This is a genomic window from Sphingobium algorifonticola (genome assembly GCF_004005485.1).
Lineage (GTDB): Bacteria > Pseudomonadota > Alphaproteobacteria > Sphingomonadales > Sphingomonadaceae > Sphingobium > Sphingobium algorifonticola.
Window position 1 is genome coordinate 339,708 of the sequence record NZ_RZUL01000002.1, and the last position, 56,094, is coordinate 395,801.

General features: G+C 62.0%; 58 protein-coding genes and 1 tRNA gene (1 of these 59 cut by a window edge). 30 read left to right on the top strand and 29 right to left on the bottom strand.

Going from position 1 to position 56,094, the window contains the following annotated elements; translation table 11 throughout:
* On the bottom strand, positions 1-620 hold the 5' portion of the coding sequence (locus ENE74_RS06670) for an NAD-dependent deacylase (RefSeq protein ID WP_127690083.1). Its footprint begins 82 nt before the window's first position; the window shows 620 of its 702 coding nt (coding positions 1-620); it begins with the start codon at positions 618-620; the stop codon falls past the left edge of the window.
* Between the two features lie 40 nt (positions 621-660).
* On the opposite strand from ENE74_RS06670, the gene dapB reads away from it, so the two are divergent.
* The 3 genes from dapB (at position 661) to ENE74_RS06685 (ending at position 2,250) form a co-directional block, all read left to right on the top strand.
* On the top strand, positions 661-1,428 hold the full coding sequence (gene dapB, locus ENE74_RS06675) for a 4-hydroxy-tetrahydrodipicolinate reductase (RefSeq protein ID WP_127690581.1): 768 nt from the start codon (positions 661-663) through the stop codon (positions 1,426-1,428).
* A gap of 7 nt (positions 1,429-1,435) precedes the next feature.
* On the top strand, positions 1,436-2,101 hold the full coding sequence (nth, locus tag ENE74_RS06680; protein ID WP_127690085.1) for an endonuclease III: 666 nt from the start codon (positions 1,436-1,438) through the stop codon (positions 2,099-2,101).
* Positions 2,102-2,173: 72 nt separating this feature from the next.
* Positions 2,174-2,250, top strand: a tRNA-Arg gene (locus ENE74_RS06685).
* Between the two features lie 79 nt (positions 2,251-2,329).
* Here ENE74_RS06685 and ENE74_RS06690 read toward each other — a convergent pair.
* Positions 2,330-2,977, bottom strand: a complete 648-nt coding sequence (locus ENE74_RS06690; RefSeq protein ID WP_127690087.1) for a glutathione S-transferase family protein — start codon at positions 2,975-2,977, stop codon at positions 2,330-2,332.
* A 150-nt stretch (positions 2,978-3,127) separates the two neighbouring features.
* Positions 3,128-4,675, bottom strand: a complete 1,548-nt coding sequence (locus ENE74_RS06695; RefSeq protein WP_127690089.1) for a class I adenylate-forming enzyme family protein — start codon at positions 4,673-4,675, stop codon at positions 3,128-3,130.
* A 189-nt stretch (positions 4,676-4,864) separates the two neighbouring features.
* Between ENE74_RS06695 and ENE74_RS06700 the strand changes: the two genes are divergently transcribed.
* From ENE74_RS06700 to ENE74_RS06715, 4 genes are all read left to right on the top strand, one after another.
* Positions 4,865-5,470 (top strand): TetR/AcrR family transcriptional regulator, encoded by a 606-nt coding sequence (locus ENE74_RS06700; protein WP_127690091.1) that lies wholly within the window; start codon positions 4,865-4,867, stop codon positions 5,468-5,470.
* 534 nt (positions 5,471-6,004) lie between these two features.
* Positions 6,005-6,541 carry a RidA family protein gene (locus tag ENE74_RS06705; protein WP_206517659.1) on the top strand — a complete coding sequence of 179 codons (537 nt, stop codon included), beginning with the start codon at positions 6,005-6,007 and terminating at the stop codon, positions 6,539-6,541.
* A gap of 24 nt (positions 6,542-6,565) precedes the next feature.
* Positions 6,566-7,417, top strand: coding sequence for a fumarylacetoacetate hydrolase family protein (locus ENE74_RS06710; protein ID WP_127690093.1), 852 nt, complete (start codon positions 6,566-6,568; stop codon positions 7,415-7,417).
* 65 nt (positions 7,418-7,482) lie between these two features.
* Positions 7,483-8,913 carry an MFS transporter gene (locus tag ENE74_RS06715; protein WP_127690095.1) on the top strand — a complete coding sequence of 477 codons (1,431 nt, stop codon included), beginning with the start codon at positions 7,483-7,485 and terminating at the stop codon, positions 8,911-8,913.
* Positions 8,914-9,255: 342 nt separating this feature from the next.
* On the opposite strand, the gene ENE74_RS06720 is transcribed toward ENE74_RS06715, so the two are convergent.
* Both ENE74_RS06720 and ENE74_RS06725 read right to left on the bottom strand, forming a co-directional pair.
* Positions 9,256-11,586 carry a TonB-dependent receptor gene (locus tag ENE74_RS06720; RefSeq protein WP_164847392.1) on the bottom strand — a complete coding sequence of 777 codons (2,331 nt, stop codon included), beginning with the start codon at positions 11,584-11,586 and terminating at the stop codon, positions 9,256-9,258.
* A gap of 175 nt (positions 11,587-11,761) precedes the next feature.
* On the bottom strand, positions 11,762-12,418 hold the full coding sequence (locus tag ENE74_RS06725) for a glutathione S-transferase family protein (protein WP_127690099.1): 657 nt from the start codon (positions 12,416-12,418) through the stop codon (positions 11,762-11,764).
* Positions 12,419-13,023: 605 nt separating this feature from the next.
* On the opposite strand from ENE74_RS06725, the gene ENE74_RS06730 reads away from it, so the two are divergent.
* The gene (locus tag ENE74_RS06730; RefSeq protein WP_241241867.1) at positions 13,024-14,526 is read left to right on the top strand and encodes an MFS transporter; all 1,503 of its coding nucleotides are present in this window, start codon (positions 13,024-13,026) and stop codon (positions 14,524-14,526) included.
* Positions 14,527-14,532: 6 nt separating this feature from the next.
* On the opposite strand, the gene ENE74_RS06735 is transcribed toward ENE74_RS06730, so the two are convergent.
* The gene (locus ENE74_RS06735) at positions 14,533-15,180 is read right to left on the bottom strand and encodes a class I SAM-dependent methyltransferase (protein ID WP_127690103.1); all 648 of its coding nucleotides are present in this window, start codon (positions 15,178-15,180) and stop codon (positions 14,533-14,535) included.
* Positions 15,181-15,569: 389 nt separating this feature from the next.
* Between ENE74_RS06735 and ENE74_RS06740 the strand changes: the two genes are divergently transcribed.
* Positions 15,570-16,448, top strand: coding sequence for a LysR substrate-binding domain-containing protein (locus tag ENE74_RS06740; RefSeq protein ID WP_127690105.1), 879 nt, complete (start codon positions 15,570-15,572; stop codon positions 16,446-16,448).
* Positions 16,449-16,499: 51 nt separating this feature from the next.
* A complete protein-coding gene (locus ENE74_RS06745; RefSeq protein ID WP_127690107.1) occupies positions 16,500-17,666 on the top strand; it encodes a GGDEF domain-containing protein in 1,167 nt (388 codons plus the stop codon).
* Between the two features lie 59 nt (positions 17,667-17,725).
* Here the strand turns inward: ENE74_RS06745 and ENE74_RS06750 are convergent, their stop codons facing one another.
* The 8 genes from ENE74_RS06750 to ENE74_RS06785 form a co-directional block, all read right to left on the bottom strand.
* A complete protein-coding gene (locus tag ENE74_RS06750) occupies positions 17,726-18,400 on the bottom strand; it encodes a glutathione S-transferase family protein (protein WP_127690109.1) in 675 nt (224 codons plus the stop codon).
* A 132-nt stretch (positions 18,401-18,532) separates the two neighbouring features.
* Positions 18,533-19,195, bottom strand: coding sequence for a ribosome biogenesis GTP-binding protein YihA/YsxC (gene yihA, locus ENE74_RS06755; protein ID WP_127690114.1), 663 nt, complete (start codon positions 19,193-19,195; stop codon positions 18,533-18,535).
* Positions 19,196-19,316: 121 nt separating this feature from the next.
* Complete coding sequence (yidC, locus tag ENE74_RS06760; RefSeq protein WP_127690116.1) at positions 19,317-21,032, bottom strand: membrane protein insertase YidC; 1,716 nt, start codon at positions 21,030-21,032, stop codon at positions 19,317-19,319.
* A 42-nt stretch (positions 21,033-21,074) separates the two neighbouring features.
* The gene (gene yidD, locus ENE74_RS06765; RefSeq protein ID WP_127690118.1) at positions 21,075-21,287 is read right to left on the bottom strand and encodes a membrane protein insertion efficiency factor YidD; all 213 of its coding nucleotides are present in this window, start codon (positions 21,285-21,287) and stop codon (positions 21,075-21,077) included.
* Between the two features lie 142 nt (positions 21,288-21,429).
* The gene (gene rnpA / locus ENE74_RS06770; protein ID WP_127690583.1) at positions 21,430-21,762 is read right to left on the bottom strand and encodes a ribonuclease P protein component; all 333 of its coding nucleotides are present in this window, start codon (positions 21,760-21,762) and stop codon (positions 21,430-21,432) included.
* Positions 21,763-21,797: 35 nt separating this feature from the next.
* A complete protein-coding gene (gene rpmH / locus ENE74_RS06775; protein WP_104955291.1) occupies positions 21,798-21,932 on the bottom strand; it encodes a 50S ribosomal protein L34 in 135 nt (44 codons plus the stop codon).
* Between the two features lie 149 nt (positions 21,933-22,081).
* A complete protein-coding gene (locus ENE74_RS06780) occupies positions 22,082-22,549 on the bottom strand; it encodes an SRPBCC family protein (protein ID WP_127690120.1) in 468 nt (155 codons plus the stop codon).
* A complete protein-coding gene (locus tag ENE74_RS06785; protein ID WP_127690122.1) occupies positions 22,546-22,920 on the bottom strand; it encodes a DUF1428 domain-containing protein in 375 nt (124 codons plus the stop codon). Before ENE74_RS06785 ends, ENE74_RS06780 begins: the two co-directional genes overlap by 4 nt.
* A gap of 199 nt (positions 22,921-23,119) precedes the next feature.
* Here ENE74_RS06785 and ENE74_RS06790 point away from each other — a divergent pair, with 199 nt between their 5' ends.
* The 3 genes from ENE74_RS06790 (at position 23,120) to ENE74_RS18175 (ending at position 25,373) form a co-directional block, all read left to right on the top strand.
* Positions 23,120-24,628, top strand: coding sequence for a YifB family Mg chelatase-like AAA ATPase (locus tag ENE74_RS06790; protein ID WP_127690124.1), 1,509 nt, complete (start codon positions 23,120-23,122; stop codon positions 24,626-24,628).
* Between the two features lie 20 nt (positions 24,629-24,648).
* Complete coding sequence (locus ENE74_RS06795) at positions 24,649-25,104, top strand: cupin domain-containing protein (protein WP_127690126.1); 456 nt, start codon at positions 24,649-24,651, stop codon at positions 25,102-25,104.
* A 119-nt stretch (positions 25,105-25,223) separates the two neighbouring features.
* Positions 25,224-25,373 carry a hypothetical protein gene (locus tag ENE74_RS18175; RefSeq protein ID WP_164847393.1) on the top strand — a complete coding sequence of 50 codons (150 nt, stop codon included), beginning with the start codon at positions 25,224-25,226 and terminating at the stop codon, positions 25,371-25,373.
* A gap of 51 nt (positions 25,374-25,424) precedes the next feature.
* On the opposite strand, the gene ENE74_RS06800 is transcribed toward ENE74_RS18175, so the two are convergent.
* The 7 genes from ENE74_RS06800 to fabD form a co-directional block, all read right to left on the bottom strand.
* A complete protein-coding gene (locus tag ENE74_RS06800) occupies positions 25,425-25,844 on the bottom strand; it encodes a hypothetical protein (RefSeq protein ID WP_127690128.1) in 420 nt (139 codons plus the stop codon).
* Positions 25,845-26,049: 205 nt separating this feature from the next.
* Complete coding sequence (locus tag ENE74_RS06805) at positions 26,050-26,574, bottom strand: hypothetical protein (RefSeq protein ID WP_127690130.1); 525 nt, start codon at positions 26,572-26,574, stop codon at positions 26,050-26,052.
* A gap of 757 nt (positions 26,575-27,331) precedes the next feature.
* The gene (gene mltG / locus ENE74_RS06810; RefSeq protein WP_127690132.1) at positions 27,332-28,303 is read right to left on the bottom strand and encodes an endolytic transglycosylase MltG; all 972 of its coding nucleotides are present in this window, start codon (positions 28,301-28,303) and stop codon (positions 27,332-27,334) included.
* 9 nt (positions 28,304-28,312) lie between these two features.
* Positions 28,313-29,572, bottom strand: a complete 1,260-nt coding sequence (gene fabF / locus ENE74_RS06815; RefSeq protein ID WP_127690134.1) for a beta-ketoacyl-ACP synthase II — start codon at positions 29,570-29,572, stop codon at positions 28,313-28,315.
* Positions 29,573-29,751: 179 nt separating this feature from the next.
* Positions 29,752-29,985, bottom strand: a complete 234-nt coding sequence (locus ENE74_RS06820) for an acyl carrier protein (RefSeq protein ID WP_127690136.1) — start codon at positions 29,983-29,985, stop codon at positions 29,752-29,754.
* Positions 29,986-30,134: 149 nt separating this feature from the next.
* A complete protein-coding gene (fabG, locus tag ENE74_RS06825; protein WP_127690138.1) occupies positions 30,135-30,875 on the bottom strand; it encodes a 3-oxoacyl-[acyl-carrier-protein] reductase in 741 nt (246 codons plus the stop codon).
* Between the two features lie 59 nt (positions 30,876-30,934).
* Positions 30,935-31,870 carry an ACP S-malonyltransferase gene (gene fabD, locus ENE74_RS06830; RefSeq protein WP_127690140.1) on the bottom strand — a complete coding sequence of 312 codons (936 nt, stop codon included), beginning with the start codon at positions 31,868-31,870 and terminating at the stop codon, positions 30,935-30,937.
* 181 nt (positions 31,871-32,051) lie between these two features.
* Between fabD and ENE74_RS06835 the strand changes: the two genes are divergently transcribed.
* From ENE74_RS06835 to ENE74_RS06880, 10 genes are all read left to right on the top strand, one after another.
* On the top strand, positions 32,052-33,506 hold the full coding sequence (locus tag ENE74_RS06835; protein ID WP_127690142.1) for an efflux transporter outer membrane subunit: 1,455 nt from the start codon (positions 32,052-32,054) through the stop codon (positions 33,504-33,506).
* The gene (locus ENE74_RS06840) at positions 33,503-35,194 is read left to right on the top strand and encodes an efflux RND transporter periplasmic adaptor subunit (RefSeq protein WP_127690144.1); all 1,692 of its coding nucleotides are present in this window, start codon (positions 33,503-33,505) and stop codon (positions 35,192-35,194) included. The genes ENE74_RS06835 and ENE74_RS06840 overlap by 4 nt, the downstream gene beginning before the upstream one ends.
* 55 nt (positions 35,195-35,249) lie before the next feature.
* A complete protein-coding gene (locus tag ENE74_RS06845; RefSeq protein WP_127690584.1) occupies positions 35,250-35,993 on the top strand; it encodes an ABC transporter ATP-binding protein in 744 nt (247 codons plus the stop codon).
* A gap of 145 nt (positions 35,994-36,138) precedes the next feature.
* Positions 36,139-37,347, top strand: coding sequence for an ABC transporter permease (locus tag ENE74_RS06850; RefSeq protein ID WP_127690585.1), 1,209 nt, complete (start codon positions 36,139-36,141; stop codon positions 37,345-37,347).
* A 140-nt stretch (positions 37,348-37,487) separates the two neighbouring features.
* Positions 37,488-37,874 carry a hypothetical protein gene (locus tag ENE74_RS06855; protein ID WP_127690146.1) on the top strand — a complete coding sequence of 129 codons (387 nt, stop codon included), beginning with the start codon at positions 37,488-37,490 and terminating at the stop codon, positions 37,872-37,874.
* A gap of 213 nt (positions 37,875-38,087) precedes the next feature.
* Positions 38,088-38,513: a 30S ribosomal protein S6 gene (rpsF, locus tag ENE74_RS06860; RefSeq protein WP_127690148.1), complete on the top strand. Its 426-nt coding sequence runs from the start codon at positions 38,088-38,090 to the stop codon at positions 38,511-38,513.
* A 15-nt stretch (positions 38,514-38,528) separates the two neighbouring features.
* Complete coding sequence (gene rpsR, locus ENE74_RS06865) at positions 38,529-38,753, top strand: 30S ribosomal protein S18 (RefSeq protein WP_127690150.1); 225 nt, start codon at positions 38,529-38,531, stop codon at positions 38,751-38,753.
* Between the two features lie 13 nt (positions 38,754-38,766).
* Positions 38,767-39,369 carry a 50S ribosomal protein L9 gene (rplI, locus tag ENE74_RS06870; protein ID WP_127690152.1) on the top strand — a complete coding sequence of 201 codons (603 nt, stop codon included), beginning with the start codon at positions 38,767-38,769 and terminating at the stop codon, positions 39,367-39,369.
* A 197-nt stretch (positions 39,370-39,566) separates the two neighbouring features.
* Entirely contained in the window at positions 39,567-41,879 is a 2,313-nt protein-coding gene (gene parC / locus ENE74_RS06875; protein ID WP_127690154.1) for a DNA topoisomerase IV subunit A, read from the top strand.
* Between the two features lie 71 nt (positions 41,880-41,950).
* Positions 41,951-43,708: a putative bifunctional diguanylate cyclase/phosphodiesterase gene (locus ENE74_RS06880; RefSeq protein ID WP_164847394.1), complete on the top strand. Its 1,758-nt coding sequence runs from the start codon at positions 41,951-41,953 to the stop codon at positions 43,706-43,708.
* On the opposite strand, the gene ENE74_RS06885 is transcribed toward ENE74_RS06880, so the two are convergent.
* From ENE74_RS06885 to ENE74_RS06900, 4 genes are read right to left on the bottom strand one after another with little or no spacing between them, the layout of a single operon-like run.
* Positions 43,672-44,868, bottom strand: coding sequence for a CCA tRNA nucleotidyltransferase (locus tag ENE74_RS06885; RefSeq protein ID WP_127690157.1), 1,197 nt, complete (start codon positions 44,866-44,868; stop codon positions 43,672-43,674). The genes ENE74_RS06880 and ENE74_RS06885 overlap by 37 nt on opposite strands.
* Positions 44,849-45,460 (bottom strand): CoA pyrophosphatase, encoded by a 612-nt coding sequence (locus ENE74_RS06890; protein WP_127690159.1) that lies wholly within the window; start codon positions 45,458-45,460, stop codon positions 44,849-44,851. The genes ENE74_RS06885 and ENE74_RS06890 overlap by 20 nt, the downstream gene beginning before the upstream one ends.
* Positions 45,457-46,029, bottom strand: coding sequence for a DUF1285 domain-containing protein (locus ENE74_RS06895; RefSeq protein ID WP_127690586.1), 573 nt, complete (start codon positions 46,027-46,029; stop codon positions 45,457-45,459). The genes ENE74_RS06890 and ENE74_RS06895 overlap by 4 nt, the downstream gene beginning before the upstream one ends.
* Positions 46,030-46,082: 53 nt before the next feature.
* On the bottom strand, positions 46,083-46,601 hold the full coding sequence (locus tag ENE74_RS06900; RefSeq protein ID WP_127690161.1) for a GNAT family N-acetyltransferase: 519 nt from the start codon (positions 46,599-46,601) through the stop codon (positions 46,083-46,085).
* 103 nt (positions 46,602-46,704) lie between these two features.
* Here ENE74_RS06900 and ENE74_RS06905 point away from each other — a divergent pair, with 103 nt between their 5' ends.
* A complete protein-coding gene (locus ENE74_RS06905; protein ID WP_127690163.1) occupies positions 46,705-47,088 on the top strand; it encodes a dihydroneopterin aldolase in 384 nt (127 codons plus the stop codon).
* A gap of 30 nt (positions 47,089-47,118) precedes the next feature.
* Here the strand turns inward: ENE74_RS06905 and ENE74_RS06910 are convergent, their stop codons facing one another.
* A complete protein-coding gene (locus ENE74_RS06910; RefSeq protein ID WP_420902567.1) occupies positions 47,119-48,078 on the bottom strand; it encodes an isopenicillin N synthase family dioxygenase in 960 nt (319 codons plus the stop codon).
* Positions 48,079-48,202: 124 nt separating this feature from the next.
* Between ENE74_RS06910 and ENE74_RS06915 the strand changes: the two genes are divergently transcribed.
* Positions 48,203-48,610 (top strand): EVE domain-containing protein, encoded by a 408-nt coding sequence (locus ENE74_RS06915; RefSeq protein WP_127690165.1) that lies wholly within the window; start codon positions 48,203-48,205, stop codon positions 48,608-48,610.
* Positions 48,611-48,772: 162 nt separating this feature from the next.
* The gene (locus ENE74_RS06920) at positions 48,773-49,048 is read left to right on the top strand and encodes a hypothetical protein (RefSeq protein WP_127690588.1); all 276 of its coding nucleotides are present in this window, start codon (positions 48,773-48,775) and stop codon (positions 49,046-49,048) included.
* Positions 49,049-49,164: 116 nt separating this feature from the next.
* Here the strand turns inward: ENE74_RS06920 and ENE74_RS06925 are convergent, their stop codons facing one another.
* The 3 genes from ENE74_RS06925 to ENE74_RS06935 all read right to left on the bottom strand — a co-directional run bounded on the left by ENE74_RS06925 (position 49,165) and on the right by ENE74_RS06935 (position 51,600).
* On the bottom strand, positions 49,165-49,413 hold the full coding sequence (locus ENE74_RS06925; RefSeq protein WP_127690167.1) for a glycine zipper 2TM domain-containing protein: 249 nt from the start codon (positions 49,411-49,413) through the stop codon (positions 49,165-49,167).
* Positions 49,414-50,178: 765 nt separating this feature from the next.
* Positions 50,179-50,604, bottom strand: a complete 426-nt coding sequence (locus tag ENE74_RS06930; RefSeq protein WP_338142982.1) for a group I truncated hemoglobin — start codon at positions 50,602-50,604, stop codon at positions 50,179-50,181.
* A 117-nt stretch (positions 50,605-50,721) separates the two neighbouring features.
* On the bottom strand, positions 50,722-51,600 hold the full coding sequence (locus ENE74_RS06935) for a DUF3034 family protein (RefSeq protein ID WP_127690169.1): 879 nt from the start codon (positions 51,598-51,600) through the stop codon (positions 50,722-50,724).
* Between the two features lie 85 nt (positions 51,601-51,685).
* Between ENE74_RS06935 and ENE74_RS06940 the strand changes: the two genes are divergently transcribed.
* The 4 genes from ENE74_RS06940 to betI all read left to right on the top strand — a co-directional run bounded on the left by ENE74_RS06940 (position 51,686) and on the right by betI (position 56,035).
* A complete protein-coding gene (locus ENE74_RS06940) occupies positions 51,686-52,300 on the top strand; it encodes a cupredoxin domain-containing protein (RefSeq protein ID WP_127690170.1) in 615 nt (204 codons plus the stop codon).
* Between the two features lie 2 nt (positions 52,301-52,302).
* Entirely contained in the window at positions 52,303-54,636 is a 2,334-nt protein-coding gene (locus ENE74_RS06945) for a putative bifunctional diguanylate cyclase/phosphodiesterase (RefSeq protein ID WP_241241869.1), read from the top strand.
* A gap of 136 nt (positions 54,637-54,772) precedes the next feature.
* Positions 54,773-55,234: a hypothetical protein gene (locus ENE74_RS06950; RefSeq protein ID WP_127690171.1), complete on the top strand. Its 462-nt coding sequence runs from the start codon at positions 54,773-54,775 to the stop codon at positions 55,232-55,234.
* A gap of 213 nt (positions 55,235-55,447) precedes the next feature.
* Positions 55,448-56,035, top strand: a complete 588-nt coding sequence (gene betI, locus ENE74_RS06955; protein WP_127690590.1) for a transcriptional regulator BetI — start codon at positions 55,448-55,450, stop codon at positions 56,033-56,035.
* Positions 56,036-56,094 lie beyond the last annotated feature (59 nt).

Genomic DNA, 56,094 nt, shown 5'->3' on the forward strand with positions numbered 1-56,094 from the left:
CCTGCCGAGGGATCGAGGTTCAGCTCCAGCGTCTGTGCCCCGGCGTGGCGCGCCGTCTGGACGAACCCGGCGGCGGGATAGACCGCGCCTGATGTGCCGATCGATACGAACAGGTCCGCCGTGCGCAACGCCGCGTCGATCCGCTCCATTTCATAGGGCATTTCCCCGAAGAACACGATGTCGGGGCGCAGGCTGGGCGCTTCGCAATAGGGGCAATGCGTGCCGGGCGGCAGCGCATCCTGCCACGGTTTTGCCGCGCCGCAGGCCGCGCACAGCGCCGACCTGAGTTCCCCGTGCATGTGCAGGAGCCGCACCGCCCCGGCGCGCTCGTGCAGATCATCGACATTCTGCGTGACTATCAGCAGATCGCCCGGCCAGGTATGATCGAGCGCGGCGAGGGCATCATGCGCGGGATTGGGCGCGACCGCCGCCAGCGTCGCCCGCCGTTCGTCGTAGAAGCGATGCACCGTCACCGGATCGCGCGCCAGCGCCTGCGGCGTGCAGACATCCTCCACCCGATGCCCCTCCCACAGCCCGTCCGGCCCGCGAAAGGTGGCAAGTCCGCTTTCCGCCGATATTCCCGCGCCGGTAAGGATGACAATGTTGCGAATGTCTGGCATCCGCGCATCGAAGCAGGATAGCGGCAGGGGCGCAACAGCGATGACGGCGATCGGCATTTTCGGCGCGGCAGGACGGATGGGGCAGGCGATCGCGGCGGCGGCGGGCGAGGCGGGCGTCGCCATCGCGGGCGGCGTGGATCGGGACGGGCGCAGCGGCGAGATCGCGCCCGGGATGGCCATCGGCAGCGATGCGGCGGCTTTGGCACGGACCAGCGATGTGCTGATCGACTTTTCCTCGCCGCATGCGCTCGCCGCCAATCTGGACGCCTGCGTTGCCGCGAGACGTCCGATCGTGATCGGCACGACGGGGCTGGAGGCGGCGCATCATGCGCTGATCGACGCGGCGGCGCAGAGCATCGCGGTGCTCCAGACCGGCAACACCTCGCTCGGCGTCAATCTGCTCGCCGCGCTGGTGGAGGATGCGGCACGGCGGCTGGGCGACGACTGGGACATAGAGATTGTCGAGATGCACCACCGGCATAAGGTGGATGCGCCCTCGGGCACCGCGCTGCTGCTGGGCGAGGCGGCCGCAAAGGGCAGGGGCATCGCGCTGAGCCAGGCGAAGGTCAGCGGGCGGGACGGGATTACCGGTGCGCGTGTCGCGGGCAGCATCGGTTTTGCCGCTTTGCGTGGCGGATCGGTGGCGGGGGATCATCAGGTGATTCTGGCGACCGAGGGGGAGCGGATCGAACTGGGCCATCGCGCCGAAAGCCGGGCGATCTTTGCGCGCGGGGCCATCCGGGCGGCGCAATGGCTGGTCGGGCAACCGGCCGGGCGGTACGATATGAAGGCCGTATTGGGCCTGTGATCCGGCAATGAAAAAGGCTGACATCTTCGAATTTTACCGGCGGCTGGCGGAGGCAAATCCCGCGCCGCAGACCGAACTCGCTTATGGCAACGACTATCAGCTATTGGTCGCCGTCACCCTCTCCGCGCAGTCCACTGACGTGGGCGTCAACAAGGCGACCAGGCGGCTGTTTCAGGAAGTGACGACACCCGCGCAGATGGTCGCGCTGGGCGAAGAGGGGCTGAAGCAGCATATCAAGACGATAGGGCTGTTCAATGCGAAGGCGAAGAACGTCATTGCTCTCTCGGAAATACTGGTGCGCGATTTCGATGGGCAGGTGCCGCGCGACCGCGACCTGCTGACCACACTGCCCGGCGTCGGGCGCAAGACCGCCAATGTGGTGATGAACACGGCGTTCGGGGCGGAGACCTTCGCGGTCGACACGCATATCTTCCGCGTCGGCAATCGCACGGGTCTGGCGCCGGGCAAGACGGTGCTGGCGGTCGAGGCGAAGCTGGAAAAGGGCACGCCCGCGCCCTTCCGCCGCGATGCGCATCACTGGCTGATCCTGCACGGCCGCTATATCTGCAAGGCGCGCAGGCCCGAATGCTGGCGCTGCCCGGTGGCGGACCTGTGCCGCTTTAAGCCCAAGACGCCGCCGCTCGCTGCAAAAAGCGTTGCAGCAGCGCCCTGACCCCAAGCGCCGCATTTTGCCGCTGGCGCTGACCGGACGGCTTTGCTAAGCGACCCCCACGGCGCACCGCGCGCACCCGTAGCTCAGCTGGATAGAGCGCTGCCCTCCGAAGGCAGAGGCCACAGGTTCGAATCCTGTCGGGTGCACCATTTCGGTTCAGAACTGCGAACGGCTGGCACGGCCGCCTCTCGCAAAGCACAAGTCGATTTTCGACAGGATGGTCGGCTTTCAAAGCGGGCGGAATGATCGGACATCTTCCGGAACGCACTGTTCGATCGTAATTTTGAACGCATCCCGACCCGTAATTCTGACGAAATATTGCGTCAGTTTCGGAAAGGACTGGGCGTCGAAGAGCTCCATCAGATGCGCGATGTACAGCGTGTATCCCACCATGATATCGGCGGCGGAGAATCGCTCGCCGACGATGTAGGCGCGATGGAAGAGTTCCTTTTCGAGAGCGGAAAAATATTGGAAGGCGAGTTGCCGCCCCTCTGCCGCCATTGCCGGTACCCGCTTGTTCTCCGGCCGCAGATGCGCGTGCTGCGCGACAAGGCTGGTCGCGAAGCTCAGGGTTTCCGCGCCATGTATCCACTGAAGAAAAGCGGCGCGCTCGGCTGTTCCGGGTTTCCGATTTACCAGGCTGTCCTCATGGGCCTCAAGCAGTTGTTGCACGATGGCACCGGACTCGGTCATCACCAAGCCGTCTATGGAAACCGTGGGGACCTTGCGCAGGACACTGTCGCGATCAAACGCGTCGAGGTCCGCTTTGTCAGCGCCTTCATCGACGAAGACGAGGCGATAGGAAAGCCCGAGTTCGTTGCACAACCAGACGACCCGGATCGAGCGCGTGATCGGCTTGTGATAAATCTCTATCAACGGGTGTCGCCCGGGCCGACCGCATCCAAAATGCTGTCATAACCATCGGTAAAATCGTCAATTTCCTCGAAATGCATGCCCGTGTCCCGCAAACAAGATATCAAAATCTGCATCTTTTCTACTCCAGCGCGCGCAAATTGAATTGACCGGCTATTTCAGAAATTTTTTCAGTATCTTGCCGGTCGGGCTGACCGGAAGCTGGTCAACGAGATGGATAGACCGGGGATATTTGTATTTTGCCAGCCGATTGCGTGACCACGCTATCAGGGATTCCGGTGTTGCCGTCGAACGGGATTGCAGAACGACGTACGCCGTGACTTCTTCGCCCAGATCATCGTCCGCGCGCCCGACGACGGCGGCGCTCACAATGTCTTCATGTTCCATGAGCGCCGCTTCGACTTCGGCCGGATAAACGTTGTAACCGCCACGCAGGATCACGTCTTTGAGGCGATCGACAATAACTAGGCGCCCCTGGTCATCGACGCAAACGATGTCCCCGGTCCTTAACCAGCCATCGTCCATTACGGCCTCGGTAGCATCCTTGTCGTCGTCATAACCCAGCATGACGCCAGGGCCTTTGACCCAAAGCTCGCCTTTGTCGTTGCTGTCGCTCAGATCGGTCGCAGGACGAATCTTCCATTGCATGAAGGGGACGGGTTTCCCGACCGTGCCCGCAGCATCCTCGTCGCCCGGCTGCGCAATTGCGATCACTCCGCTGGTTTCGGTCATCCCATAGCCTTCGATAATCCTGATGCCGGTCATGCTGTGAAATCGGTCTGAAAGCGCGCGCGACAGCGGCGCGCCGCCCGAGGATGCGATACGCAAATGCGGGCCGATGGCCACCCCGCCAGCGGCCGCAATCAGCGCGCCGAACATGGTCGGAACGCCGAAGAATATCGTCGTGCCATGGCTGTGTAGCGCGGACAGGCAGTCCGTTGGCTGAAACCGCGCGATCAAGTTGACAGAGGCACCCGACATCAAACCGGCGAGCAGTCCGGCCACCAAGCCGAACACATGCGACAAGGGCAATGGGGTGGTGATGACGTCCCGCGCGGACATATCGAGGGCGTTGGCCGCGATCATGGCCGAGTACACAAGCCCGTTATGCGACAACACCACACCCTTGGGCGCGCCAGTCGTGCCGGACGTATACAATATCAACGCTATATCCGGCCCGTTGACGATGCTGCGGTGCGTCGGTTCGTCCAACACATTGGCTTTGCCGGCAAGATCTTCGTAGGCGATGCCGTTCGACAGCGACGCGAAGCATTCTTTCAGATGGTCTGGATGCTGCTCCGCATGGATCAGCATTTTGGCGTTCGAACGCGACAGGATGTTGGCGACTTCGGATTCCGACAGGAGCAAGCCGATGGGCACCACGATCAGGCCGGCTTTCCAGGCGGCGAACAGCGCTGCCGCATATGCAATCGAAGTGGGAAGGCAGATGGCGCACCTGTCCCCCGGCCGCAGCCCGCGACTGGTCAGAACTGCTGCCAGGCGTGACGTGAAGGTGTCGAAAGCGGCGTAGGTCATGCGGCTGGTGCCTTCCATCCCAGCGCCGTCCACGCCAGCGTCTTCAATGAACGCGACAGATTCCGAGTCTCTCCGCAGTGTAAAATCGATAATCGATGAGGTATTTACGAACATATCGAATCTCCATCGAATATTCACTGCCTTATCAAATAGATTTTTGAGCAAGGTTGAATATGATATTCGGCTTTCAGATGAATGTATATTTTCGTGATGTATTGTTCATGATATTCATGACATCGTTGAATGATTTAAGTCACGTAATGTACTATGCTGTTCGTTGCGGCGGTCAATTACATCAATCCCCGATGCAGGATGTTCGTGCAATCGGTCGGGTGACCGTGCTAGGGGCGCGTCATGACCAGAAGCAGGACGAAAACCAAAGACCGGGCAACGGCGCGCGAGGAGATTTGCCAGACCGCGATGAAGCTGTTCGCCGAACAAGGCTATCAAGCGGTGACGATGCGCGCGATCGCGTCGCAGTTGGGCTCCAGCACGATGAGGACCTATCGCTACTTCAGCAGCAAGCATGAGATTTTCGCGTCCGTAAGAGAATTTGCACTGATCGAACTGGCAAAGGCGCTTGATGCGGCAACGGCCGGGTGCGGTGACTCTGTCGACCGGTTGAGGACGGCATTTGCGGCCTATGCCGATTTCTCGGTCTCGCGACCGGACGAATATGCGTTGGCTTTCGAGATTTTCCCTGACACCGCAGAAGGTCTTTCGCTGGACAACCAGCAGACATTCCGATCATGGCAGATTTGTCTGGCGGCGGCGGAAGCATCCTGTCTTGAAGGCAAGCTTGTGGGTGATCCGGTCGTGATAACCCATGCCTTATGGTGCAGCGTGCATGGAGCGATCGAACTCAACCGGAAGGGACGGTTGATATTCGGTATGACGTTCGACCAGATCATCGCCTTTACACTCGCCGCTGGCATCGACCATTTTCGCCCCCGTCGATGATAGGCGCGCGCGCCGTCGGACGTTCTGATCTGCCGCCAGTGCGATTGCTGCTGCGGCCGATATTTCCGCAGCCGACCAGGCTCTGAAAAATCTGCCTTTGCCGCCGCCCGAGGGCCCGCCTGATTCTCGGTCTTGCCCCCAAGATTTGCTGATAGCAGGCAGGGCTTCTGCAAAGACATGGCTGATGCCGTCCTTTTGTTGACCGGCGCGACACAGTGGCCGCGCATCAGAGGCGAGACCTAAGTGCGCGATGACCAAACGATGTCGATCCTTACAATCCGAAAGCGTATTGTGTACATTGTACGAATGCGACGATCCTTAGGGACAAGTCAAGCCATTTGTGCTTTCCGCGGCGCTGCATACGCACCATCAAGTGCCGGATCGGTGAACTGACCTTCGTTTCAAACAATGCGTTTGCGTATTGTTTTTCCGATAAGGCTTGACCGCCCGCATTAAAGCGTACACCGTACATCTAGCGATTCATTCGGATGGGAAAGGATGACAGTCCAAGCGGGACGGTAGTTGGAGCGAAATGTGATCAGCTCTTCGGCACCCGTTCTGTCACGACGCGCAGTTCCGGCCTCCCGCACGTCGAAAGCACGATGCATCCTGTTCAAAAGACAGCCTATTTTCTGGAATCTAGATGGAGTTTCTTTTGTGAAGCAAATCCGCGTTATGCATCCCAACGTCATCGAGCCAGAGCCGCAATCCTGGTCGAACTGCAAGAAAGTCGGCGACCATGTGTACATTGCCGGAATGGTTGCCTTGATAGGCGACAAGCAATTGGCCGGGATCGGCGACACCTACACGCAGGCGCGCGTGATATTCGGCCATATCAAAAATCTGATGGAGGCCGCCGGGGGATGTATCGACGATGTTGTCAGGCTCGTCATCTACATCACCGATATCGAACAGCGTTATGAAGTCTGGCGCGCACGCAGGGAATATTTCCACGGCCACTATCCGACCTGTGCACTGGTCGAAGTTTCGGCCCTTTTTGTGCCTGAAATACTCGTCGAAATCGAGGCGATAGGGATCATTGGGTCGGCCGACCTTTCCGCAGATGCTTGAGCGTTTTTCTCTGGAGGCTGTCAGATGAAGTTGTTTAGACATGGGATCGAGGGTCACGAGAACCCCGGGGTCGTCGCCGACGATGGGAGCCTGCGCGATCTGACCGGCATAGTGGCCGATATCGCCGGGGACGCGCTGTCCGACACGTCGCTTGCCATCCTTCGCGGCCTTGATCGCGATGCATTACCCATTGTTCCGGCTGAAACCAGAATCGGTGCCTGTGTCGGTCGTGTCGGAAAGCTGGTGTGCGTCGGGCTGAACTATGTCGCCCATGCGGCGGAAGCCCAGCAGGCCGCGCCGGCGGAACCGCTGCTTTTCCTGAAAGCAACGACCGCGATCTGCGGTCCGTATGACACTGTCATGCTCGCCAAGCATGCGCGGAAGGTCGATTGGGAAGTGGAATTGGGCGTCGTGATCGGCAGCGTTTGCCGCTACGTCACCGAAGAAGACGCGACCAACTACATCGCCGGCTATTGCGTCGTGAACGACGTCTCCGACCGCTTCTACCAGCTCGAAGGGACCGGCCAGTGGGTCAAGGGCAAGAGCAACGACAGCTATGCACCTGTCGGGCCGTGGCTCGTCACGCGCGATGAAGTCGAAAACCCGTCGGGACGGAGCATCTGGCTCGACGTGGACGGCCATCGCTACCAAAACGGCAATACGGCGGACATGGTTTTCAACGTACCGCAACTGGTCAGCTATATCTCCAACCTCATGACGCTGATGCCAGGCGACATCATCGCGACCGGGACGCCGTCCGGCGTTGGGATCGGGCAGCAGCCGCACCCCATCTACCTGCATGCTGGTCAGGTCATGACGCTGGGCATCGACGGCCTGGGCCAACAAAGCCAGCGTGTCGTCGATTGGACCCAATAGGCAATGATTTTCATGAATATCGATTTCCGTCCGGGGAACTGCATTTACATGGGATCAGTCTCGACATGAGAAGTTATGGGAAGGCGCGCGGGGCCACGACGGATCAGCCGACCGAACGCATAGGCTGGTCCGTCATGTTGTCTTACAGCGGGTCTGCCTTTGCGGCGGGATACCTCTGCATCCTGGTCAACACCTATGTGATGAAGTTCAGCACGGATGTGCTTTTGATCGCGCCGGCCGTCATGGGGCTCATTTTTGGCTTCTCGCGTATCTGGGATGCCGTTTCCGATCCGATCGCGGGCTATCTCAGCGATCGCACGTCGCTTGCGTTCGGCAGACGCAGAAGCTGGATATTGGCCAGCATCATTCCGGTGGTCGTGACCTTTTACATGGTTTTCGCCCCGCCCGCCCTGGATACATTCGGCTTAACGGTGTGGATGGCTGTCGCCATAATCGGCTTTTACACGGCGATGACCGTATTCCTGATCCCGCACATGTCGCTCGGCGCGGAAATCGCGCCCAATTATCTGGAGCGCAACAGAGTTTTTGGATATCGGCACAGCTTCTACACGGCGGGCGGCATTTTGTCTCTCGGCGCGATGTACATCCTGATTGCGGCTGGTGAAGCGGGAGGCCCGGACCTCATCCGTTTGCGGGCGCCGCAACTTGCGATCGTTGCGGCCTGCGGTGCCGTTGTTTTGTTCGTCTGGCTTGTGTGGACAGTGAAGGAGCGGGCCGACGGCACGGGCCGCGCGGTTCCGCGGCCTACCAAGGCCTTTGGCGACGTGCTGAAAAATCAGCATGCGCGCCGTCTGCTCATCATTACCTTCATCGAGCAGATGGGGAGCGCAGCCGTCGTCGTCACGGCGCTCTACATGACCCAATATGTCGTCGGGGTCTCCTGGCTGGCACCCATTCTCATTCTGGCGTTCATGGCCCCGTCGGCCGCATCGGTGCCGCTCTGGCTATGGCTATCGAAGCGCTATGGCAAAATGTCAGCGTGGGTCGGCGCGATGCTCCTGACCGCCGTGGCATTTGCGAGTGCGTTTTCCATCGCGTTCATGGACGATCTGCACACGCGCGTCATGATGATCCTGGCAACTGCATTGATATCGGGCTTTGCGGCCGGGGCGGGGGGAACCTATTCTCCATCGACGCAAGGTGACGTCATTGACTATGATGAATATATAACCGGCGACCGCAAGGAAGGGGCCTATTTCGCGGCCTGGAACCTTGCCTACAAGACCGCCTATGGCGTCATGCTGTTCCTGACAGGCTTTGCGCTCGATTTTGGCGGCTTCGTGCCCAATCAGGACCAGTCGATGACGTCAAAAATCGTCATTGCCGGATTGTTCAGTTTGCTGCCCGCCGCTTGCAACATCGTGGGTGCCTATCTGCTGACGCGCTTCACGCTGGATGAGCAGGAGTGCAATATCATCAAGGCGCATCTGGCGCAGCGTCCGCGCGACTGGCGTCCCGAACGACCGGCGTCGTGACAATCGGGCGCTAAGCTCTACCAGACCGTCGGCAGCATCTATGCGATGGCCGTCATTCGTCCGGCCCCTGATAGGCGTAAGGCGCGCGAACTGCTTCCCGGTCTATCGGCGCAGTTCCGGCGGATAGCACGCTGACCAAAGGACGTAGCGCCGTTGAGGCGTGGTGAGGCGATCGCCCGATCGCAGCCTCATGCGATCGACGGGCAAGCGCCTTCCGATCCATCGTCGATCGCACCGCTTCAAGATAAAGGTGCCGCCTGTCTGGCGCTACTCGAACAACAATGCCGCCCTGCATCACTTGCAGGGCGGCTGTTGCAATTCAACATGTCGATCCGGTGCAGCTCAGAAGTTGAACGTACCCGACACGCCGATGGTTCGCGGCTGGCCGACGGCGCACCGGACCCCCGTACTTCCGTTGAACACGCCATTGCGCAGGGCGAATGCCGTATCCAGCACCTGGTAGAATTGCGCGACGCAATATCCCTTGTCGGTGATGTTGTTGGCAAAGACCGCGATGTTCCAGCGGTCGGCGGGACCGCTGATCTGGAACCGCCCGTTCAGCAACGCGTATCCGTCCTGAACGGTCTGCGGGTTATTGTCGGTCACACTGCCATTGTTCAGGTCCGAGATATAAGACAGGTTGCCGTTCAACGACCAGCGCAACCCTGACTTTCCGATGTCGCCGGACCATGTGGCGCCAAAGGCGCCCGTGAATTCAGGCGCAAAGTGACTGCGCCCGCCGGTCAGATCCTGTCGCGCGCGCGAACCCAGTCCCGGTAGCGCGGAAGCACCGACATAAGAGGTGAACTCCGAGTCAATGTAGCCAAGCGACGCATTCACCACGAAATTACGCGATGGCGCTATGCGTGTATCGAACTCGAAACCTTGATGGCGTAGCGTACCGGCATTGCGCACGACGAAACTCAGACCATCAAAACTGCGATCCTGAAAGCCGTCGATATCCATCCGGTAGAATGTGAGGTTGGCTTGAAGCGCGTTGTTCAGCCAGCTTGTCTTGGCGCCGACTTCATAATTGTCGACCGTTTCGCGATCAAACCTGCGCGATAGGCCCAGCACTTCCGTCCCGCCGCCGGAGTTAAAGCCGCCCGACTTGAATCCGGTGGAATAGCTGGCGAAGAGCAGAACGTCGTCCTTGGGCTGGTAACTCAATGCCCCGCGCCAGGTAAATCGGTTGTCCCGCAGGCGCAAAGCCACGCTTTCAGGCCGCCGCAGCGAAGCGGCAAAGGGATTGGCGAGCGTTTGCACGAAACTGCCATTCTTCCTCTCGGTCGTCCATCGACCACCCAGCGTAGCGGTCAGCCCTTCCGCGATCTTCAGATTGGCCTGACTGTACACGGCGAAACTTTCGACCGACTGCGAAAAATCGAGATCGGTGGCATCCACGCCCCCGCCGGCCCTGAGCAGGGCATTGCACTGCGCGACCTGATTGGGCGGCACGGAAAAATCGCAGAACTGCCTGTTGAGTTGCAGACGCTCATCGATGGCGAAATCCTCCCTGAAGAAATACACGCCTGCCACGAAGTCCAACCTGCCGTTCAGCAGCTCTTTCTGCGGCGAGATGAGTTGCAGTTCGTGGTTGTGACTGCGGGACGAAAATCCGGCAATCCGGGAGCCGATTTCGATCGGTGTATTGAAGGAATCGCCGTCGAGTTGCTCGCTGTCCCAGCTGCGATAGCTGTTGATCAATCGCACGGAGAAGCTGCCCACCTCAACGGTTGCGTCGCTGGATACGCCCCAGTTTTCGTCCGTAAGGTCAGCGGTCACGAACTGATTGACGTTTCGGTCGAAACGCACGAGGTCATTGGCGGAGCCTGCCAGCCTTGTTTGCACATTCAGGAAATTCTGGAGCTGGGCGGGTGAAACCGACCGAACGTCAAATTCGTTGGTCACATAGCCGTCGCCATCCGACTTCGCATAGTCGCCGCGCAGCAACCAGGTGAGATTGCCGGTAACGGCTTTCAGCGTTACGCGCCCAGCGTAGTCGTCCGAGCCGCCATAAGTTTTCCCGTCGAGGCGATTGTTGAACAGGCCGTTGGATGTGGACGCCAGACCCGCGACGCGAACAGACAGGCTCTCTGAAAGCGGGACATTGACATTGCCGGTAAGCAGATATCGGTCGCCAGTGCCGCCCTCGGCTCTGATTTGGCCGGAAAAGTCGCCTGTCGGCTGCCCCGTACGGAATGAGATTGCGCCTACGCTCGCATTGCGCCCGAACAGCGTCCCCTGTGGTCCCCGAAGAACTTCTACACCTTCCATGTCGAGGAAATTGCCGATGATCGAGCCTGGTCGTGGCACATATACGCCGTCGACAAAGGCGGCGACGCTGGGTTCGTTCGCGTTGTTGCTCGCGGTGCCGATCCCCCGCACCGTCAGCCGGATACTGGCCGCTTGCGACGTGCGCGTGGCGGAAAAGTTCGTGACGACTCTCGCCAGGTCCTGAACGGTCAGAACGTTCGCTTCGTTCAGCTTTGCTGCGCTGAGGGCGGCGATCGATATGGGAACGTTCTGAAGGTTTTCGGACCGCTTCTGGGCAGTCACAACGATGATCCCGTCATCCTGTTCTTCAGCCGGCGTTTCAACGCTTTGCGCAATTGCGGGTTGCGTTGCCAGGATAAAGACGAGCGCGGACAATGGCACAAGCCGTCCGAACAAAGAATGGCGGTATTTACGGCATAATATTCCGTCAATCATGATTACCCTCCCTTTAGATATAAAGCAGAATAAAATTTCCGATTATGATAAATTGATCTATATTGTTCTTTATAAATTACGTACTGTAGATTTTCATCTTGAAAAACGACGCGTGTATATCCAGTTTCAATGATGTCTAAAGAAACATGAAGATGTAATTTTCAGGGGGTAGCCGGGACAATTTGAAATCCAAGCGCAGATAGTCATCGGCGGCAGGTCGATCGAGACAGCCGCCAAGCCACTGCGACATCGCCGGATATGGTTCGACGGGCAGTCCGCAAAGGCGCACGAGCGACAACACGGCTGCGACATTCAGGTCGGCCACCGTGAAGCGGTCGCCCAAAATATAGCGCCTGTCCGTCAGCCATCCGTCGAGAACCGCAAATGGCCGAGAGAGCTTTCGAAGTGCCAATGCCACGTCGTCCGGGTTGCGATCCGCCGCGGCGAAGAAGCGAAGGTTTGTCGCCGCCAGGAACAGCGCCTTGTCGAGCTCAGCCGCCGCCCACATGCTCCATTGCATCGCCAGCGTTTCTTCAACGAAGCCGCGTGCGGCGATTTCGCCACCATAACGGCGCGAAAGATACAGGTTGATCGTAAGCGACTCCCACAGCGTGATGTCGCCGTCGACCAGGGCAGGCACCCGGCCGTTTGGGTTCACGGCCAGAAAAGCCGGGTCCCTGTTCTCGCGCGTTACGAAGTCGGTCGGGATATGCTCGAAAGCGAGGCCAAGCTCGCGCAGCAGCCACAGGACGCGATGGGTGCGTGAATGCGCGGTTCCATAAAGCGTGATCATGGCGTTTCCCAACTGCGAAGCGACCGCGCAAGGCCGCGTCCTGGCGACATACTGCGGTTAGTTGTACAATGTACACCATACTGTGTCGTATAGTGGAAACGTCACGTCAAGCAGTTTCTTCGCTGTGACGTCGGCCTGTTCAGCCTGGCTATGTGCGTGAAAGCAGTCGCCGATGGCGCATGCCATATGCCATTCCATTCAATCAAATATATGAACTAAAATAATAAATATAAAGATCAGTCACAGCTCGTCGGACGTCAGGTTTCAATTGAGATGGCAATCGTTACCGGCTCGCTGCTTGTTTCGACGCGCATTGGCGAAGCGTTGCAAGATCGCATCTTCAACATACCTAACCCGATGTCATTGGAGTGCGCCTTGCAGTGCGACGACCGATCTAGGCCTTGACGAAAACCGGCTCGCCATGCTTCCCGCGCTGGTGAAGGCGATGCCTGTCCAGGATCATGCCGATGTGCGGCGGCGCTTGCCGTGCCGTTCGATCAGGCGATAGGCCCATCCTATTGGCGCGCGCATACGAATACGCAGTTCCCTTGATCCCCCGCCTGCGCCAAGCATAATGCCGATAACGACAGCAAAGGGGCAGGATGATGGCGGAGAGCGCAGGGATAGCCAAACCCCGGCAGGGCTTTGCGGGTCTGTGGAATATCTCGTTCGGCTTTTTCGGCATCCAGATCGGCTTCGCGCTCCAGAATGCGAACATGAGCCGCATTTTCCAGTCACTGGGCCAATCGCTCGACGATCTGCCCGCGCTCTGGATCGCTGCTCCGCTCACCGGCCTCCTCGTTCAGCCCGTCATCGGCCATTACAGCGACCGGACATGGAGCCGGTTCGGCCGCCGCCGCCCCTATTTTTTCGCCGGTGCGCTGCTCGCGGCGCTGGGCTTGTTCATCATGCCCAATGTGCCGGGATTGTGGTTCGCGGTCGCGACCCTGTGGCTGCTCGATGCGTCGCTGAACATTTCCATGGAGCCGTTCCGCGCCTTCGTCGCCGACATGCTGGGCAAGGACCAGCATACGCAGGGCTATGCCTTCCAGACAGCATTCATCGGCGCGGGCGCGGTGCTCGGGTCGGCGACGCCCTGGCTGATGGACGCGATCGGTGTGTCGAACGCGCATAGTGGCGGCGGCATTCCCGATACTGTCCGGTACAGCTTCTACATCGGTGGCGCCGCGCTGTTCTGCTCGGTGATGTGGACGATCCTGACCACCCGCGAATATGATCCGCAGACACTGGCGCGCTATAACGGGACCGAGCTGTTCGCCCATGCGGTGCCGCCGGTACCGCGTGCAACCCTGAGCGGCATCGGTCCGTGGATCGCAACCGGCGGGCTGGTGACAGCGGCGGTCCGGTACTTCGCGCTCGAAAAGGAACTGTATCTGCTGGGCGGCCTGCTCGTCGCGTTCGGGCTGGCGCGGCTGGGCGCGGCGATGCTGGCGGCGCGGGGCAGGGCGGACAATCTGTTGACGCATATCGTGGGCGATTTCGCAGGGATGCCGGAAACGATGAAGCGCCTCGCGCTTGTGCAGTTTTTCAGCTGGTCCGCGCTGTTCATCATGTGGATCTACACGACGCCGGTGGTCGCCCAATATATGTTCGGTTCGGCTGACCCGGCGTCCGATGCGTTCAACCGGGGCGGCAACTGGGTGGGTATTCTGTTTGCCGCCTATAATGCGGTCGCGGCGCTGTTTGCGGCGTTTCTGTTACCGGCGATCGCCGGACGGCTGGGCAAGCGGAACACGCATATCCTGTGTCTGCTGGCCGGTGCGACAGGCTTTGCCGCGTTCCTCGTCATCCGCGATCCGCAATGGCTGCTGCTGGCGGAACTGGGCATCGGAATCGCCTGGGCCTCGATCCTCGCGATGCCCTATGCGATCCTGGCCGCAGCGGTGCCGCAGGACAAATTGGGTGTCTACATGGGCCTGTTCAACATTTTCGTGGTCGTGCCGCAACTGCTCGTGGCGACGGTGATGGGCAGTATCCTGAAGGCCTTTTTCCCGACCGAACCGATCTGGACCATGGCTTGCGCGGCGCTGGTTCTGGTGACTGCCGCGCTGGCGATGTTGCGCGTCAACGACGCTGCGGCTGATTGAGGCTTCTCAGGCTGCCTGCGCCAGCGCATTTTCGCGCGTCGCCCAGAACATCCGGCACGGCGGAATGTTGAGCCATTCGAGATCGCTGGTAACAGTGGGAAACAGAGGGGAAAGCATCTTCTCGACGAAGCGGGAATATTGGTAGACGAGGAAACTGCCGCCCGGTCGCAGCGCGGCATGCGTTTCCGTCATGATCGCCGCGCCAGTCCCTTCGGGCAAAGTAGAGAAGGGAAGGCCCGACAGAATATAGTCTGCTTGCGTAAAGCCATGGTCCGCGATGATGGCGCGGACGTCTGCCGCGGAGCCATGGACGGCGCGGAACCGATGGTCGCTGATATCAGCGCTGAGATAACGGACGAAATCGGCGTTGGTATCGATGGCGATCAGCATCGCGTCCGATCGCATCTTTGTCAGGATCGGGCGGGTGAACGTGCCCACGCCCGGCCCATATTCGACGAACAGGCGCGTATTGCTCCAGTCGATGGGGGCCAGCATCGCTTCGACCAGCATCGACGACGAAGGAATGACAGACCCGATCATCGCGGGATGCTTCACGAACTGTCGGAAAAACGTCGCCCACGGCCCGAACCGCCGCCTGATCCGTGCGATCGGACCATTGGCCTTCTGCAATTTCCTGAACTGTACGGTCGCCATCGGGTTCCTGCCCTTGTTGCAATGAGGATGGCGTCGCAAAATTGTCATCTATTGGCAAGCGCGCATCGGGACTGCTGATAACGCGGGCCGTGCCTTTGGGTTCAATTGACGTTGGTTCGGCCGATCGGCGGGACAATCGCGAAAAAAAAGGCCGGTCATATGACCGGCCCGTGAAAGTTTTAGGAGAGGATGCCTGAAAGGCCCCTCACATATGCTTTTTGCAGATGCGTCCCGCAAGTGCGAAAGAGATTATCCCAGTTGCATATTTTGCATCTTGCGAAACACACGGGTTTCTGGCTTGTTGGTGCAGGGATGTTTGGAACATGCGACGCAAAGCCGTCGCAATCGTCATTGTGCGATGCAGCGAGATGGGGTCCAGATAAGAGACAATGCGTCGTTTGCCGCCGCTCACCGCCCTGGAGGCTTTCGTGCAGGTTGCACGACTCGGCTCTGTGAAGGCGGCGGCGGAGGAACTGGCATTATCGACGCCCGCGCTCAGCCGACGGGTTCAGGCGCTGGAACGGTTCATCGGCAAGTCGCTGTTCGATCGCAAGCATCAGGCGATGGAAATCAACGCAGAAGGGCAACGGCTGCTGGACGATATCGCCCCCGCGCTGGACGCCATGTCCACGGCGATCGACAATATACAGAGCGGCGGCAACCAGTTGCGCTTCCGGCTGGCGGTATTGCCGCTGTTCGCCAGCCAGCGGCTGTTCCCCCGCCTGGGTGAGTTGCGGCGGCTGCATCCGACATTGCATCTGGATGTCGAAACGACCCCGCATGCCGTGGCGCGGCTCGGCGAAGGGCTGGATGCCGCGATTGTTCTGGCCAAGGATATCGACCCGGCGCTTTATGCCCATGAACTGGATCGCGACGAAGTTTATCTGATTGCCAGCCGGACCTTGCAGGAAGGGCCCAACGCGATCACCGCGCCGGAGCAGCTTTCACGTCATACCATATTGCTGCACCGGGAAATGTCCGCCAGTTTCGACGCCTGGCGCGATGCGATCGGTCAACCCGACCTGCAACCGGCGGCGATAGACAATTATGATTCCGGCCCGCTGATGCTGGAAGCGGCTGCGCAGGGGCTGGGTGTGGCGGTGATGCACGCCAGCCATTACAAGGACGCTCACGATCCGCGTTTGACCCGCCTGTTCGCGCAACATGTTGAAAGTCCTTACCGCTATTTCTTCGTGTGTCGTCCACGCGCACTGCAGAACCGGGCCGTCCGCATTTTCCACGACTGGCTGATCGGCGCGGACATATGATTTTCGCTGTTTTAACCTAAAAATCGTTTCGATCTCGCCGTTCTTGGCATCATGAGCAACGCAGCACATCAGTCGCCGGCCGTCGCCGCGCAAACGGGCCTTACGGACAAGATCGCGCGCTGGGCCAGTCGGCTTGGCGGCAAGAGTGAGGAGCCGGTCGAGGAACCGGCATCTGCGCGTACGCCGCCGGGCAGAGTGTTCAGCCGCGAAGTCGACCGGCGGCGTCAGCTTTATCAGGATATCGGCTCGTTCCTGTTCGCGCATGACCTTGATCTGACGCCGCTCAATTTCGGTGTGGCGCATGACTATCTGACCGGGAACGATCACGGCATCGAGAAGGCGGTGGCGGCGGTGCTGGCCGAGCGGGGGAAGATCACCAACGGGTGGGTCGAATCGATCGTGGCCGATGGTCCCAACAAGGATGTGACGCCCGACGCGCTGCACGACATGCTGGAGAAGGTGGAAGAGAACCTCGTTCAGTTCACCGGTCTGGTCGATGAGTCGCGGGCGTCGGCAAAAGATTATGGCAATGCGTTGCAGGAACAGGTGAAGGATCTGTCCGACGAGGCCAAGGCCGAGCCCGTGCTGGCACGCCTGATCGGCCTGACACGCACCATGGTCGAAAAGACGCGCGAAGTCGAAAGTCAGATGCGCGAAAGCGCGAAGCAGACCCGGTTGCTGCAGAACAGCCTGGAAACAGCGCGTCGTGCCGCGGAGCAGGATCATCTGACCGGCCTGCCGAACCGCCGTGCGTTCGAAGCCACGCTGACGGCCGAAACGCTGACGGCGCAAAAGGATAATGAGCCGCTGAGTGTCGCGTTCTGCGACATCGATCATTTCAAGGTGGTCAATGACACCCACGGCCACGAGACCGGCGACCGGGTGCTGAAGTTCGTGAGCAGCCTGCTCGCCAAGGTTTCCAACGACAAATGCCATGTCGCCCGCCATGGCGGCGAGGAGTTCGTGATGCTCTTCCGCGGCAAGACGGCGGGCGAAGCCTGCGAGGCTGTGGACGCCGCGCGTGCCGATCTTGCCACGCGCAACCTTGTCAATCGCGCCACAGGAGAGCGGATGGACCGTGTGACCTTCTCGGCCGGCGTTGCCAATGTGCTGGCTTACGAAAATCCCCGCGATGCGCTGAAGGCGGCGGACCGCGCCTTGTATCTGGCCAAGGAACATGGCCGCAACCGAGTATATCTCGCCGCCGAAGTGGAATAGGATGGCCTTCTCGTCGTTGCGGTACGGCGCTCTGCCGCGTCATTCCCCGGCGCGTTGGTTTAGTCCCCTGCCACCGGCTGTGCCTCATACTGGTCCAGCACCCAGTCTTCCTCCTGTGCGGCGGCGATCCAGTCCTGCATCCAGCGATGGGCCATGATCGCGTCGACATAGGCGCGGGCATGCGCTGGAACGGGCAGTTGATAGCTGACGATCCGGCTGACGACCGGCGCGTACATGATGTCCGCCGCGCCGAACGCGCCGAACAGAAAGTCGCCGCTGCCGCCGTAATCGGCGCGTGCCTGTGCCCAAAGCTGCGCGATGCGGGCCAGATTGTCCGCAACCTCTGACGAAGGCGATACCGCATCGAATATGCGGCGCGTATTCATGGGGCAGGCGCGCCGCAAAGCCACAAAGCCGGCGTGCATTTCCGCCGCCATCGACCGTGCCAGACCCCGTGCGGCCAAATCCTGCGGCCAGAACCGGGTGCCGCCCGTCAGATCGTCAAGATGATCGATGATGGCGATGCTTTCCCACACGGCCGTGCCACCATTCCATAATATCGGCACCTTGCCTGCCGACGGCGCAAGATCGGGCTGCGCCTTACGCTCCGGCCAGGCTGCATCGTAGAGCGAGACCACCACTTCCTCGAACGGCAAGCCGGACTGCTTTGCCGCCAGCCATCCGCGCAGCGACCAGCTCGAATAGGCTTTGTTTCCGATGATGAGTTTCAGCATGGCTCTACTTACTCCCAATCGTCATTCCCGCGAAGGCGGGAACCTATCGTGCCAACTGCACGTCAGGCACCAAGACGGGAAATGGGTTCCCGCTTTCGCGGCAAGGACGATGCTGAGGATAAACGGCCCCCCTCAATCCGTCACCGCCTCCAGCACCGCGGCGCGCAGTTCCGCTATCCCAAGGCCGCCTTCGCTCGACGTCGCGATCACATCGGGGTGTGCGGCAGGACGCTTGCGGATTTCCTCCAGCGTGCGGGCCGTAACGGCAGTCAGCTCGGTTGCCTTCACCTTGTCCGCCTTGGTCATCACGATACGATAGCTGACGGCGGCATCGTCCAGCATCTTCATGATGTCACGATCGACATCCTTAATGCCGTGGCGACTGTCGATCAGCACCAATGTGCGCTTCAAAACGGCGCGCCCGCGCAGATAATCGTTGATGAGGAAACGCCATTTGCGCACCACGTCCTTGGGTGCCTTGGCATAGCCATAGCCCGGCATGTCGACGAGGCGGAACAAGGGGACATCGCCTGGCTCCAGCGCGCCAACGTCGAAGAAGTTCAGCTCCTGCGTGCGCCCCGGCGTGTTCGACGTGCGGGCAAGGCCGTTGCGGTTGGTGAGCGCGTTCAGCAGCGTTGACTTGCCGACATTGGACCGCCCCGCGAATGCGACTTCGTTGACGATCGGATCGGGCAGGAACTTCAGGTCCGGCGCGGATTTGAGGAACGCGATGGGGCCTGCGAAAATCTTCCGCGCGGTCTCGACGCGGTCGAGGGAGTCTTGATCGTCGTTCATGTCCGAAATCCGTTCGGTTCGAGCAGCTTCGAGCGACGTCGAGAAGCGTCTGTCGAGGACAGGTGCCCCCAGACCAGTTCTCGACAAGCTCGAACCGAACGGAGTTTGGGTTGCATGTGCCTCACTTCGCCGCAGCCGGGGCGCTCAGCACCGGATGCTTGCGATACAGCCACCATTGCTGTGCCATCGAAAGCACGTTGTTGGTGATCCAGTAGACCAGCAGACCTGCCGCAAAAGGCGCCATCACGAACATCATCATCCAGGGCATGATGGCGAAAATCTGCTGCTGCATCGGGTCCATCTGCGCAGGGTTCAGCTTGAACTGGAGCCACATGGAAATGCCCAGCAATATCGCCAGCACACCGATGGCGAGGAAGGCGGGCGGCTGGAAATCGAGCAGGCCGAAAAGATTGAGGACATGCAGCGGATCGGGCGCGGACAGATCCTTGATCCACAGCACGAAGGGCTGGTGCCGCATCTCGATGGTCAGCATCAGCACCTTGTAGAGCGCGAAGAAGATCGGAATCTGAATGAAGATCGGCAGGCATCCCGCCAGCGGATTGACCTTCTCCTGCTTGTAGAGGGCCATCATCTCCTGCTGGAGCTTGGGCTTGTCGTCCTTGTACTTGTCCTGCAGCGCCTTCATTTTCGGCTGCACCGCGCGCATCGCGGCCATGCTCGCGAACTGCTTCTGCGCGACGGGATACATGATACCGCGCACGATCAAGGTCAGGCAGATGATTGCCACGCCGAAATTGCCGATGTTGAGGAACAGCCAGTGGAGCAGCGAGAAGATCGGCTTTTCGAACCAGTAGAACCAGCCCCAGTCGATCGCGCGGTCGAACAGCGCAACACCCTGCGGCGCGGGCGCATCCTGATAGGATTCCAGCGTACGGACTTCCTTCGCGCCCACGAACAGGCGGCTTGTCTGCGTCACCGACTTGCCGGGGGCCAGCAGTATGGGGTTCAGGCTGTAATCGGCCTGATATTGCGACCCGGTGCCTTTGCGGAACTGGCCGGTGAACGCTGTCTTCTGATCGGGGACGAGGGCGGACAGCCAGTATTTGTCGGTAAAGCCGATCCACCCGCCCGTGCTCGGGAAGGATTGCGCACCGTCCTCGTCCAGATCAGTAAAATCGACATCATAATTGGCCGCGCCGTTGAATACGCCGATCGGACCGGTATGGATCGTCCAGCTCGTCGGGTCCTTCGACGGTCCGTCGCGGCTGATATAGCCATAAGGCTTAACGGCGACCGGCGCAGCGGACGTGTTCGTTACCTTTTGCGCGACGGTGAACATGAAATCCTTGTCCACCGTCAGCCTGATTTCGAACATCTGCCCGACGCCATTATTCCATGTGAGCGTCACCGGGGTGGTGGGCGTCAGCTTGCTGCCGCTGGCGGTCCAGATGGTGTTGGCGTCCGGGCCTTTCAGCCCTTCGCCTGACCAGCCGAAGCCTGCGAAATAGGCGTCCTTCGTGCCGCCGGGCGAATAAAGGCGGATCGCGGGCGACGTCTTGTCGATTGTCTCGCGATAGGTCGGCAGGACGATGTCGTCGATCCGCGCGCCTTTCAGGTTGATCGATCCTTGCAGCTTGGGCGTCTCGATCGCGATGCGCGGCCCTTCCTCCAGCACGGCGGCGCGATCGCGGATCGCCTGCGGGCTGTCGGCGGCGGGATCGGCGGACGGGCTGGCGACCGGCGTGGTCTTGCCGCCCTGCACCTGCGTCGCGGGGGGATTGGCGGTGGGGAAGAACCGCTCGGCGATATAGGGCCAGCCGAACAGGATCAGCGCGCTCAGCACTACTGCGAGAATGATGTTCCGCTTGTCGTCCACGTCAGAGAGGCTCCCGCCATAAATCGCGCATTGAAAAAAGGCTTATGGCACCGGATCGTAACCGGAGCCGCCCCAGGGGTGGCATCGCATTAGCCGCTTCGTCGCCAGCCAGCTACCCTTGACTGCGCCATATTTTCGCAGCGCGTCGATCGCATATTGCGAACAGCTTGGTGCATAGCGGCAGGAGGGCGGCAGGATGCGCGACGGACCAAGCTGCCAAGCACGGGCGAGGAGGGTAAGCAGGCGGGCGATCATGGAGACGCTTCCCCCATACGTTCGCCCTGAGCTTGTCGAAGGGACAGCCTGAGCGAAGTCGAAGGCACTTCACTGCGTTCAGTGCGGGGCTTCGACAACCCCGGATCAAGTCCGGGGCCGAACGGTTTGAGGGGCAGGCGTTTCATCCCACTTTCCCCGGCTTCCCCAATTTCCGCAAAGCCTTTGCCAGTTCCGCACGAAGCACCCCAAAGTCGCGCTCCACGCCGCCCGCGCGGCCGATCAGCACATGGTCCGCGCCTGCCACGCCCAGTTCGGGCAACAGCTCCCGTGCCAGAACGCGCAAGCGGCGCTTCATCCGGTTACGGACGACAGCGCCGCCAATCTTTTTCGTCACGGTAAAGCCGACGCGTTTGGCCGGATCGCCATCCTGCCGGTCATGCACCAGCAGGACAAAACCGGGCATCGGCTGCCTGCGTCCGCGATTCGCCGCGAGGAAATCGGCGCGCTTCGCGATGATCGCGATGGCGCCGTCTTCCCCGGCAGGCCGAATCAGGCGCTCAGGCTCTTGCGACCGCGGCTGCGGCGCGCGCGCAGGATGTTGCGACCACCCACCGTCGCCATGCGGGCGCGGAAACCGTGGCGGCGCTTGCGGACCAGGTTGCTCGGCTGAAAGGTGCGCTTCATCGCTCATTCCTCAATAGATCAGTATAAAATCGGCAAGACGAAAAAGGGCCGCCAAAACCGGCAGCCGCATGTCGAGCGGGTCCGATAGGGAAAAGGCGTCCCCAAGTCAACCGGGACATGGCGATCGGCACTGCGCGTGGGCGGGTTTTTCAGCGCGCGACCCAGGTCTCCTCGCACAGGGCCTTGAACTGATCGGCAACCGCGCCCCAGCCTGCCTCGAACCCCATTTCGCTATGGCTCTGCATCGTCGCTTCGTCCCAGTGGCGCGCCGCGGCGCGATAGGCGGTGCCCTCGCCATCCGGGGCAAAGGCGAAGATGCCGGTCATGAAGGGCGGATGCGGTATCCACCCGGCGCGAAACGCGTCGGTGAAAACGATTCGCTGTTCGGGCGCTATCTCCAGAAACACGCCTTCCACCGGAGAGACTTCGCCATCAGGGCTTACCATGTTCATGGCAGAACGCCCGCCGGGCCGCGCATCCATTTCAACGACTTCCGTGGTCCATGGCTTCGGCGCCCACCATTCGGGCAGGCGTTCCATCCAGATCTTGTAAACATGCGATACTGGCGCAGCGATGTGGCGCTCTATCGCCAGTTCATGCAGGGGCAGATCGGTCATGACGGGTTTCCGTTTTTGATGCTGATGTCTACAATCGGTGCGAAGCCGCCGAAGATCATCCGCGTACCGTCAAACGGCGGCTGGCCGCTCTCGTTCATTCGCGGATCAGCCATAAGCTTTTCCCAGCCTTCGTCCCTTACGGCTTTCGATGGCCATTCAATCCACGAAAACACGACATTTTCCTGCTGCGCTGCGACGACGGCCGTGCGCATGTCATTGATCTTGCCGTCCTTGATATCATCGCCCCAGCCATCGAACACGCGCGTTGCACCATATTCGAGAAACAGCGGCGAGACCCTGGCGGTCCATGCGGCGTAATTTTCCTGCTCGGCAACGGGCACTGGCACCAGAACGCCGTCAATATAGGCCATGGCAACTCTCCTTATGGCGCACGACATCACATCCCGGACCATAGCGGCAGTGTCGGCGCTTGTCGAAAGGCGCGCGGTGGGCAGTGAGCATAAGGCGATGGTTGCGCCGTCACCTGATTTCGCTCGACTCTCTTGGTCCGGCGCGCCAGAAGGCGTGCGAACAAAAGCGGCACAGAAATCGACGCAGACGGGGGCATAAGTGGTCGCAACGGTATCGACGGTGGCCTATCTGGGGCTGGAAGCGCGGACGGTGGAGGTGCAGTGCCAGCTCGTGCCGGGGCTGCCCAACTTCATCGTGGTGGGCCTGGGCGACAAGGCTGTGACCGAAAGCAAGGAGCGCGTGCGCAACGCCATCGCCGCCATCGGGCTTTCGCTGCCGCCCAAGCGCATCACCGTCAACTTGTCGCCGGCCGACTTGCCCAAGGAGGGATCGCATTACGACCTGCCGATCGCACTGGCCCTGCTCGGCGCAATGGGCGTGATCGATGCCGAAACGCTGAGCGACTATGTCGTGGTGGGAGAACTGGGGCTGGACGGCCGGATTGCCGCTTCGCCCGGCGTGCTGCTCGCCGCGTTGCATGCCGGGGCACAGGGGTTGGGTCTGGTCTGCCCGGTGGCGCAGGGCAGCGAAGCGGCATGGGCCGGACATGTCGATGTGGTCGCGGCGCCGGGGCTGCTGCCGCTTCTCAACCATTTCAAGGGGACAAGCCTGCTCCCTGCACCCTTGCCGGGCGAAGTGGAGCCGCCGGTGCGCGGCGCGGACCTCAAACAGGTGAAGGGGCAGGAAACCGCCAAGCGCGCGCTGGAGATCGCGGCGGCGGGCGGGCATAATCTGCTGATGGCCGGGCCGCCGGGCGCGGGCAAGTCGCTGATGGCAAGCTGCCTGCCGGGGATATTGCCCGAACTCACCGCCGAAGAGGCGCTCGAAGTTTCGATGGTGTCCTCGGTGGCCGGGACGCTGGAAGGCGGGCGGATCAGTCGCGCGCGTCCCTTCCGCGCACCCCATCACAGCGCCTCGATGGCCGCGCTCGTTGGCGGTGGCCTGCGCGTCAAGCCGGGCGAAGTCAGCCTCGCGCACCTTGGCGTTCTGTTTCTCGACGAATTGCCGGAGTTTCAGCGCGCCGTGCTCGATTCGCTGCGCCAGCCGCTGGAAACCGGCACGGTCAGCGTCGCGCGCGCGAACGCGCATGTGACCTTTCCGGCGCGGGTGCAACTTGTCGCGGCAATGAACCCGTGTCGTTGCGGCCATTTGGGCGATCCGGCGCTGGCCTGCGCCCGCGCGCCACGCTGCGCGTCGGACTATCAGGCCAAGGTGTCCGGGCCGCTGCTCGACCGGATCGACCTGCACGTCGATGTGAACGCCGTCACCGCCGCCGATCTCACATTGCCGCCGCCCGCCGAGGGATCGGCGCAAGTCGCTGCCCGCGTCGCCGCGGCGCGCGCGATCCAGACCGTGCGCTATGCCGATCATCCCGCCCGCACCAATGCGGAGGCGGACGGCGACCTGCTGGAAGCCATCGCCACTCCGGACGCGCCGGGCCGCGCTCTTCTTGCGCAGGCGGCCGCCGCGATGCGCCTTTCCGCCCGGGGCTATACCCGCGTCCTGCGCGTCGCTCGCACCATCGCAGACCTGGCGGGCAGCGAAGGAGTAGGGCGCGTGCATGTCGCGGAGGCGCTGAGCTATCGCCGTCGCGCGCCGGTGAATTGAGGCAGGCAGGGGAGGATCGCATGACCATAGTGAAAGCCGCGCAGATGCTGGTCGAGGAGACCGCGACCGCCCGCACGCAATGGATCAGCGAGGGGCCGGATGGCCGCGATGGCCTGACGCAGTTCGGCGCGAACGTCGAAACGCTGATGCCCGGCGCGGTATCTGCCCTCAAGCACTGGCACAGCGCGGAGGACGAGATGGTCTATGTGCTGGATGGCACGGTGACCGTACATGAAGGCGAGCGGGTGACGTTGCTGCATCCCGGCGATGCCGCCATCTTCCGCGCGGGCGATCCGGTCGGCCACTTTCTCCAAAACCGCAGCAGCGCGCCCACCCGCTGTCTGATCGTCGGCACCCGCGCCCCGGTGGATCGCATCACCTACCCGGACCATGACCGCATCTGCCTGCGCGACCGATCCCTGCCCGACGATCTGTGGATCACCGGCGCGGGAGAGGCAGCGGACAGTCCTTATTGAGGGATGTAGGGGGCGCGACGGCGGGGTAGCGATGTCAGGAAACGACCATTTGTTGCCATTAACTATAGTGGAAGCCCTTCCCAGTTGCAGACATTCCGGCAGCAATGCATCATGCGGAAATGAATTGGCTCGCCGAAATTCTTATTCAAGGATTCTGGGAAGGGGTAGTCGAGCTTTCCTATCGAAAATGGGGATGGATTGGCGGTGGAGTGGCTTTGCTAGGGCCGTTCATCATTGTGGGCTTGTTGCTTTGGCTGATCTTCGCCTAGCGACCATTTGTTGCCATTCCCGACGACCTTGGCTCGCCTGAATAGCGGTCGCTATTCAATCCACTTGCGACCAGCTTCTTCCCACGCTTTCCAAAACAGCATATGATCTGAATCATTCAGCACTTCCCATCCAGCGGCTTCAAGAAACCTTTCTGGTGTCGCATCCAACGGTCTCGGCTCATCTGGCCTCATGAGTTGGAAGAACATGTAAGGCTCGTCTTTGCCCCTGAGATTGGAGAGCATTTGACCAATTTCGCCATCGCAAATCCGTAAAAAAACCGGCTGATCGAACTTGCGCATCACTCCATTTATCATGTGATGTCCGACAATAATCGCAGTCCAATCATCATGAAGCAATTCGGAAAGACCCGGAACTGCGCGAATGTCATTCTCCAACACGGTGGATGATTCTTGTAGGACGATGTCGTCAGTCGTCGAGACACCCCATCGTTCAAGGTCAAATGCCTCCATGCTTCGCTCCTCTGATCACCGCAAAAGTTATGACAGCTTATTCCTATCAAAACGTTTGAGGCGGACCGTCCGCAATCCACCCCTTGGGGGGCACAATACGGTGACAACGCCTTTGCTAGGAAACTGCCCCGCCGGAAACGACCAATTTTTGCCGCTGTTGAACTGGAGATGCTTTCCCAAAACCCGACATAGGAGCCAATTCCATCTATTTTCGGCGGGCGTCCAAAATTCTCCGAATGCTTTGAGCCTCACTGCTTTCGGCGTTGTAGATGAAGGCGCGTGAGCACGGCGCCTGTAGAAGGGTCAAAGCATTAGGGCCGGGGCTCGGCAAGATTGTCGCGCTTGGACCGCGCAAAGGAGGGCTAGCCGAGTTGGGCCGACGCAGCGCAATCAGGTAGCGCCCTGCGGCCATCTGGTCCGGTTCCCCGAACGTCGAGTTATCCCATGTGACCGATAGCGTACTCGACACCTGGCCGAGGAGAACTTGTTCCACCTGAATGTCGAAACGCGCGTAGTCGGGCAGCAAGCCTTGCTTGGGATCCTCATAAGTCTTGCGCATCTGTGCGGGCAAATTGGGTGATGCGAGCATCCGCTTGCGAAACGCCTCGTCTCGGATGACCCGATAATTATCTACGCGACCGATCACCACCACATCGGCATAACTGACGTCCTCAAATTTTGGAGAAACTGACGTCCGACAGGCGTGGGCTGAACCGGGGAAAGCCGCCACTATTGCCGCTATAGTCCAGCGGAAAAGTACTCTATGTCCCTTGAAGTGCCACATTAGCGTCAGCCTTCCGGTAGTTGTTGCGGTCGAATAGTAGAGCAGCACAGTTTAACGGCTGCTTTCCATCTCAAAACTGCCAAAACCGGAATGGCAATTCACCACCCATAACCGTCATTCCCGCGAAGGGGGGAACGCAGCTCTCGTCTTGGTGACTTGGGTGCGGTTGGCGATATGGGTTCCCGCCTTCAGCCAAAGGCTGAAGTTTATCCTGAGCTTGTCGAAGGGCGGGAATGACGAGATAGGAGTGCGCGATGTCTCTTAAATGTCTTCACAATTTCACTCAGTCCTACACCGCCGCCGCTTTGCTACCACCGCGCCAACTCCCATAGCCTCTCGCCCTGCACGCAGGTCCATGCCGCAAGCCCCACTGGTGCCGTACAGGTCCGGTCGGCCGGGCGGCAGATGACTGCACCGTTGCACTGGCGACCATCGGCTCGGCGACAAATGGCGCGCAGCGGCCTGTCGCTGCGACACGCATCCGGCTGGGGGGCTTCGGCTGGCCAGGGATCAACGGAGGGGAATTGTTAGCAAGTCGTGCGACGGCCTCCCCAATCGTCAGAATGACGGTGATATTGGCAGGCCCAGCATCATCCCGGACAAACCCCGAAAGTAGGAAACCGGGGGGTAACGTGGCGTGAACTTCGTGCACTTCCGCGCATGCTGACGCGTTGCATCCCGAAGCGGAGCGGCAGATTTCGGCCTACAGCTCGCCCCGTGCGCGCCGGATTTCGAACCATTTGCGCACATTCTCGTTATGCTGTTGCAGCGTATCGGCAAAGATGTGTCCGCCCTTGCCATCCGCCACGAAATAGAGCGCCCGTGTCGGTGCGGGGTTCAGCACCGCGACGATCGACAGCCGCCCCGGATTGGCGATCGGCCCCTTCGGCAGGCCGGTCATCGCATAAGTGTTATAGTCGTTCACCGCCGCGATTTCGGACTTGCGGATACGACGGCCCAGCGGCTTGCCCTTGGTTATCGGATAGATGATCGTGGGATCGGCCTGCAACATCATGCCGGTACGCAGGCGGTTGGTATAGACGCCTGCGACCATCGGCCGCTCTTCGGGCACGCCGGTTTCCTTTTCCACGATGCTGGCGAGGATGATCGCCTCACGCGGGGATTTGACGATGGTGGACGGGCTGCGGTCGGCCCAGAGGGTGGCCAGCGTTTTCGTCATCGCGGTCTGCATGCGCTTCAGCACCGCGGCGCGCGGTTCCCCCTTTTCATAGGCATAGCTATCGGGCAGGACGCTGCCTTCCTCAGGCACCGGGATATCGCCGGTCAGGTCGTCAACGGCCATCAGCCGCTCACGTACCAGCACCGAGGGCATGCCTTCGGGAATGGTCACCAGTCGCGCGACGGCCTTGCCGCCCTGCAATATCTTCAGGATATCGGCGTTGCTGGCACCCTTGGGGATTTCATATTCGCCGGCCTTGATCGGGTCACCCGCACCGAAAACCTTCGCGCGCGTCAGGAACGCATCGGCGGAGGTGACCAACCCTTCCGCCTTCAACTGCACGGCGGCGCGGGTAAGCGTCGTGCCTTCTGCTATGACGATGGTCTTGTCGGCGGTTGACGGGCCAGCCTGGGTCCAGCCATGCACGAACTGAAACGCGACGAACGCCAGCGCCGCGAGGCAGGCAATGAGGATGAAGCAGCCGAAGCGGCGCATAAATCAGCCTCAGATTGCCTTCATCACCAGGCTTGCGTTGGTGCCGCCAAAGCCGAAGCTGTTGTTGAGCACCGCCTTGACCGTCCGTTCCTTGGCGACATGGGGGACGAGATCGACCCCGGCGCAGCCGTCCGACGGATTGTCGAGGTTGAGCGTCGGCGGCACGATCTGATCGCGCAGCGCGAGGATGCAGAAGATCGATTCGACGGCACCCGCGCCGCCCAGCAAATGCCCGATCGCCGATTTGGTGGACGACATCGACAGCCGGTCGATCTCCGCGCCGAACAGGCGGCGTACCGCGCCCAGCTCCAGCTCGTCGCCCATCGGCGTCGATGTGCCATGGGCGTTGATATAATCGATGTCGGCCAGCGCGAGGCCGGATTTGCGCATCGCCATTTCCATCGAGCGGAACGCGCCCGAACCCTCTGGATGCGGTGCCGTGACATGATAGGCATCGCCCGAAAGGCCATAGCCGATCACTTCGGCGTAGATTTTCGCGCCGCGTGCCTTGGCATGCTCATATTCTTCCAGGCAGACGACGCCCGCGCCTTCGCCCATGACGAAGCCGTCGCGGTCCTTGTCATAGGGGCGCGACGCTTTTTCCGGCGTGTCATTGAAATTGGTCGAAAGCGCCCGCGCCTGCGCGAACCCGGCGATGCCGATCGGGCAGATCGCGCCTTCCGCGCCGCCCGCCAGCATCACGTCGGCATCGTCCATCGCAATCATCCGTGCCGCGTCGCCGATCGAATGGGCACCGGTGGAACAGGCTGTGACGACCGCATGGTTCGGCCCCATCAGGCCATATTTGATCGATACTTGCCCGGAAATAAGGTTGATGAGACGACCGTGCACGAAATGCGGCGAAACGCGGCGCGGCCCCTTTTCGTGCAGCACGATCGATTCGCTCGCAATCCCCGGCAGGCCGCCGATGCCCGATCCGATCGAGACCCCGATGCGCAGCCGCTGCTCTTCCGACGCATCGACAAGGCCCGCGTCTTCCAGTGCCTGTCCGGCGGCGTCGATGCCGAAGATGATGAACGGATCGACCTGGCGCTGTACCTTGTGATCGACACGCATATTGGGGTCGAACCCATATTCGTGATCGGCAGGCTTCACTTCGCAGGCAATGCGGCAGGCATAGTCGGTCGCATCGAAGCGCGTGATCGCGCCCGCGCCTGATTTCGACGCAAGGATGTTCGCCCATGCTGTCTCGACGTTCGCGCCCAGCGGCGTCACCATTCCCAGACCCGTCACGACAACACGACGCATAATCCTGCTCCGTCAATTCACTCTTGGTGCCGTTCTGGCACGCGGCCAACGGCAAAAACAGACAATAAAAGGAAGCGGCCCTCCTTCCACCGGAATGCCGGGGACGGAGAGCCGCTCAACCTTGGGTCGGCCCGAACCGCGCGGAAGCGTTTTTGCGGCCGCGCGACCGATTTCCGTCCTTACTGCTTGCTGTCGATAAAATCGATCGCGTCCTTGACGGTGCCGATCTTTTCGGCGGCGTCGTCGGGGATCTCGACGCCGAACTCTTCCTCGAACGCCATCACCAGTTCCACGATATCGAGGCTGTCTGCGCCAAGATCGTCGATGAAACTGGCGTCCTCGGTTACCTTTTCGGCTTCGACGCCCAGATGTTCGACGACGATTTTCTTAACGCGATCCGCGGTCTCACTCATGAGTGGTCCTTCTTTCTGGGTAGTGCGTGGGACATGAATATCTGTTCAGCCCGCCCTAGTGGCAAGGGAAGCACTAGGCAAGAGGCAACGCAAGCGCCGCCATCCGTGCGGGCCATCCGCCAGGGCGCGTCATGGCGTCAGAAATGGCTTCAGATCATCGCCATTCCGCCGTTCACATGCAGCGTCTGGCCCGTGACATAGCCGGCCTCGCGGCTGGCGAGATAGGCGACCGCCGCGCCGATATCGCTGCCCTCGCCAAGCTGCCCTGCGGGGATACGGCTGTTGATCGCCGCGGTCTGCGTGTCGTTCAGGGCATCCGTCATGGCCGAGCGGATGAAGCCGGGCGCAACGCAGTTGACGGTGATGCCCCGGCTCGCCAGTTCCTGCGCCAGCGCCTTCGACATCCCGATCAGCCCGGCTTTCGATGCCGCATAATTGGCCTGCCCCGGATTGCCCGTGACGCCGACGACCGACGTGATCGATATGATGCGGCCAAAGCGCGCCTTCATCATCGGCTTGGCGGCCGCGCGACACAGACGGAATGCCGCCTCCAGATTGATGCGGATCACCTGATCCCATTCCTCGTCCTTCATCCGCATGGCCAGATTGTCGCGGGTAACCCCGGCGTTATTGACCAGAATGTCGATCCTGCCGCCCAGTGCCTCGACGGCCTGGGGCACCAGTTGGTCCACGGCGGCCGGATCGGCAAGGTCGCAGACGATCGTCTTGTTGTCGCCGCTCAGCGTTGCGGCGAATGTGGCCAGCTTGTCCGCATTGCTACCAGACAGCGCCAGGGTCGCCCCCTGCGCCGCCAGCGCGCCTGCGATCGCGGAACCGATCCCGCCGCTCGCGCCCGTCACGAGGGCGGTCATTCCTGTGAGGTCGAACATAGTCTCTCGTCCTTCAGATTTGCCCGTCACCCCAGCCTTCGCGGGGGTGACGGAAATTGTCAAAGCGCCGCCAGCGCCTTTTCGATGTCGTCCATCGTGACGATGCTGGTGACGGACGCGTCGGGGGCGATGCGCTTCACCATCGGGCCGAGCACCTTGCCACCCACTTCGACGAAATCGGTGACTCCGGCGTCCCACATCGCCGCCACGGATTCACGCCAGCGGACGCGACCGGTCACTTGCTCGACCAGACGCGTTCGGATGTCGTCCGGCGCGGCAATCGGGGCGGCCAGCACATTGGCGTAGACGGGCAGGACAGGCGCGTTCAGAGCCGCCTGCGCAAGTGCCGCCGCCATCGCCTCTGCCGCAGGCTGCATCAGCGGGCAGTGGAACGGTGCGGACACCGGCAGCAGCACGCCGCGCTTGATGCCATGATCCTTCACCATCGCGATGGCGCGCTCGATGGCGCCACGATGGCCCGAAATGACCACCTGCGACGGATCGTTGTCGTTGGCGATCGCACAGACTTCGCCGTCCGCCGCCGCGTCGGCCAGCGCCTGCGCCTTGTCTATGTCGGCGCCCAGCAGCGCCGCCATCGCGCCTTCGCCCACGGGAACGGCTGCCTGCATGGCCTGTCCGCGCAATTTCAGCAGCCGGGCAGTGGTCGGCACGTCGAACGCACCTGCAGCACAGAGCGCGCTATACTCCCCCAGGCTGTGCCCGGCGACGAAATCGCCCTTTTCCGCAAGCCGGAAACCACCTTCCTTCTCCATCACGCGCAGCGTCGCCAGCGCATTGGCCATGATCGCGGGCTGCGCATTCTCGGTGAGAGTGAGGTCGCTGTCCGGTCCATCGATCATGATGCGGAACAGATGCTGTGCCAGCGCGTCGTCGACTTCCTGAAACAGCTCGCGCGCGGCCGGGCTGGCAGCCGCAAGCGCCTTGCCCATGCCGACTGACTGGCTACCCTGACCTGGAAAAAGAAATGCCCGCATTGATCCTCCGACAACACGTTACGTCCGATGCAAAATCAGCCGTTACGCACCTGTTACACTTTATGACACAATAGCCGTTGAGCGGCTGTGCCGAATTGGGCAGGAACTAGATAGGCATTTGGCCGTGCGCAAGCATTGGCTGGATGTGTCACCATTTTCCGCACCAACCCTAAGGAAATCCGTGCGTTATCCTGTCGTACTTATCTGCGGAACGGCCCTTGCGCTGTCGGCCTGCGCCGCGGGGCCGGATTATCGCGCACCCGGCGGCGCATCGCTGGGCGTCCCGTCCGCTTACGCCACGCGACAAGGCGCGGCGCTTTCCGAGGCGGAGCTTGCCGCCTGGTGGCGGCGCTTCAATGATCCCGTGCTCGATGCGCTGATCGACAAGGCGATTGCCGGCAACCTCGACATCGCGCAGGCATCCGCGCGGCTCGATCAGTCGCGGGAGGCGTTGCGCCAGGCTGGTGCCAGCTTCTTGCCCTCGATCAGCGCATCGGGCAGTGGCGGGCGCAATTTCCGCGAAGGCACCACCGGCTTTCAAACCGATGGCAACGGCAATGTCATCGGGGGGTCATCGGGCGGCAGTTCGAATCAGTATAGCGGCAATCTCCGAGCTAGCTGGGAAATCGACCTGTTCGGACGCATCCGCCGATCGGTCGAGGCATCACGCGCAGATGTCGCTGCCTCGGGATACAGCCTCGCCAATGTCCAGGTTGCGATCATCGGCGAGACCGTACGCAATTATGTGATTGTCCGGCTGGCGCAGGAGCGGCTTGTGATCGCGCGGGAGCAGCTTGCGACGGCGCAGGATAATTTCGATATTGCCCGCTGGCGCGTCGAGGCGGGCCTTGTCTCGACGCTGGATCAGGAGCAGGCGCGCACCCAGTTGGCGCAACAGGCCGCGGCCATTCCGAACCTGGAAACGAGCCTCGCCAACGCGCTCAACCGGCTTGCGGTGCTGACCGGCGAGGCACCGGGCGAGGCGACGCGCGCGTTGCAGACGGTCGCACCCGTGCCACAGCCGCCCGCCGACATCGCCACCGGCATCCCGGCGGATACGTTGCGGCAACGCCCCGACGTGTTGCAGGCGGAGCGTGCCCTTGCCGGTGCGACGGCGCGGATCGGGGTGGCCGAATCCGCGCTCTATCCGCAACTCAGCCTGTCGGGGTCACTCAGCACCACCGCGGTGACGCTCGGTTCGCTGGGCGACATTATCACCGGGAGCCTGTTCGGCAATCTGACGCAACTGATCTTCGATGGGGGCCTTACGGCGTCGCGGGTGCGGGCGCAGGAAGCGGCGGCGCGGGAAGCCTTTTCGGCGTATCGATCGACGGTGCTGACAGCGATAGAGGATGTCGAAAATGCGCTGGTCGCCGATCGCACCGCGCGCGAACGGGTGATTCAACTCACCATCGCGCTGGACGCCGCGCGTAACAGTGCGATCCTCGCCCGCAGCCAATATCAGGCCGGGCTTACCGATTTCCAGACATTGCTCTCCGCCGAACAGTCGCTGCTGTCGGCGCGCGATGGCCTGGCGACGGCGAAGGCCGATCAGGTGCAGGCCGTCGCGCAGCTTTACGGCGCGCTCGGCGGCGGCTGGCAAACTACAAACGCTACGAACGGATCCTCCGAATGAGCCAAGACACGATTTCCACCCCGGGTGGCAGCGCCGACAATCTGGACGATTTTCTGGGTGTCAAGCCGTCCCGGCCCGTCAACGCGTGGATCAAATGGGGTCTGGTCGCGCTCGGCGTCGTCCTGCTCGTCCTGCTTTTGATGCGGATGTTCGGCGGCGAGGACAAGCCGAACTATTCGACCCGCGCGGTGCGCAAAGGCGATCTGACCGTCACCGTTTCGGCCACCGGCAATCTGAAACCCATAAACCAGGTCGATGTCGGGTCCGAGCAGTCGGGCAAGATCACGCAGGTGTTCGTGGACGTCAACGACCGTGTGACGAAGGGGCAGCGCCTTGCCGAACTCGATACCCGCAGGCTGCGGGACTCGGTCATGCAGAACCGTTCGCAGGTCGCCTCCGCCCAAGCCAGCGTGGCGCAGGCCGATGCGCAGGTCGCACTGGCCAAGGCGACGCTCGACCGGCAACTCAACGTGTTTCAGCTTTCCGGCGGCCGGGTTCCCGCCAAGACGGAGATGGACAGTGCGCGCGCAAGTTACGCGCAGGCGCTGGCGCAGCGCAGATCGGCGGATGCGCAGGTTGCGGTGGCGCAGGCGCAATTGTCGAGCGCGCAGACCAATCTCGATATCGCCCAGATCATATCACCGGTGACGGGTGTCGTGCTGTCCCGCTCGATCGAACCGGGTCAGACGGTCGCTGCGTCATTCAACGCCCCGGTTCTGTTCACCATCGCCGAAGACCTGAAGCAAATGGAAGTCGAAGTCTCGGTCGATGAAGCCGACGTCGGTCAGGTGGCCGAAGGGCAGGAAGCGACTTTCACCGTCGATGCCTTTCCCGGCCGCCGCTTTCCGGCACGGGTCAACCGGGTGAATGTCGGCTCGAACGCCAGCAGCGCCGCGTCGTCATCCACGACAACGACGACGGCAACCAACACGGTCGTCGCCTACACTGCGGTGCTGTCTGTCAGCAACGAGGCGGAAACGCTGCGCCCCGGCATGACAGCGACGGCGGATATCGTGACGAAGCAGTTGCGCGATGTCCTGCTGGTGCCCAATGCAGCCCTGCGCTTCAAACCGTCGCAGGGCGCGCGGTCCGGCGGGGGCATCACCAGCCAGCTTGTCGCCCGGCCACGTCGGGGCAATCGCGCGACGCAGGAAGTGAGCTTCGGCGCAGGCAGCAGCCAGACGGTCTATATCGTCGATGAAAATGGCGACCCCAAGGCCGTGAACGTGGTGATCGGCGACAGCGACGGCAGTCGTACCGTCATCCTGAGCGGTGACATCAAGGATGGGACACGCGTGATTACCGGACAACTTGCACCAGGGCAGGAACAGCCGCCCGAGCGGGACGAGGCGCGGGGCGGTCAACCGGGCGGCGACAGGGGCAAGCGTGATGCCCGTCCCGCTGCGACCCCTGCACCGGCTGCCCCCTCGCCGTCCGCGCCGTCGGGCAACAGCGCGGCACCGGCACCGGCACCGGCCACGGAAACCGGACCCGCTACCGGACGCGCTGCTGCCACACCCGCGCCCGCGTCATCGCCGCCGCCAGCCTTGCCAGGCGGCGCGCGGCTGCGCGACATGACGCCGGAGCAGCGACGCGCGTTCCTCGACAGCCTGACACCGGAGCAACGTGCCGAAATGCGGGCCCGTCGCGACGCGTGGCGTGCCGAAAGAAACGCCGATGGCGAATGATGATAAGCGCCTTGTGACCAGGGACGCTAAAGCCGACGCTCAAGCCGTTATCGAAATGGCCAAAGCCAATGCCGCCAATCCGCCTCCGCCAACCCCGGAGCTGCACAGCCCGATCATTCGCCTGCGGGGCGTCACCAAGACCTATGGCAGCGGGCCGACGGCGTTCCAGGCGCTGAAAGGTGTTGATCTCGACATCGAACGCGGCGATTTCGTCGCGGTGATGGGACCGTCGGGATCGGGCAAATCGACGACGATGAACATATTGGGCTGTCTCGACGTGCCGAGCGCCGGGTCGTTCCTGTTCCGCGATCATCATGTCGAAACGCTGGATCGTGACCAGCGGGCGCTGCTGCGTCGCAAATATCTTGGCTTCGTGTTTCAGGGGTTCAATCTGCTTTCGCGCACCACGGCACTGGAGAATGTCGAGCTGCCGCTGCTTTATCGCGGCGAGGACAAGGCCACGCGCTACCGCCTGGGCATGGCCGCGCTCGACAAGGTGGGCTTGAAGCCGTGGTGGGACCATACACCCGCAGAGCTTTCGGGCGGCCAGCAGCAGCGCGTGGCGATTGCCCGCGCGATCGTGACCAGCCCCGACGTGCTGCTGGCGGACGAGCCGACCGGCAATCTCGATTCGGAACGCTCGGTCGAAATCATGGAATTGCTGACCGATCTCAACCGCAACAGCGGCATCACCGTGCTGATGGTGACGCACGAGCCGGACATGGCCGCCTTCGCCCGCACGATCGTGCATTTCAAGGATGGACTGGTGGAGCGGATCGAGAAGGGGAAGGCGGCGTGATGGGAAATTACGAGGCCAGCGCCTTCCTGACCCGTTCGTTTCGAGCAGCTTCTAGCGAAGTCGAGAAGCGTTCGTCGAGAATGTGGCCGTTTAAAAGAGTTCTCGACAAGCTCGAACCGAACGGATTGTGGAGAGTGGTTCGATGATCCTCGGCACGACCATCACACTCGCGTTCCGTGCGATCGCGCGGCACAAGCTGCGCTCGTTCCTGACCACGCTCGGCATCATTATCGGCGTTGCCGCCGTCGTCACGATGACGACGCTGGGTAACGGCGCGACCGCCGCCGTGCGCGAGCAGATCAGCAGCCTGGGCGCGAACATACTGCAACTGCGGCCGGGCCAGGGTTTCGGCCGGGGCGGCGGCGGCCCGCGTCCGCCCGACTTTGAACCCGACGATATAACCGCCATCGCCAATCAGTTGACCGGGGTGCGGGCGGTCGCCCCGCAAGCGTCGACCAGCGGCATCGCCATCTACGAGGGATCGAACTGGAACACGACTGTCAACGGCACCACTGCCGCCTATTTCGAGGCGCAGCAGTGGAAGCTCGAAAGCGGCCGCCTGTTCATGCCGGAAGAGGAAGAAGCCGGAAAGCCAGTCTGCATCATCGGCTCGACCCTGAAGAACAATCTGTTCCGGCAGGAAGATCCGATCGGCAAGCGGTTCCGCATCAAGGGCGTGAGTTGCCAGATCATCGGGCTTCTTTCGACCCGCGGGCAAGGCGGGTTCGGCAACGATCAGGACGATGTCGTCGTCATGCCGATCAAGTTCGTCCAGCGGCGCTTTACCGGCAATCGCGAAATCAGCCTCATCATGGTCGCCGTGGACGATGCCTATGACAGTGCCGCGGTGCAGGACAGTCTGGAACAGCTCATGCGCGAACGGCGGAAGATCAAACCGGGCACAGCGGACAATTTCAATGTGTTCGACACCAAGCAGATTTCCGACACGCTGACCGGCACCACCACCATATTGACGCAGATTGTCGGGGCCGTGGCGGCGATCTCGCTGCTCGTCGGCGGGATCGGCATCATGAACATCATGCTGGTGTCGGTGACGGAGCGGACGCGGGAAATCGGCATCCGCCTCGCTATCGGCGCCGTGGCGCGCGAAGTGCTGTTGCAGTTTCTGGTGGAGGCGGTTGTGCTTTCCTGCCTTGGCGGCGTGATCGGCCTCGGCCTCGCGCTCGTGGCGTCGCTCGCCATCGCACCGCTGATGCAAGTGCCGTTCATCTTCGATCTGCGGATCAATATGCTCGCCTTTCTGTTTTCCGCGGCGATCGGCGTCGTCTTCGGCTATTTCCCCGCGCGGCGCGCCGCATCGCTGAACCCGATCGATGCGCTGCGGCACGAGTAATGCCTCCGATCACGGGCGCGAAGGCGCTGAACTGCCGCTGACATACCGCTTAATCCGCGGTTCAAGCGAATCATGGTTATTTTTCCGCATGGCCGGAACGCCTTTGCAGGCGGTCAAAGGCCGAACGAGGAGAAAGGACCATGAACGGATGGAAGAAGGCGGTGCTGGCCGTCACGGCCTGCGCCAGCATGGCGGCATTTGCCGCACCCGCCGAGGCACAGCGGTATCGCTATCGCGATCGTGACAATACCGGCGCGGTGATTGCGGGCGGCATCGTTGGCCTGGCGGTCGGCGCGGCAATCGCATCGAGCGCACGCGACCGTTATTATGACAGATATTATGATGGCGGCTATTACGGGCGTCCCTGGCGCGGCGGCTATTATCGCGATCGCGGCTTTTACGATCGCGGCTATTATCGTGATTATCGCCCACATCGTCGCGGCTTTTACGGCGGTCGGCGTTGCCAGACCGACCGGTTTTTCGATGAGTATCGCGGCCGCTGGACGCGCGTGCGTCGCTGCTGGTAGCCGTCGGCTTCGCGATCGGGATGGACAGGAAAGGCGCGGCCCGATGGTCGCGCCTTTTTGCGCGCTTGCTTTTCCGGCCCTTTTGGGCAATAGGCGCGCCTTCCGCAGCGGGCGAGGCGACTCTGCCGTCTGCGGAAATAGTGACGAGACGACAGCCGGAGGGGCGTTCGCATGGGGCGGCGTCAGCGATCGGCCAAAACAAGAGGAAGACCCATGGCTCTTTACGAGCACGTGTTTCTTGCGCGCCAGGATCTGGCACAGGCGCAGGTAGACGCACTGGCGGAAGCCGCCACCAAGATTGTCGAGGATAACAAGGGCAAGGTCGTCAAGACCGAAACCTGGGGTCTGCGTAGCATGGCCTACAAGATCGCCAAGAACCGCAAGGCGCATTATGTCATGCTCAACATCGACGCCCCCGCCGGTGTCGTGGCGGAGCTGGAGCGCCAGACGCAGATCAACGAAGACATCATCCGCTATATGACCATCAAGGTCGATGCGCTGGAATCCGGCCCGTCGGTGATGATGCGCAAGCAGGAACGCGATGCCCGTGGTGGCGGTCGCGGCGAGCGTGGTGAACGCGGTGAGCGCGGGGATCGTGGCGACCGTCCGCGTCGCGACCGTGACGACCTCGGCGAATAAGGAGATATCAGAGACATGGCACGCCCATTTTTCCGCCGCCGCAAGAGCTGCCCCTTCGCCGCTAAGGATTCGCCGAAGATCGATTACAAGGACGTTCGTCTGCTCCAGGGCTTCGTGTCCGAGCGTGGCAAGATCGTCCCCAGCCGCATCACCGCCGTTTCCGCCAAGAAGCAGCGTGAACTGGCGACTGCCATCAAGCGCGCGCGCCATCTCGGCCTGCTGCCCTACATCGTGAAGTGAGGGAATAGATCTCATGGAAATCATTCTGCTCGAACGGATCGAGAAGCTCGGCGCGATCGGTGACATCGTCACCGTGAAGGACGGCTATGCCCGCAACTTCCTGTTGCCCAACAGGAAGGCGCTGCGCTCCAATAACGCCAACAAGAAGGTGTTCGAGGCCAATCGCGCGAAGATCGAAGCCGACAATGCGGCCCGTCGTGCTGACGCCGAAGCGGCATCGAAGGATGTCGACGGCACGCAGATCGTGCTCATTCGCCAGTCGTCCAACGCCGGTGCCCTTTACGGCTCGGTCGCGGTCCGCGACATCGTTGAGGCGCTGCATGCCGATGGCAAGACCAACGTCACCAAGGCGATGGTCGTGCTGGAGCGGCCGATCAAGACGCTGGGCCTGTTCGACGTCAAGGTCGCGCTGCACCCGGAAGTTTCGGTCACCATCCAGGTGAACGTCGCCCGCAGCCCCGAGGAAGCCGAGCTTCAGAAGGACGGCGTCGACGTGATGGCCAGCATGTTCGAAAAGGACGAGGCTGGCTTCACCGAGGACTATGATCCGAACGCGGAACCGGGCGAAATCGCCGTGGAACCGAGCGACGAAAGCGAATCGACCGAAGAGGCGTAAGCCTTTTTGCGATGCCGAAACAAAAGGCCGTCCGGTCTTCACCGGGCGGCCTTTTTGTATGCTCGTCCTCCATTATACGTGGCCCCAGCGCAGGCTGGGGCCACGTGCGGCGGCGCGCCTCCGCCCGAGATCCCGGCCTTCGCCGGGATGACGGATAGGATTGTCATCCGCCGCCACGCCCTGCTATCGCCGTGCCGATGAGTGATTTCCGCGACCCGTTCGACAGTATCAAGGATCATCCTTTCGACGCCGCGCTGTCCGAACGGTATCTGGTCTATGCGCTGTCCACGATCACCGCCCGGTCGCTGCCCGATCTGCGCGATGGCCTGAAACCGGTGCACCGGCGGCTGCTCTGGGCGATGCGGTTGCTCAAGCTGGAACCGAGCAATCCCGATCCGGTGCGCAACACCACCAGCTACAAGAAATGCGCGCGGGTCGTCGGCGACGTCATCGGCAAATATCATCCGCATGGCGACGCGTCGGTCTATGACGCGATGGTGCGGCTGGCGCAGGATTTTTCGCTGCGTACCCCGCTGGTCGACGGGCAAGGCAATTTCGGCAACATCGATGGCGATAATGCCGCGGCCATGCGCTATACCGAGGCGCGGCTGACGCAGGCGGCTTCCGACCTGATGGACGGTCTCGATGAAGGCACCGTCGATTTTCGCCCGACCTATAATGGGGAGGATGAAGAGCCGGAAATATTCCCCGGCCTGTTCCCCAATCTGCTCGCCAATGGCGCGTCGGGCATTGCGGTCGGCATGGCGACCAGCATTCCGCCCCATAATGTCGCCGAGCTGATCGACGCCGCGCTGCTCCTGATTGACAAGCCCGATGCTGACAACGCGGCGCTGATGCAGATTGTCACCGGCCCGGATTTTCCGACCGGCGGGATCGTGGTGGAAAGCCCGGCAAGCATCGCGGAATCCTATGCCACCGGACGCGGATCCTTCCGCACAAGGGCGCGGTTCGCGGGCGCAATGCAGGATGGTCAGTGGGTCGTGCAGCCCGAAAAGCTCGCGAACGGGACATGGCAACTCGTCATCGTCGAAATCCCCTATCAGGTGCCGAAATCGAAGCTGATCGAGCAGATCGCGGCGCTCATCAACGACAAGAAGCTGCCGATCCTGGCCGATATCCGGGATGAGTCGGACGCGGACATCCGTATCGTCATCGAGCCGCGCAGCCGCACCGTCGATCCGGGCGTGCTGATGGACAGCCTCTATCGGCTGACCGACCTTGAAAGCCGCTTCAGCCTCAACCTCAACGTGCTGGACGCCAGCCATACGCCGCGCGTGATGGGCCTGCGCGCCGTACTGGTCGAATGGCTGAAGCACCAGATCGACGTGCTCGTCCGTCGTGCGCAGCACCGGCTGGACAAGATCGCCGCGCGCCTGGAATTGCTCGACGGCTATATCATCGCCTATCTCAACCTTGACCGGGTGATTGCCATCATCCGCACCGAGGATGAGCCGAAAGAGGTCATGATGGCCGAGTTTGCGCTCAACGACCGGCAGGCCGAGGCGATCCTGAACATGCGGTTGCGGTCCCTGCGCAAGCTGGAGGAAATGGAGCTGCGCCGCGAACATGCCGAACTGGTGAAGGAACGCGACGACCTGCAGAAGCTGGTCGAAAGCCCCGCACGCCAGCGGACGCAACTGAAGCGGGACCTGACGGCGCTGCGCAAGCGTTATAGCCCCGAAACGGCGCTGGGAAGGCGCCGGACCTTGATCGCGGAGGCAGGCCCGGCGCGCGAAATCCCGTTGGAGGCCATGATCGAACGCGAGCCGGTGACGGTGATCCTGTCGCAGCGGGGCTGGATCCGCGCGATGAAGGGGCATGTCGATGCCGCCACCATCGCCGGGGTGAAGTATAAGGAAGGCGATGGCTCCTGGGGTCAGCCGGTACAGATGTACACGACCGACAAGCTGCTTATCGCCTGCGCCAATGGCCGTTTCTACACGCTGGGTGCCGACAAGCTGCCCGGTGCGCGGGGCTTTGGCGAGCCGGTGCGGCTGATGATCGACCTCGACAATGCGACCGAAATCGTCGCGATGCAGGCGGCCCGGCCTGGCGTGAAGCTGCTGCTGGCGGCGTCCGATGGTCGCGGGTTCGTGGCGGTCACGGATGAAATCATCGCCGAAACGCGCAAGGGCCGACAGGTCGTCAACCTCCGGCCGGGCGCTCGGCTCAGCATCGTACGGCCGATCGACGGGGCGGCCGACAGCGTTGCGGTGATTGGCGACAATCGCAAGCTGCTTGTCTTTCCTTTGAGCGAGCTGCCCGAAATGGCGCGCGGCCAAGGCGTGCAATTGCAACGTTATCGCGACGGTGGCCTCGCCGATGCCATCACGTTCACCCTGGCGGACGGATTGAGCTGGGCGATGGGCGGGGAAAGCGGACGCACCCGCACCGAAAGCGATATGACGCCCTGGCGCGTCACGCGCGGCGCGGCCGGGCGGATGCCGCCGAGCGGCTTCCCGCGCGACAACCGATTCGGTCAGGCATAACCGGGAACCGCCGCGCGATCATTTGACCATCGGTTTTATATATATTTACCTCGCGGTCGTATCTACATCGCATGGACGCAATGCCTGCGCGATTTACGGTTGCCGATGGATTGGAACATGCACCTGCATTTCCATCGCCGGAACCATGCGTGTCGGGCAAGCGCGGCGTCAACCACTGGCTCTATGCCCTGCCACAGGCTGCCGCCATTCTGCGGTTGCGCGGCGCTGCGGTCGAAATTGAGCAAAGCAATGCGCTGTTCGACCAGACATTCCCCGATCACGCCAACGCCTTTCTGGGCGTCGATGCGCGCGACGGCGAGGAATGGTCCGCCCGTATTGCCGCCTTCCAGCAATCGGCGCGCGCATCCGACAGTTTCGAAATCCGTCGCGAAGGGGCGCTGAGCGCGCAGTTTCTCGCCTGCACCATCGGCCGTCTCGACGATCGCGAAGCTCCGGGCTGTCGTCTTCTGTTCACGGCCATCGATCGCACCAACGAACGCGTGATGGAAAAAAGCCTGCGCCGCGAACTGATGTCGGACAGTCTCACGGCGCTGCCCAATCGCACCGGCTTTGGCGAGGAAATTGACGACCGGCTGGCGCATTGGTCGAAAACCGAAGGCGGCAGCTACGCGGTGCTGGCGATCGATCTGATCCGTTTCAGCCGCGTGAACGAATCGCTTGGCCCGCTGGCCGGGGACGAACTGATCATCACGGTTGCCAAGCGGCTGAAGTCCAGCCTGCGCCAGGGCGATGTTCTGGCACGGATCGGTGGCAACGAGTTTGCCGTCTTTGCGCGGCTCAACAACGGCCTGTCCGACGCGCTCTACATCGTCCAGCGGATCAACGATGCCCTGGCGAGTCCGGTGCGGCTGACCAATCTTCAGATCAGTGTCGATTGCGCGATCGGCTGTGCGCTGTCCTCCAGCCTGTCGGACGATTCCGATGATATCGTGCGCCAGGCGCAGGCCGCAGTGAAGATCGCCAAGCGCAGCGGAAAGCTGGAAATCTATCGCCCCGGCGTGCTGAAGGAAGCCCATCGCCGCTTTACCCTGGAAAGCCGCCTGCGCGAGGCGCTGGCCAACGGGAAGCTCGAACTGGCGTTTCAGCCACTGGTCCATCTCAAGTCCGGCGAGATCACCGGTTTCGAGGCGCTGGCGCGCTGGCACGACGAGGAGCTGGGCGACATATCGCCCGCCGAGTTCATTCCGGTCGCCGAGGAATCGGGGCTGATCGTGCCGCTGGGCCGCTGGGCGCTTTATGAAGCGGCGCAAACGCTGGCCAAATGGGACCGCCGACAGGGCGAGGTGCTGCCGCTCAGCGTCAACGTCAACCTCTCGCCGATCCAGATGAGCCGCGACGACGTGCCGAGCGTGGTGGAAGAGGCGCTGCGCTACGCCGGAATCGCGGGCCGCCGTCTGACGATCGAGTTGACCGAAAGCGCGATCATCGCCGATCCCGACAAGGCGCGGCAGGTGCTCGCGGCGCTCAAGAGCCTGGATGCCGCCATCGCGATGGATGATTTCGGCACCGGCTATTCGAACCTTGCCAGCTTGCAGAGCCTGCCCATCGACCTGCTCAAGATCGACCGCAGTTTCGTTTCAGGCATGGGCGAGGATCGCGACAAGAATGCCATCGTCCGCACCATATTGTCGCTGGCGGATTCGCTGAACCTCAAGGTAACGGCTGAGGGTATCGAGACCCAGACGCTGGCCCATGAACTGCAGTCGCTGGGCTGCTGGCAGGGGCAGGGCTATTATTTCTCGCCCGCCCTGCCCGAACCCGATGCCTTCGATTACTGGCGCGCGCGCTGGAACTTCCAGACGATCTGATCGGCGATCGCCTCGATCGCATCACCTTCGGGAAAGTCCGCCGCCACCCATTGTGTTTCCACCTCCTTCAGCGCCTTCGCGACATCGGGACCGGGCGGCAGACCGCGCCGGATCAGCGCACCGCCGGACAGGGCCAGCGTCGGCGGTGTCCAGCCAACCAGCGGGGCGATGGGATCGTCGCCATGCAGCAGCGCCTGATCGATCGCGCCTTCGGTGCCGATCCAGTAGGCGCGCTGGCGCAGGTCGCTGCCGCTGGGCGGGGGCGACAGGGCCGCGACGATACGCTTGCGCGCCTTGTTCGACAGCTTCAGGCGGGCGGCGACCGCTTCGCCCGTTGCGGGGTCCGGCGGCAGAAGGGCACATAAACGGCGGATGGCCGCAGGCGGAATGGCATTGGCCCTTTCCCGATCGACAAGGGCAATCAGCCGACCAAGGCCATCGGCGGTGATTTCCGGCAGGACGGGCCGAAAAATGCCACCATCGACCATCAACGCCACCGCCGCCGACGGATCGGGCAAGGCCAGCAGCTTGAGCAGTTCATCGGCGATGCGCTCCCGCGACAGGGCCATCAGGCTGTTTGCTTGCGCCCGGCATGCGGCATAGGCGTCAGGATCCGGCGCGCCCGTTCCAAACCGGGCGTGAAAGCGGAAGAAGCGCAGGATGCGCAGATGATCCTCCGCGATCCGCGCGGCGGGATCGCCTATGAAGCGGATATGGCCCGCCCGCAGATCGTCCAGGCCGCCGAAATAGTCGATGATGGCACCGGTCGCGGGATCGGCCAGCAGCGCATTGATGGTGAAATCGCGCCGGGCGGCGTCCTCGCGCCAGTCATCGGTATAGGCAATCGTGGCGTGACGCCCGTCCGTATCGACATCGCGCCGCAGGGTTGTGATTTCGACCGGCCCGTCCGGCAGCACCGCCGTCACCGTGCCATGCTCCACGCCGGTCGGTACGACCCGGATCGCGACGGCCGACAGACGCGCCATCACGGCATCGGGCGACAGCACGGTTGCAATATCGATGTCGGTGACGTCCAGCCCCAGCAGCGTGTCGCGCACTGCGCCGCCCACAAAGCGTGCATTGCCTTCACCCAGCGCCGCCAGCAGCGCCGCCAGTCCGGCCCGATCGCGCCAGGCTGCGTCAGGCAGCGTTGTGGTCATGCCCCAGCCTCCATGACAGATTGGCCAATATGGCCGCCGTGATGCCCCAGATGCGTCGCCCCTCCCAAGTGATCTCATAGAAATGCCGGATCGCCCCGTCCCATTCGATTTCCCTGCGTATCCGGTTGGCGGGGTCCAGCGCGAAGCCGAGGGGCAGTTCGAACCAGTCGTCGACTTCCCCGTCCTGGGCGCGCAGCGGCAGGTCCGGCGGCACGACGGCCAGCACCGGCACGATGTCGAAGCCCGTGAAGGTGCTGTACCGATCGCTGATGCCGATGATTTCCGCGCGATCGGGGGGCAGCGCGATTTCCTCCTGCGCCTCGCGCAGCGCCGCCGCGATGGCATCGGCATCACTTGCGTCGACCTTGCCGCCCGGAAAGGCGACTTGCCCCGCGTGCTGACGCAGGCGGGCGGACCGCTGCGTCAGGATGAGGCCCGGTTCCGCGCGATCGGTGACGGCGACCAGCACGGCGGCCGGGGCCAGTGCGATCGTGCCATCGATGCGCGGATCCACCCTGTTCATCCAGTCAGGCAAATCGGTGCGGCGATGGCCTTCGGTCAGTGCGGCGCGCAGCCGCTCCGCAAGCGTCATTCCGGCGCCCCGAGACTGAAAAACCGTCCTCCGCTCCACAGGCCGGGGACCGGCCGGTCCGCATCATCGGCAAGGGCCATCGCGGCAAGGTCGTAATAGACGGCCCGCACGATCAGCGCCTCCAGCCCGCCGCGCACATGCAGATAGGGGCGCGGTGCATCGGCAGTGCCGCGGACCACGATCGGATGGTCAGCATCGGCCGTCACCAGATCCCCTGTATTCAGGCGGAAGGCGAGCGTGCGCTGTGCGCCTGCGCCGTCGCTTTTCACCTCCACGGCCAGGAAGGCGGCATCCTCCACTGCGATCGAAAGCTTCTCGACCGGGGTGACGAGCACATGGCTGCCGTCCGCCTCCCGCCGCAGCACTGTGGAAAAGAGGCGAATCATCGATTCGCGCTCGATCGGCGATCCCTGATGAAACCAGGTGCCGTCGCGCGCGATCCGCATCTCGCTGTCGCCGCAGTGTGCTGGGTTCCACTGATCGACCGGCGGCAAGCGCCGTTCCTCGACCAGACGCAATATCTCCGGCAGGGACAGGGCAGCAAGGTCAGGTGGCGGCGGCATGGGCATCGACGTCAGATAGGCATGGAAAGGCCGCCGCGCAAAGGCCAAGATGCGGGACGTCAGGCGTCCTGTGTGAGGCGCGGTCCAAGCAGGCCGACGGGCGGCAGCGGCGCATTATTGTGCGGCAACGCCAGCAGGCGGCGCGGATCGAACGGGCCGGGCGCGTCCCAGCCCGCCGTGCCGTCCGCCGAAAAGCCCCAGAACCGGCCATAATAGTCCGGGTCGCCGATCATCATCAGCGGCGCGGTATCCGCGCTACGGGCGTCGTGCACGACCCGGTCCATCAGCGCCCGGCCGACGCCGCCGCCCTGCTGATCGGGCCGCACCGCGACCGGGCCGACCATGACCAGCGGATGCGCCACGCCGTCGGCATCATGCAGCGCGACCGGCCAGCTTTGCAGCGTGCCCACAAGCGCGCCGCCATCGTCCACCGCCGCATAGCTCAACAAGGGCAACCAGGGCATGCCCGCGCGGATGGCATAAGCGGTCCGCCCCCGACGGTCCGCGCCGAAGGCCGCATCGAGAAGCGCGTCGATCGCATCGCCACTTTGGCTGTCGAGGGGGATAATGCGGGTCACGTCTTGCCGTTCGTCCTGCAAAGGGGCATGAGCGCCCACGAGCGCGGGCGGTTTAACCGCTGGCCGCGAAATGAAAAGTCAAGAATTGCGCATCGCAGGATTTATGGACTTCCCCAAGGACGATTATCTGACGCTGGAAGTCGACGATCTCGACTTCGACGTGCTGACCGGCATCTATTCGGAAGAAACGCACTTGCCGCAGCCGCTGCGTATATCGGTGCGGGCGTTGCTCAGCATGGCCGACCGCTACGATCCGGCGACGCCGCTGTCCGCATCGAAAAACTATATGGACCTGAAGCATGCGGCGACGACGGCGCTGCCCAAGGGACAGCATTTCACGCTGATCGAGGCGGTGGCCGAGCATATCATCGAAACCGTGCTGATGCAGGACGCCAAGGTGCGTCATGTCCAGGTGAAGATCGTGAAACTGGCGCTGAGCGAGCGCGGCGAATCGATCGGGATCACCATGGGCCGCTGGCGGAAATAGCGCCGCTGCGTTTCTTGCCAGGCGCTGGCCCTACTTCTTCACCAAGCCGATCTCTACCAACCGCTCGTGGAGATAGTCGTGCGCGGAGATGGGCGGCTGACGCACCGGATTGTCCGGCGTCACGCATTGCGGCAGCGCCTCGATCATGAAATCGGGCCGCAGGTGCAGGAAATAGGGCATGGAATAGCGCGACACGCCGCGCCGTTCGGGCGGTGGGTTGACAACGCGGTGGCTGGTCGAGGGCAGCACATGGTTGGTCAGCCGCTGGAGCATGTCGCCCACGTTGATGACCAGCGCGCCTTCGGGCGGTGTCACCGGCAGCCAGTTGCCGCTGCGGTCGAGCAGTTCGAGGCCGCCTTCCTCCGCGCCCAGCAGCATGGTGATGAGATTGATATCCTCATGCGCACCGGCGCGCACGCCCGGCGCATCGGCGGACACCGGCGGATAGTGCAGCAGCCGGATGATCGAATTGCCGTCGCGCACCGGATCGACGAACCAGTCCGGGGCCAGCCCCAGATAAAGCGCGATAGCCGACAGCAGCCGCGCGCCGACGCGGTCGAACTCCGCGAACAGGCGGGTGAACGTCTCGCGGAAACCCGCAATTTCCTGCGGCCAGACATTGGGTGGCATCGTTGCCGCCAGCGGACTGCCCGGCGGGAGATCGCGGCCGACATGCCAGAACTCCTTCAGATCATTCTCGCTGGCACCCTTGGCTATTTCGGTCCCATAGGCCGTATAGCCGCGCTGCCCGCCGCCGCCGGGAATCAGATAGGCGCGCTTGGCCGCTTCGGGCAACGCGAAGAAGGCTTTCGCCTTGGCCCAGGCATCGGCCACCAGCGCGGAATCCATGCCATGGTCGCGCACCATCGCAAAACCGAACCGTTGAAAGGACTGGCCGAAATCCTGTGCGAAATCGGCGGGCTGGCTGTAGTCGAGCGAAAGGACGGGCATGGCATCAAGAATAGTGTGCGGCACGGTGGCGAACTCCATGAGTTGCCTTCATTTAGGCAATCGGATGCAGGCTGTCATCTATCGTGGCACGCAGCGGCGGCTTGATCTTCCCTGCCCGGCTGCGCCAAGGGGCGTAGATGATTTGAAGGCTGCGGAGTGACCCATGCAATATTGGCTGATGAAATCGGAACCCGACGTCTTTTCCTGGGATGATCTGGTGGCGAAGGGGAAAGCCGAATGGGACGGCGTGCGCAACCATCAGGCGCAGCTCCACATGAAGGCGATGCGTACGGGCGATCAGGCGCTGTTCTATCACAGCAACATCGGTCTGGAGGCCGTCGGCATCATGGAAATCGTGGAAGAGGCCGCCCCTGACAGCACGGACAGCAGCGGCAAATGGATCGCGGTGCATGTCGCGCCGTTGCGCAAGCTGCCTCGACCGGTGACGCTCAAGGCAATCAAGGCGGACCCGGCGCTGGCCGACATGGCGATGATCCGCCAGTCGCGCCTGTCGGTTTCGCCGGTGACGCCCGCGCAGTTCGCGCATATTCTGGCGTTGGCGGAAGGATAGGTGGCAAAGGCGTGACCGGCCATGCAGTTGCGTGTGATGCAACCGCTTTGTCGACCTTTGCGGTTGTGATGATGCTGCGCCGCAACATATAGCGGCTGCAACAGAACAGAATGATCGTAAAGAGGTGTTTGTCTGGCATTCACAAGGAGTAATCTGATGCGAATGCTGTCGAAAATCGTTCTCGCCGCCGCCGCTCTGTCGGCCGTCGCCCCTGCCATAGCCCAGGACGCCGCCAAGGAGCGTTTCGTTCACGAAGGCTATACCTATGTCTATCAGGTGAAGCCCACGAAGGATGGCAAGGTCATTTCCGGTACGCGCTATCCCGGTGCCACCGCTTTTCAGCTGAAGGTTGCGGGCGACAAGGTCAGCGGCATTTCGGGTGGCACGAAAGTGACGTTCAACGTCGCTGAAGCGAAGGGCGCGGCCGCCGCCAACTGATCGCGCTGCGCTCACGGTCGATACATGAAAAGAGCGGCTCCCGGTGCGGGTGCCGCTCTTTTTCGTTCCTGGCCGGGATGAGGGGGCGTCCCCTCAGCCGGTATCAGCGGCCTAAATCAGCGACAGCGACGCTTGCTGTCGATTTCCTTGCCGAGCAGCGCGCCGGCCGCGGCACCCAGGACCGTGCCCGTGGTGCGATCGCCGCGGGTGTCGATCGCGCGACCTGCCAAGGCCCCGCCGACGCCGCCGACGATCAGACCGGTGGTGCCGTTGCTCTTGCGGCAATAAGTGCGGCCATCCCGGCCACGCCATTCCTTGTAGCGATAGTCGCGACGCGCCTGCGCCTCATCCGTGGGAAGAACCATCGTCGCGGGAATGGCGACCGAGGCGGCGGCCAGTGCCTACATCATAGTACGCATATCTGTGCTCCTTGCTTATCGACCATCACGGCCTGATCTTAACTTCGGGCAATGAACCGCCGTAGGATGCACCAAGTTGCATGAACGTCATACAACAAGCTATAACACTGAAAATATTGTGATATTTTTTGAATTACGGTGGCCGATCGCAGGCTGTGGCGCTCCATGCAATCGAAAAAACCTCGCTCCATAGGGCCAGCGGAGTACAGCCGCAAATCTTATCCACAGTTATCCACAGCTTTCGGCAACCGACCGCGATGAATCCGCTTTCCACGACTCGGATTTGATGACAGCTTGATGACATCGGAAGACGAGACGGCAGCGGAGACATTCGCACCGCCGGAGGAAACGGGAAACCGGGACCGGAATCGACCGGGACGCTGCGAGAACGGATTGGCAGGACCGCAAGGACAAAGCCATCGGATCGAGTGGCGGGGCGGAAGGAAAGACAGGGTCAAGTGCGCGCGCAAGCGAACGCCGGGCCATGAACAGACCGGACGTCGGTATGGGGCGGATCGCGAGACCCGCAACCTGCCATGCGAGGCAGCGGCCGCAAGGCGGTATGTGCGCAATACGCAGAGGATGGCGGCAACCATCGCGAGATGGCGAAGCGCATGACTCAGCGGAAGTGGGGACCGGCAGCAATGCCGGTCCCCATTTTGCGTTAGGCGCTGTTTTTGCGATGGGCCTCTTGCCGGATGGACCTGCGGATCAGCGGTCCACGGTGTCCTTGCGCATCGGGGCCAGCTTCGCGAGGAACCGGTTTTGCGCCGGGAAGGAAACGCCTTCCTCCGCCATCGCCTTTTGCAGATTTTCAACGAGGCGGTTCATGTCGGCATGCTGGGTGCCCAGATCCTTGTGGGACGATCGCATGTCGCGGCCAGTATAGGCGCAACCTGCGTTCAATATGTAGCAGAATTGTTCGAACAGGGTGCGGCGCAGGCGTGCCTGATCGTGCCCCTGGAAAATCTCTCCGATCACCGGATCGGCAAAGTTGCGCGTGACGAAGCCATCGACGATCCGCCGAATGCCATCCTGCCCGTGAAAGGCGACGGCCATGGCCTCGCCCTTGAACGGAATTGCGCCGGCATTGGCGTTGTTGGCTACATAGGGATCGACGGCATCTTCACCGGGCATGGCATAAGGTGCTCCGGCGGGTGGCCTAGACGCGGTGGGGGGCGGGGTATCGGATGCTGTCTGAAGCAGAAGCAGGGGTAGGAAGGCGAGAAGGGGCATGATCGGGATTCCTGAACGTCAGAAGGCGGCCTGAAGCGAGAAGAGAACGCCACGCTGCTTGTCGATGGTCGCGATCGATCCAAGATCGGCATAAGCGACCGTCGCGGTCAGGTGACGATTGACGGCATAAGCGGCGAAGGCATCGAACCAGTCGTCTTCTTTCGCGACGCCCAGATTATTGGGCTTGGTGCGATATTCGCCGCCAATGGCCAGGCGGCGCGACAATTGCCAGGCCATCGACCCTTCGAACTGCACGCTGTAATCGTCGTTCCGGTCGCCGCCATAGCCCAGCAGGCCGTTCTGGTTTGCCTTCGTCAGACGCACCGTGGCGTTGACGAGAATGCTGCGGGAGAGGAACAGCTTGGTCGCCGACAGATAATAATCGATGCCGTCGTCGTCGGTCGCGCCGAGCAGGCGAACCACCGCATCGTTCCGGCTTTTCTTATATTGCACGCCGACTGCGATCGCAGGCATCAGCGGCGCATCATAGACCAGATCGCCCGCCAGCTTCACCTTTGCGCCGAAAATATCCTGGCCAAAGGCATAGTCGTTGCCCAGCCCCAAGGCGCCACCGATTTCGTTGGTATTGAAATCCTGCCGCGCGAAGGACAGCTCGACCCGGTCGAACAGGCCGACGCTGATGCCAGCACTTTGATAGTCGTAATCCTTCAGCTCGACGATGGTCGCGTGGGCGGACGCGCCGATCCCGTCGCGTGTCTCGTTCCCGGCGATGGTCGCCCAGGGTGTAAGGCCGCCGCCCGATGCGCCCTCGATCGAGGAGATGCCATTGGTGAGGAGCAGCTTTCCGCCGTTCCGCAAGGGTTCGGCGGCGGCGGGGGCGGTCGCAAGACCAAGCGCCGCCATGACCGGCGCAAGAGTGAGGCAGCGTGTCGTCATGTCCCGCTCTATGGCGCACCATGGTAAACATTCCGTTATTGTATCCATTAACGATAAATTGGCTTTTCGGTCCTAATCGGAGGAAATGCTAAAGTTATTTCTGCCCGCGCTGCCGCTGTTGATGGTGCCCTCCATCGCCCTGGCCGGCACTCTTGAGGTGCGGATCGTCGATGCGACGGGCAAGCCGGTGACCGATGCCGTCGTCACCGCAAAGCCCGCATCCGGCGTGGGCAGGGGACCCATCCGTTTCCCCTGGGGAACGACGATGACGCAGCAGAACATATCGTTCAATCCGCGCGTTCTGATCGTGCCGGTCGGTGCCACCGTGTCTTTCCCGAACAAGGACAAGGTGCGGCACCATGTCTATTCCTTCTCCAAGCCTGCCCGCTTCGAGCTGAAGCTGTTCAGCAGGGACGAGACGCGCAGCTACACCTTCACGTCGCCGGGCGCAGTGGCGCTGGGGTGCAACATCCACGACTCGATGAGCGGCTTCATCAAGGTCGTCGACACGCCCTTTGCCGCCAAGAGCAACGCAGCGGGGCAGGCGCAGATCGCCAACCTGCCCGCTGGCGCGGTGACGGTGACCGTCTGGCATCCCAATGTGCGCGGCAAGGACAATGAGCAGGTGCTTCAGGTGCCGATGACCGCCAGCGGTTCGGTCGATCGCGTCGTGAAGCTGAACCTGCGCGCCGGGGGCTGAGCATGGCAGCGGCTACGTCATCGCCTCGCACCTATCTGCCGCTGCTGGCGCAACGCGTGCGCGAAACGCTGTCGATCAAGATGACGCTGTTTTACGCGGGTCTGTTCACCGCCGTTCTGGCGTTGATCCTGCTGGGCGTGCAGGCGGGGATCGCGCGCTATGCCGAAGCGGCGATCAAGCGCGACATGGCCGTAGGCGTTGCGGTGTTCGATCGCATTACGCAGATGCGCTACGAACAGTTGCGCCAGAGCGGGCGCGTGCTCTCCGCCGACTTCGGCTTTCGTGCCGCCGCCGCCACCGGTGACGCGCCGACGATCGAATCGGCGCTCGACAGCCTGAAGCGTCGCCTTAATCTTTCGCAGGCCTTCATGGTCGGCGTCGATGGCAGCATTACGGGGCTGGATAGGCCGCTGTCGGAGGCCGAGAGCGATCGCCTTTATGCGGCGCTGGATGAAGGCGCAACGCAGGGCATCGCGCACTGGCAGGGGCGCAACCATAGTGTCGTGGCCGCTCCGATCGAAGCGCCCACGCTGATCGGCTGGGTCGTCTTCGCCAATAATTTCGATACGCCCCAGTTGCAGCAGATCGCGAAGCTGACCTCGGTCGATCTCAACCCGCGCATCATACCCTATGCCAAGCTGCGTGGCTTGCGACCGGACAAGGCAGGCGGCGAGGCTAGCATATGGTATCGCGGCGAGGAGCGCATCTTGCTCCAGGCGACACCGGTCCGCAATTTCGGATCGGGCGAGCAGCAGGCGCTGGTGCTCGAATATAGCCTCAGCAAGGCCATGGAAGGCTATATGCCGATATTGTGGACCTTGCTGATATTCGGCATCGGCGGGGGCATAGTGGTGGTCGTCGGCAGCGGATGGGTGGCGCGCAGCCTGACGCGCCCGATCGCGATACTGGATGCGGCAGCACAGAAGGTCAGCTCCGGCGAGCATGTGCAGGTCCCCGTGACGACCACCGACGAGCTGGGCCGCCTGGCCGCATCGTTCAACCAGATGGTCAACGACATCGGCGAACGCGAACGGCAAATCGCGCATCTGGCCTTCCACGATACGCTGACCGGGCTGGCGAACCGGGCGCTGCTGCGCGAGCATCTTTCCACCGCGCTCGCGCGGGTGAAGGGGGAGGGGACGCTGGCGATGCTGTGCCTCGATCTCGACAATTTCAAGGCCGTCAACGACACGCTGGGCCATCCTACCGGCGACGCGCTGCTATGCGAAGTGGCAGAGCGGCTCCGGGCAACGGTCGGCGACGGGTTCGTCGCGCGTTTAGGTGGTGACGAGTTCGCGCTGGTGACGACCGTCAACGACCGGGCGGTCGGCCGGCTCGCGAACGATATCATTGCCGCAATTGGCCGCCCTGCGATCGTCAACGGCCATCGCATCGTCATCAACACCAGCATCGGCATCGCGCTGGCGCCGCAGGATGGCAAGGATGCCGTCGAACTGCTGAAGAATGCCGATCTTGCGCTGTATCGGGCCAAGAATGAAGGCAAGGGCAGCTATCGCTTTTTCGAAAGCGCAATGGATGCCGAGGCGCAGGAACGCCGTCGCATCGAAATCGACCTGCACGACGCGCTGGCCAAGGGCGAGCTGGAGCTTTATTTTCAGCCGCTCTTCACCCTGTCGCAGAACCGGGTGACGGCTTTCGAGGCGCTGATGCGCTGGAACCATCCGACACGCGGGCTGGTGCCGCCGGTCAATTTCATTCCGCTGGCGGAGGACACCGGCCTTATCATCCCGATCGGCGAATGGGCCATCCGCGAAGCCTGCCGGATCGCCGCGCAATGGCCCGAACATATCCGCGTCGCCGTCAACATATCGCCCATCCAGTTCCGCAGCCCGGCACTGAACGGCATCATCCTCAATGCGCTGGCGGAAAGCCAGCTGGCACCCAACCGGCTGGAGCTGGAAATTACCGAAAGCCTGTTCATCGAGAATGTCGAGGCGACGCTGGCTTCGTTGCATAATTTGCGCGGGCTGGGGGTGCGCGTGGCGCTCGACGATTTCGGCACAGGCTATTCCTCGCTCAGTTATCTGCGCGCCTTCCCCTTCGACAAGATCAAGATCGACCGCAGCTTCATCGTCGACCTGCTGGCGCACGACGGCGCAACGGCGATCATCAAGTCGATCACCACATTGGCCGAGGCACTGGGCATGGAAACGACCGCCGAGGGCGTGGAGAACATCGACCAGCTCGACATATTGCGCGATCAGGGCTGCAACCAGATTCAGGGCTATTATTTCAGCAAGCCGCTGCCGCTGGGCGAAGTGAACAAGCTGCTGTTGGGGCTGGGCGAAGACGGACAGGCGCGGGTTGCGGCGTGATTTGGTCGTGAACCTGTAGATGACCGCTATTGGCTGAATGTCCGGATGGGGTGGGGAGCGGGCGGACTGGTTATGGGTGGGCATCCGCTAAAGCGGACGGTGTTGCTTCGCCTCGATACAGTGGGGATAAGGTCATATGGCACGACTCGTTATACTGTTCATCGCCGTTCTAGGAGCCTTGTCTGCTGAGGTGGCCATAGGCTGTAGCCCAACGAAGTTAACTCAGACGATATCGGACACGAAAGTAATGGCACGGAAGGCCTTCCAGTCAGCACAGACGATAGCTGATGTGGAGGTGATCGCCGTCGGGAACGATATAGAAAACAGTGCAGTTTTGAGGGCATTAAAGGTATGGAAGGGGATGCCTAAAAATACGTTCAATATCCAAGTCAGAACATCTTGCGACATTGGTTTCTGGCAGAAGGGCAACCGTTTGCGGTTGATCTTGATCGGTGGCCCCAAGCATTATTCAGCAAGCCAAATCAGTAATGGCGTGCTGACTGATGAAGGCGCAGTTTTCAACCGTGAGCTAGATCGGTTGATCGGGAGTAATCGGCCGCACGATTTTCGTCTGCCCAACATTATGTATGACCCCTAACGGCGATCCAAATTTTGCCTTCTAACGGCAACAAATGGTCGTCAGTCGTCAATCTGCTGTTGATGCGTCCACGGCCTCGCACTATCCTCGCGCAATCTCGTAAAATATCGGCATGGCGGCCCTTGCCACGCGAGGGACAGTCATTACTCTGCGAAGGCCCGCACTTCTGCGGGTGTCACGGGGGGTGACAGCCGTTTGAGCCGGGCCAGTTTCGTGCGTGAGGCCGCCGATGTGCGGCGCCAGAGCCTGATCGATGCGACGGCGCGCTGCCTGGCGGAGCGTGGCGCGACCGGCACTTCGGTACGGGCGATCTGCGCGCGGGCGGGCGTATCTTCGGGCCTCATCACCCATTATTTCGATGGTATCGACGCACTGATCGTTGCCACCTATCGCGATGTCGGGCGACGCGTTGCCGAGGCAAGCGCCCGCGCCGTCGCTGCGGCCGGCCGTGATCCGCGCAAAAGGCTCGAAGCCTATGTGCTGGCGAATTTTGTGCCGCCGGTCCTCGATCCTGATCTGCTCGCCACCTGGGTCGCGTTCTGGAGCCTTATCAAGGGGCGGGCCGATATGGCGCAGGCCCATGCCGAGCTCTATGCCGACTATCGGGCGGAAATGGCCAAGCTCATCAGCGCCTGCGCGCCGCATGGTTCGGCCGAACAGGTGCGGCTGGCGGCGATCGGGATTGCCGCACTGGTGGACGGGCTGTGGCTTGAATTATGCCTCGATCCGACCACCTTTAGCGCGGAGGAAGCGCGCAGCATGACCCGGCAGTGGATCGGCCACTGGGTAGATGGCGTTTAATCGTCTAACTCGATCAGTCGGGGCTAAAAAAGCAATTTCTCCAATCGACCACTTTGCCC

Excerpts from the sequence above, each read along its gene's own strand:
- ENE74_RS06735 (WP_127690103.1), bottom strand. The coding sequence starts at position 15,180 with ATGGCGACCGTACAGTTCAGGAAATTGCAGAAGGCCAATGGTCCGATC.
- fabF (WP_127690134.1), bottom strand. The coding sequence starts at position 29,572 with ATGCGTCGTGTTGTCGTGACGGGTCTGGGAATGGTGACGCCGCTGGGC.
- yidD (WP_127690118.1), bottom strand. The coding sequence starts at position 21,287 with ATGATCGCCCGCCTGCTTACCCTCCTCGCCCGTGCTTGGCAGCTTGGT.
- ENE74_RS06950 (WP_127690171.1), top strand. The coding sequence starts at position 54,773 with ATGGCACGACTCGTTATACTGTTCATCGCCGTTCTAGGAGCCTTGTCT.
- ENE74_RS06895 (WP_127690586.1), bottom strand. The coding sequence starts at position 46,029 with ATGCCCATGCCGCCGCCACCTGACCTTGCTGCCCTGTCCCTGCCGGAG.
- ENE74_RS06935 (WP_127690169.1), bottom strand. The coding sequence starts at position 51,600 with ATGACGACACGCTGCCTCACTCTTGCGCCGGTCATGGCGGCGCTTGGT.
- ENE74_RS06780 (WP_127690120.1), bottom strand. The coding sequence starts at position 22,549 with ATGACCGATCTGCCCCTGCATGAACTGGCGATAGAGCGCCACATCGCT.
- ENE74_RS18175 (WP_164847393.1), top strand. The coding sequence starts at position 25,224 with ATGAATTGGCTCGCCGAAATTCTTATTCAAGGATTCTGGGAAGGGGTA.
- ENE74_RS06715 (WP_127690095.1), top strand. The coding sequence starts at position 7,483 with ATGAGAAGTTATGGGAAGGCGCGCGGGGCCACGACGGATCAGCCGACC.
- ENE74_RS06920 (WP_127690588.1), top strand. The coding sequence starts at position 48,773 with ATGCTGTCGAAAATCGTTCTCGCCGCCGCCGCTCTGTCGGCCGTCGCC.
- ENE74_RS06745 (WP_127690107.1), top strand. The coding sequence starts at position 16,500 with ATGAGCAACGCAGCACATCAGTCGCCGGCCGTCGCCGCGCAAACGGGC.
- rpsF (WP_127690148.1), top strand. The coding sequence starts at position 38,088 with ATGGCTCTTTACGAGCACGTGTTTCTTGCGCGCCAGGATCTGGCACAG.
- nth (WP_127690085.1), top strand. The coding sequence starts at position 1,436 with ATGAAAAAGGCTGACATCTTCGAATTTTACCGGCGGCTGGCGGAGGCA.
- yihA (WP_127690114.1), bottom strand. The coding sequence starts at position 19,195 with ATGAACGACGATCAAGACTCCCTCGACCGCGTCGAGACCGCGCGGAAG.
- ENE74_RS06880 (WP_164847394.1), top strand. The coding sequence starts at position 41,951 with ATGGACGCAATGCCTGCGCGATTTACGGTTGCCGATGGATTGGAACAT.
- ENE74_RS06740 (WP_127690105.1), top strand. The coding sequence starts at position 15,570 with ATGCGTCGTTTGCCGCCGCTCACCGCCCTGGAGGCTTTCGTGCAGGTT.
- ENE74_RS06930 (WP_338142982.1), bottom strand. The coding sequence starts at position 50,604 with ATGCCCGGTGAAGATGCCGTCGATCCCTATGTAGCCAACAACGCCAAT.
- fabG (WP_127690138.1), bottom strand. The coding sequence starts at position 30,875 with ATGTTCGACCTCACAGGAATGACCGCCCTCGTGACGGGCGCGAGCGGC.
- rpmH (WP_104955291.1), bottom strand. The coding sequence starts at position 21,932 with ATGAAGCGCACCTTTCAGCCGAGCAACCTGGTCCGCAAGCGCCGCCAC.
- fabD (WP_127690140.1), bottom strand. The coding sequence starts at position 31,870 with ATGCGGGCATTTCTTTTTCCAGGTCAGGGTAGCCAGTCAGTCGGCATG.
- ENE74_RS06885 (WP_127690157.1), bottom strand. The coding sequence starts at position 44,868 with ATGACCACAACGCTGCCTGACGCAGCCTGGCGCGATCGGGCCGGACTG.
- ENE74_RS06820 (WP_127690136.1), bottom strand. The coding sequence starts at position 29,985 with ATGAGTGAGACCGCGGATCGCGTTAAGAAAATCGTCGTCGAACATCTG.
- ENE74_RS06940 (WP_127690170.1), top strand. The coding sequence starts at position 51,686 with ATGCTAAAGTTATTTCTGCCCGCGCTGCCGCTGTTGATGGTGCCCTCC.
- ENE74_RS06945 (WP_241241869.1), top strand. The coding sequence starts at position 52,303 with ATGGCAGCGGCTACGTCATCGCCTCGCACCTATCTGCCGCTGCTGGCG.
- ENE74_RS06845 (WP_127690584.1), top strand. The coding sequence starts at position 35,250 with ATGGCCAAAGCCAATGCCGCCAATCCGCCTCCGCCAACCCCGGAGCTG.
- rplI (WP_127690152.1), top strand. The coding sequence starts at position 38,767 with ATGGAAATCATTCTGCTCGAACGGATCGAGAAGCTCGGCGCGATCGGT.
- ENE74_RS06710 (WP_127690093.1), top strand. The coding sequence starts at position 6,566 with ATGAAGTTGTTTAGACATGGGATCGAGGGTCACGAGAACCCCGGGGTC.
- ENE74_RS06700 (WP_127690091.1), top strand. The coding sequence starts at position 4,865 with ATGACCAGAAGCAGGACGAAAACCAAAGACCGGGCAACGGCGCGCGAG.
- ENE74_RS06750 (WP_127690109.1), bottom strand. The coding sequence starts at position 18,400 with ATGCTGAAACTCATCATCGGAAACAAAGCCTATTCGAGCTGGTCGCTG.
- mltG (WP_127690132.1), bottom strand. The coding sequence starts at position 28,303 with ATGCGCCGCTTCGGCTGCTTCATCCTCATTGCCTGCCTCGCGGCGCTG.
- ENE74_RS06800 (WP_127690128.1), bottom strand. The coding sequence starts at position 25,844 with ATGGAGGCATTTGACCTTGAACGATGGGGTGTCTCGACGACTGACGAC.
- parC (WP_127690154.1), top strand. The coding sequence starts at position 39,567 with ATGAGTGATTTCCGCGACCCGTTCGACAGTATCAAGGATCATCCTTTC.
- ENE74_RS06730 (WP_241241867.1), top strand. The coding sequence starts at position 13,024 with ATGGCGGAGAGCGCAGGGATAGCCAAACCCCGGCAGGGCTTTGCGGGT.
- ENE74_RS06785 (WP_127690122.1), bottom strand. The coding sequence starts at position 22,920 with ATGGCCTATATTGACGGCGTTCTGGTGCCAGTGCCCGTTGCCGAGCAG.
- ENE74_RS06915 (WP_127690165.1), top strand. The coding sequence starts at position 48,203 with ATGCAATATTGGCTGATGAAATCGGAACCCGACGTCTTTTCCTGGGAT.
- ENE74_RS06905 (WP_127690163.1), top strand. The coding sequence starts at position 46,705 with ATGGACTTCCCCAAGGACGATTATCTGACGCTGGAAGTCGACGATCTC.
- ENE74_RS06855 (WP_127690146.1), top strand. The coding sequence starts at position 37,488 with ATGAACGGATGGAAGAAGGCGGTGCTGGCCGTCACGGCCTGCGCCAGC.
- ENE74_RS06925 (WP_127690167.1), bottom strand. The coding sequence starts at position 49,413 with ATGGTTCTTCCCACGGATGAGGCGCAGGCGCGTCGCGACTATCGCTAC.
- ENE74_RS06725 (WP_127690099.1), bottom strand. The coding sequence starts at position 12,418 with ATGATCACGCTTTATGGAACCGCGCATTCACGCACCCATCGCGTCCTG.
- ENE74_RS06910 (WP_420902567.1), bottom strand. The coding sequence starts at position 48,078 with ATGGAGTTCGCCACCGTGCCGCACACTATTCTTGATGCCATGCCCGTC.
- dapB (WP_127690581.1), top strand. The coding sequence starts at position 661 with ATGACGGCGATCGGCATTTTCGGCGCGGCAGGACGGATGGGGCAGGCG.
- rpsR (WP_127690150.1), top strand. The coding sequence starts at position 38,529 with ATGGCACGCCCATTTTTCCGCCGCCGCAAGAGCTGCCCCTTCGCCGCT.
- ENE74_RS06795 (WP_127690126.1), top strand. The coding sequence starts at position 24,649 with ATGACCATAGTGAAAGCCGCGCAGATGCTGGTCGAGGAGACCGCGACC.
- ENE74_RS06840 (WP_127690144.1), top strand. The coding sequence starts at position 33,503 with ATGAGCCAAGACACGATTTCCACCCCGGGTGGCAGCGCCGACAATCTG.
- ENE74_RS06890 (WP_127690159.1), bottom strand. The coding sequence starts at position 45,460 with ATGACGCTTGCGGAGCGGCTGCGCGCCGCACTGACCGAAGGCCATCGC.